Source organism: Roseibium sp. FZY0029, from assembly GCF_036350355.1.
Classification (GTDB): Bacteria; Pseudomonadota; Alphaproteobacteria; order Rhizobiales; family Stappiaceae; genus Roseibium.
This window is the reverse complement of sequence record NZ_JAZDVZ010000005.1, coordinates 1-54,969: the sequence shown is the minus strand read 5'-3', so window position 1 is coordinate 54,969 and position 54,969 is coordinate 1. Positions and strand designations below refer to the sequence as shown.

Sequence of the window (54,969 nt, the reverse complement as noted above, 5' to 3'; positions counted from 1 at the left end):
CAACCACCGCCTGCTCGGCTTCCTTCTTCTGCCCGTTCAGCACATCGATATTGGCCTTGGCCAGCGTTACCGCTGCCTGGGCATTCTCAAGATCCGCCTGCGCGCCCTTCAGGGCAGCGTCTGCCGTATCAAGTGTTGCCTGACTGGCAAACTTGTTGTCCGCGAGTTTTTTCTGGCGGTCGAAATTGGCGGAAGCTTCTTCTTTCTTTGCCTTGGCTGCCGCAACAGACGCTTCAGCCTGTTGAACGGAGGCCTTCGCAGCCGTGATCTGGGTTGCGATACGATTGACCGTCGCCCGGGCGCTGTCGATGGAGTCCTTGGCCGACTGAACGGCCAGCTTGTAGTCTCCGTCGTCGATCTTCAAAAGGACGTCGCCGGCCTTCACACGCTGGTTGTCGCCAACGGCAACCGATGCAACATATCCGGAAACCTTGGACAGGATCACGGTTATGTCGGACTTCACATAGGCGTCGTCCGTGCTAGCGATAAACCTGCCTTCGGTCCACCAGTGATAGGCTTCGTATCCGCCGAAGCCGAGGCCCGCGAGCAGGATCAGCGTAAAGACCCGCTTGGCCTTGCCCTTCTTTTTGGACGGAGGCGTTTGCGAAGACGCTGTTGAAGTCGACACCTGGGCCTTTGACGGCACAGCCACCTGGTCACCCTTGGCCTCGCTCGCGTCTTTCGCATCAGGGGACGTTGCCTGCTTGCTTTCCGCGCCGCTTGCAGTGTTGCCATCATCCTTCTGGGGGCTCGCGGTTTGCGGCCCGCCACCGATCGCACCGCTCTCGTTGCGGCCTTCTCTGAGTGCCACGATGATATCCTTTGCCCAAATTCATGATCGCTCAGACGTTGACTGAACGGTTCGGTCAATGGCATTTATATGTTCATAATCCTAGTCAGCGCAAGGGTTGCGGCAAATTTTTTGCAGCGCACACAAACTCAATGCCGTCGAGCAACCGGGACAGACAGACATAAAAACAGCAAGAAGCTGCAGCCGCATCCCATGAGCACCGACCGGACCACAGGATCCTGCTGACAGGTCCCTTGCGGCTTTGCAACATGCTCCCTGTTGCAAGTTTGGTCGGGAAAGATTGAACGGTTCTGGTAATTGGCCGATAGTAATGGGATTGATGAATCGCCTTGCGGAAAGTTGACTTCGGGACCGACAAGAAAACTTCCGCAAAACAGCATATATTTGACGAAATATCTTGTTATAAACACTGAAAGACAGCAGAAATTCGGGATTGCGATGACCACCGACACACAGGAACTACCGGCGCTTTCAGAAGACCCGGCCCAGAAAACCGACAACGCCAAATACCGGCAGATCCTTGCAGGGGCGCGAACAGTCTTCCTGGCAAAGGGCTTCGATGGCGCCAGTATGGAGGTGATCGCCAAGGAAGCTGGTGTCTCGAAGGGCACGCTCTACGTCTACTTCAACAGCAAGGAAGCGCTGTTTGAAGCTTTGATCCTGCAAGATCGCTACAGCCAGGCGGAAATCCTGCGCGAAGCTCTCGTGAGCAAGGCGGATGTCGAAACCGATCTGCGCCGGATCGGACGCAGCTATCTGCAGAAAATGTCGAAGCCGGACAAATTGTCGACCCTTCGCATGGTGATCGGTGCCGCCGAAAAGTTCCCGCAATTCGGCATGCTGTTGTATGAAGCCGGGCCCTGCCAGGGCCGGCGAGACCTGGGCGCTTTCATCCAGGAACGGATCAATCGTGGTGAGTTGAAGGATTGCGACGCTGAACTGGCCGCCGGTCAGTTTTTCGACCTGTGCGTGGCAGGCGTGCTGAGACGTATGCTTCTCAATGCCAGTCCCAAGCCGAGCCAGGATGAATTCGAGAACAACATCGATGCTGCGGTCAAGGTGTTCATGGCAGCATACGCCGTATAACAGCCAGCGCTTGGCCGTTGGGACTGCACCCATCGATCAAAAATCCGGACCGACCGGGGCGGACAGACGGTCCGAAGCTCTTATATTAGGCGTTACAAACCAGTCCCATTGACCACAGTAGGTTCCATGACCGCCCGACCGCCCATTTTCCAGTTCGACAATTCCTACGCACGGGATCTGCCCGGTTTCTACGTGGCCTGGGAAGGCGCCAAAGTGCCCGCTCCTGAACTCATCCTGTTCAATCGCGATCTCGCAGCAGACCTCAACCTGGACGCAGACCTTCTGGAAACGCCGGAAGGTGCCGAGATCTTTGCCGGTGTCAGACAGCCCGACGGCGCCTCACCTCTTGCTCAGGTCTATGCCGGCCACCAGTTCGGTGGCTTCTCGCCGCAACTCGGGGATGGCCGCGCGCTTCTTCTCGGCGAGATCATCGACAGCGCCGGCAATCGCAAGGACATTCAGTTGAAAGGGTCAGGTCCGACCCCCTTCTCCCGTGGTGGCGATGGCAAGGCGGTGGTTGGGCCTGTTCTGCGCGAATATATCCTCGGTGAGGCCATACATGCTTTGGGCATTCCGACGACGCGGGCGCTCGCTGCGGTGACAACGGGAGAAACGATATACAGGGACGGTCCGAAACCCGGCGCGGTGCTGACGCGCGTGGCGGCAAGCCATTTGCGCGTCGGAACATTCCAATATTTCGCGGCACGCGGCGAAACCGACAAACTGCGCCAGCTTGCAGATTATGCCATAGCCCGCCATGCTCCGGATCTCGAAGGACAATCAGACAGATACCTGCGGCTCTTCCGGGGTGTGGTCGAGCGACAGGCTGCACTCATGGCCAAATGGGTCCTGGTTGGCTTCGTTCACGGTGTGATGAACACCGACAACACAACGATCTCCGGCGAAACAATCGACTACGGCCCCTGCGCCTTCATAGACGCATACGACCCGGCCGCCGTGTTCAGTTCCATCGACCATGGTGGGCGTTATGCCTTCGGCCGCCAGCCCGTTATCATGCAATGGAACCTTGCGCGCCTTGCAGAAACGCTGCTGCCTCTGATCCAGCCCGACGATCCGGACAAGGCAGTCGATCTGGCAAGCACGGAACTCGCCCGCTTCCCCGACCTCTACCGCTCTGCATGGCTCAGCGGTATGCGTGCGAAAACCGGCTTGCAGAGCGAAGTGGAAGATGATCAGGATCTCTTCGAAACCATGCTTTCGACGCTGCAGGAGCAATCGGTCGATTATACGCTGTTCTTCCGGCATCTCGCGGAAGCTGCTGTCGGCAACCCACAAAAGCTGCGTGATCTCTTCATGAACCCGGCACAGATTGATGGCTGGCTGGAGCGCTGGAGGCAACGCCTTGAAAGGGAAGGCAGAGCCGTCGCTGAGATCAAGGCAGAAATGGACAGCGTCAATCCCGTCTACATTCCCAGAAACCATCTCGTGGAAGAAGCCCTTCAAAGCGCAGAGGCCGGAGAGTATCACCTGGTCAATACCTTACTGGGTATTCTTAAATCTCCATATGAAGAGAAATCCGGCTTTGAGGCCTATGCACTCCCCGCACCTGCTGCCTTTGGCCCCTACCAGACTTTTTGCGGCACGTGACCAGAGATTTTCCGCTAACGGACGTTTTCCGGGGCTTGAAGCTCAGGCGAGCTTTTGCGCGATAAGCTGGCAATGTCGTTCTAGCCGGCCAGGCGCTCGACCAGAAAGTTCATTTCCTCTTCCAGCTTTTCGCCAGACAGGCCAACGAAACGCGCTTCCAGGCTGATCGTGACGAGACCATGCACGGCAGCGAAGGCTGTGCGAGTGCGCGCGGCAAGGTCTTCATCCAGCATAGTGGGATCGAGCTCGCGCAGGGGCGCTGCAATGAAGCCGAGGAGCGCGATGTTTTCCTGTATGTGCCACTCGGGCACCGCCTTGCCTTCAGGCAATTGGTGGCTGAACAGGGTCATCCAGAGATTACGGTTGTCACGCGCAAACCCCAGATAGGCCAGTGCCAGCACTTTCAGGCGCGCCAATGGCTCGTCCACGGTTTCGACCTTCGATGCCATCAGATCCTTGATGCGCCCAAGGGTCACCGAGTTGACCGCAAGCAGCAACGCATCCTGATCCTCGAAATGCTTGTAGACCGACCCGACGGAATAACCGGCATCGGCCGCGATTTTTCTGATGTTGACCGCTTCCATACCCCCCGCTTCCACGGCGGCAATCGCCGCCTCAAGAACACGACGATGGGTTTCTTCGCTTTTAGCTTTTTGAACTCCGGCCATTAACCGTATCGCACCTCAAAAGTGAACCTTGTTCATTTTTCTTCTTGACCTAATCAAAATGATGTGGCTTTGTCAAATAGTGAACAACGTTCACCTTTTGAGAGAGGCACGATGTTTGAGCCATTCATGAACCAACTGAAGGCGCTGTTTCTAGCCAGCGCAGAGGAAAGCCGGGACAGCCAGTCCCTTGCTCTCCTGTCGATCAACACCCGCACAGCCGCGGCATCCGTCCGCACTGCCCAGGTTGCTCTTGCCCGCGCAAAGGCAGAACAGCAGCAGGACCGCAAGCGGCTGTCGCAAATCAATGCATCCCTTGAAGATCTTGAAAACCGGGCTCGTAACGCCCTGCTTAAAGGTCTTGAGACCCTTGCTCGAGAGGCAGCGGAAGCCATTGCGTTGCTGGAAGACGAAAAGACGGCTCTCGAAGAAGCAATCCATTCCTTCGACGGCGAGCTTTCAAGCCTCACCGAAACCCTGCACCGCGCCCAGAGCCGTCTGCGCGCCCTGAAGCGCGGCGAACGCACGGTGGAAGTTCGGGACCAGATCCAGAAAGCGCAGTCATTCGGCTCAACGACAGGCCAGTCGGCCCTCGCCGTTGCCGAAGACAAGCTGGAGGAGATCCGCCGGCGCCAGGAGCGCGATCACCTTACCGAGCAGGAATTCAAGGCCCTTTCGGCAGCAGATAGTCCGAGCGCGGTTATCGAAAAACTGGGCGACGCAGGATGCGGCGCGCCTGTGAAAACCAGAGCGGACGACGTGCTCGCCCGCCTGAGATCCGACCTACCCCTTCTTCTGGAAAAAAGCAGCTAACACGAGGACAAGACCATGCAGGAAGCAACAGTCAAACATTCCAACAACTGGACCATTTTTACCGCGGGCAGCTTTGCCATTGCCGCTATCATGATGGCCCTCGGTATCTGGAACCTGGAGGCGAGTTTCTCCGCCAAGGGTTTCTACACCATGGCCGCGATCATGCTTGTCCATACTGCGGTAACATTGACCAAGACGCTGCGTGACCGCGAGGAAGCCAGCAAGTTTCACAACCGTCTGGAAGACGCGAAAACAGAAAAACTGCTGATGGACATCAGCAAGCCGGAACACGTCTGATCCCGGTTTCAAACCGGGCGGAGACCTTTTAGCTCCGCCCGGGATTTTTACACCGAAGGTTATGCAGCAGCCGAAACAACGGCAGCTTCGAAGGAGGACCTTATGAGCGCTCCACTGATGACATCCCGGCGTTTCGCTCCGCTCTTCTGGACGCAGTTCTTCTCCGCGTTCAACGACAATTTCCTGAAAAACGCCCTGGTGTTCCTGATTTTGTTCCAGGTCGGGGGACAGGCAGCGGACGGTGGCAACACCGGCGTTCTGATCTCGCTGGCCGGAGCGGTCTTCATCGCTCCCTTCCTGTTTCTGTCGGCGCTGGGGGGTGAGCTGGCGGACAAGTTCGACAAAAGACGCATCGCGCGGGTGACCAAACTGGTCGAAATCGCCGGCGCCGGCCTGGCAGTTGCAGGCATGGCCCTCTCCTCCCTGCCCGTCCTCTTTGCCGCATTGTTCTTATTCGGTGCTATGTCCGCCCTGTTCAGTCCCGTCAAATACGGGCTTCTTCCGGACCACCTTCCGGCGGCCAGCCTGCCGCGCGCCAATGCCTGGATCGAGGCCGGCACGTTCCTGGCAATTCTGGGCGGCACGATTTCCGCCGGGCTTTTATTCAGCACCGGTGCTCCTACCCTGATCTTCGCTCCGGTGATGATAGCACTGGCACTTGGCTGTTATGCGCTGAGCCGTCAGATCCCCTCTGCACCCGCCGCGGCTCCCGGCCTGAATGTTGACTGGAACCTTGCCACCTCGACATGGCGCGTCGTGCGGGACCTGGCGTCCGACCGTCGTCTGTTTCTGGCTGCCCTGATGAATGCCTGGTTCTGGCTCATCGGCGCCATGGTGCTCGCGCTGCTGCCGCTGATGGTCAAAACGTTCCTGGGCGGTGAGGAAATCGCCGTCACCTATTTCCTGACGGTCTTCGCCATCTCGATCGGAATCGGCTCAGCAATTGCCGCCTGGCTTCTGGCTGGCCGCGTCGTCCTCCTGCCGGCCCCCGTCGGAACCTTCCTGCTGGCGCTCTTCTGTCTCGACGCCTCGCTGACCCTGGCTGGCCTGCCGGTCGCAACAACCGCGTCGAGCCTGCAGGAGTTTCTGACACATGAAGGCGTCATACGTCTCAGCATCGATATGGCAGGACTTGCCATTTCCGGTGCCTTGTTGGTTGTCCCCACCTTCACAGCGCTCCAGACCTGGGCAAAGCCAGAAGTCCGCGCCCGCCGGATTGCAGCCTCCAATGCTCTTGGCGCAGCCCTGATGACGGTTGGCGGAGTTCTGCTGGCAGGGGCCCAGAAACTTGGATTTTCCGTTCCCGCAATTTTTCTCGCGCTGGCCGGACTGAACCTCGTCACAGCACTGGTCATGCTGAAGATCCTGCCGACCAATCCGCTGCGCGATGCGATTTCGATCCTCTATCGCGCCATCTTCCGGATGGAAGTCAAGGGAATGGAAAATCTGGAAAAAGCCGGCGAAGCGCCGATCCTGGCCTTGAACCACGTCAGCTTGCTGGATGCAGGGCTGGCACTGACCCTGACCGACAAGAAGCCGTCCTTTGCGATCGATTATGACATCGCGCAGCGCTGGTGGGTAAGACCCTTCCTGCACCTTGCAAACGCTTTGCCGATCAACCCGACAAAACCCATGGCCACACGCGCACTGATCAAGGTCGTGAACTCCGGCGAACCGATGGTGATCTTCCCGGAAGGCCGGCTGACCGTGACCGGCAGCTTGATGAAAGTCTACGACGGCGCGGCCATGGTGGCCGACAAGACCGGTGCCATGATCGTCCCGATCCGCATCGACGGCCTGGAGAAAACGCCGTTCTCCTATCTGAACCCCAGCCAGATCCGCAAACGTCTGTTCCCCAAAGTGAAGGTAACGATTATGGAACCGACCCGCCTGGACCTCAATGACGACCTGAGAGGCCGTCAACGCCGCGCGGCAGCCGGTGCCAAGCTTTATGGCGTCATGTCAGAACTGATGTTTGAAACCAGCCTGACGGAAGACGTAACCATTCTGGAAAAGGTGATCGCCACAGCCGCAGAACACGGCCACGGCAAACTGGCGCTGGAAGATCCGGTATCCGGCAAGCTGAGTGCGGGCAAACTGCTGACAGGTGTCTCCGTGCTTGGCCGCAAGCTGATGCAACATACCAGCGGTGAAGAAACCCTCGGGATCATGCTGCCCAATGCCAATGGTGCTGCCGTGACCGTTCTGGCGACCATGTCCGCCGGCAAGGTGCCTGCCATGATCAATTTCACGGCCGGACAGGAAAACATTCTCGCCGCATGCCGCGCAGCAGAGGTTCGCACGCTGTTGTCGTCCCGTGCCTTCGTCAAGCAGGCGCGGCTGGAGCAACTGGCCTCAAACCTTGAGGACCACGTTCGCGTCATCTGGATGGAAGACCTGCGCGCTGAAATCGGATTTGCTGACAAGATCCGCGGCCTCCTGACCAAAAGCCGTCCCCTGGTGCAACGCCAGGCCGACGATACGGCAGTGATCCTTTTCACCTCGGGATCGGAGGGAACACCCAAGGGCGTTGTTCTGACACACAGGAACATTCTGTCGAATGCCACGCAGGCAGCTGCCCGGGTCGACTTCACGCCAAACGACAAGGTGTTCAACGTGCTGCCGATGTTCCATTCCTTTGGCCTGACGGCAGGCACCATCCTGCCGCTGATTTCCGGCGTGCCGGTCTATCTCTATCCCTCGCCGCTGCATTACCGGATCGTTCCGGAGCTGATCTACACCTCCAACGCAACGATCCTGTTCGGCACCGACACCTTCCTGAACGGCTATGCCCGTGTCGCCCATGCCTATGACTTCCGCTCCCTGCGCTACTGTTTTGCAGGCGCAGAGCCCGTCAAACCGTCAACGCGTCAGATCTATCAGGAACGCTTCGGCCTGCGGGTTCTGGAAGGCTATGGCGTGACCGAGACCGCGCCGGTCATCGCGCTCAACACACCGATGTACAATCGTCCGGGCACGGTCGGCAAACTGATGCCGGGAATGAAGGCTCGTCTCGAACCTGTGCCTGGTGTGGAAGAAGGTGGCAGACTGCATGTTTCAGGGCCGAACGTCATGGTCGGCTATCTGAAGGCCGACAATCCGGGTGTGGTCGAGCCTCTGGTCGATGGCTGGCACGATACCGGCGACATCGTCGAAATCGACGACGACGGCTACATCATCATCAAAGGCCGCGCCAAGCGCTTTGCCAAGATCGCCGGTGAGATGGTGTCTCTGTCCGCCGTGGAAGCCTTGGCGGGCCAGATCTGGCCGCAGCACCTGTCAGCTGTCGCTGCCGTCAAGGATGCACGCAAGGGCGAGAAGCTGGTGCTTGTGACGGAAAATCCGGACGCGGACCGTGCCGCCTTCATTGAAGGGGCAAAAGCCCGCGGCGCGCAGGACCTGATGATACCGGCAGAAGTCCGTGTGGTCTCCAAGGTGCCGGTCCTGGGCTCCGGCAAGCTGGACTTCGCAGCGGTTGCGAAACTTGTCAAGGACGGATCCGAACTGGGTGAAGCTGCCTGACGCTTGGCTCATGACAATGATCTGTTGCAGCATTGATCCGGCGCTGGTGGTGGCTCTTCCCGCCTCAGTGCCGGAACTGATCCTCCGGCCGGTTCCTTTGAAACTGATTGCGTTTGGTCACCGGCCAGTCTCATATCCAGAATTGCAGGTGAACACCCTTGAGGGATTTCCCAACTTGGGTGTGGAATCCGGCCGCAGTCGATTAAACCCTGGTTGATCGGCCCTACAGTGTTGGGGCAACTTGCCCAGTAACATCGTTTCGCGAAATCTTTTGCCTACCAGACAGGAATTGAACCATGTCCACACCCGCTTATGACGACCAGAATGTCTTCGCCAAGATCCTGCGCGGCGAACTGCCGAGCCACAAGGTTTACGAAGACGACAAGACACTGGTGATCATGGACATCATGCCACGCGGCGACGGTCATGTTCTGGTGATCCCCAAGGCCCCTTCCCGCAACATTCTGGACATTGCCCAGGACGATCTCAACGCGGTGATGGCCACGGCCCAGACGATGGCCAGAGCGGTGATCAAGGCCTTTGATGCCGATGGCACCACCATCCAGCAGTTTTCCGAGCCTGCCGGTGGCCAGGTGGTGTTCCACACGCACGTCCATGTCATTCCGCGCTTTGAGGGCGTATCGCTGAAACCCCATACCGGCGATATGGCCGATAACGACCTTCTGTCGTCTCAAGCTGAAAAAATCCGGGCTGCGCTGGCCTGAACCTGGCTACGTCCTCAGACCAATCAAAACACAACGAAAACGCCCGCCCGGCTTGAGACCGGGCGGGCGCTTTTCATTGTTCTTCGATCAGCTGTAGAACCACCAGCGGCTGCAGGCTCTGGCCCCATCGAGCTCCCAGCTCGATGCCAGTTGCTCGCCATGCTGGACGTTGCTTCGGCGGGCATAGACGAAGTTTCGGAAGAACGGGATAATCGTGCCGCCGTCGTCATGTGCCAGCATTGCCATTTCCCGGTACATCTCCGCCCGCCTGGCGTCGTCCAGCTCGGCCTTGGCCATCAACAGCAACTCGTTGAAGCGTTCGTTCTGCCAATGGCTTTCGTTCCAGGCGGCGTCAGACTTGTAGGCCAGCGAGTACATCACATCCGGTGTCGGCCGCGCGCCCCAGGCCACCACACAGAAAGGTTTCTTCAGCCAGACATCCGAATAATATCCGTCGTTCGGTTCGCGTACGACCTTGATGTCTATGCCCGCTGCCTTGGCTTGTTCGGCATAGAGAACGCAGAGGTCAACCGCTCCGGAATAGATGGATTCCGCCGAGGAAATGCTGATGGACAATCCTTCGGCCCCGGCCTTCTTCAACAGCGACTTAGCCTGATCCGGATCGTAGTCGTGCTGCGGAATGTCGTCCGGCCAATAGGGCATGGCCGGCGAATGGTGGAAATCATTCGCCTTGGTCGCTGCCCCGAAGGCGATTTTTTCGATGATCTCGTCGCGGTTCATCGCAAGCTTCAAAGCGTTGCGAACATCCTTGTTGTCGAACGGAGCCGTATCGCAGAACATCGGCATCGTGAGCGTCGAGGCAGACGGCACATTGTCGATCTCCAGGTTCGGGTTCCGCGCAAGCAGACCCATCGTCTTCAGGTCGATGAGCGAAACCGCATCCACGTCGCCAGTGACAAGGGCCGTCTGGCGGGCGTTCGGATCGGTCAGAACAATCAGTTCCACACCATCGAAATGCGCCCCATCCAGATGCCAGCCGTCATGACGCGACAGCGAGAACCTGACCCCGAAATCACCGTCCTCGATCTTGTACGGACCTGTGCCGTCACCCGAGGCCCAGTCGATGGTGCCGTCCTCGTTCGCCGGGCAGATCACGAGATGGTAATCGGTCATCAGCCACGGCAGATCGGCATTTCCGGAGGAAAGCTTGAAGACGATCGCATTGTCGCCATCCTTGACGATATCCACCACATCGGTCAGCAACGCCTTGGCAGCAGAGGTTGTGCTCTCGCCGCGGTGATGGTTGATCGACGCGATGACGTCATCTGCCGACATTTTGCGGCCGGAGTGGAACGTGACATTCTCGTTGAGCTTGAAGGTCCATTCCGTCGCATCCTCGTTCGCCGACCATTCGGTAGCAATATCCGGCCCCAGAGAGCCGTCCGGCTCGATCAGGGTCAGGTAACTGCGGTGAGTATGCGCCAGAACAATCATGGCGATGGTGAGATAGGTGCCCGGATCGTGGGTGTCGGATGTGTTGCCGTCATGAATGCCGACCTTGAAGGTTCCACCCTGCTTTGGTTGCGCCCTGGCTTTCGTGGTCCAGAGCCCGGTTGCGGCGGAAGCTGCGACACCGGCAGCCATGGAATAATTCAGGAAATCGCGGCGGGAAATGCGGCCGGACTTTGCAGCGTCTGCCAGTCTTTCCAGCATTTCCGTATCTTTGAACTTGTCCTTCATCGTCCAATTACCTCCAAGTTAATCGTCATCCATTCGGCTTCGACCTGCTTTCAATCGTTAACTTTAGGTCGGTCACGTTTGATCCGATCATCCGCCATTCGAAGTTTAGTAACGCAAAACCGACGTTTCCTTAGATAGTGCGCAGCAATAGTTTGTCCTGTCAGGATTACGGATAGTTTTGGTGGTAACTGCTGACGGGGCAGCGCACGACTGGAAACATCGCGGCAAGGCAAATTGCGGCAGTCGTTGAATTTGGCTGCATGTCGGCAGACAGGCTTCTGGCAGGCTGACCGATTATCCGGGATATTTTGGAAAAACGCCGGCTCGACGAAGAGCCTAGGCAACGCCGGCTTGAACAGCAGCGTCTTCTTGTTCCCTGGCCATATTCTGATCCTCCTGCAGCACCTTCACCACCGAAGGCCGCTCGGAGAACCACTCGACATATCTCGTGAATTCTTCGAATTCCGGCACGATGCCGAACATCATGCCCCACCTTATTCCGACGCCCCAAAGGATGTCGACAGCCGTCATACGCTCCCCAAGAACGAACGGGCCCTTGGAAAGCTGGATACGCATATTCTCCATAACCGTGTCGAAGGACCCGTAGGCCGACATCGAATGCGGCGGTTCTTCACGTTTCAGCGCACGGTCGATCAGGGCCGGCTCGAAGCAGGAGGCCATGTGGACAAACCAGCGCAGATAAGGCCCGCGCAGCGGATCGTCCAGCGCGGGTGTCAGCCCCTTTTCGGGAAAAAGATCTGCCAGGTAGAGATAGATCGCAACTTGTTCGGTAATCACCGCCTCGCCGACACGCAGCGCCGGAACTTTCCCCGCAGGGTTTACCTGAAGATATTGGGGCGACCGGTTTTCCCCCAGTTTAAGGTTGAGCACGTTCAGCTTGTAGGGCGCTCCCAGCTCTTCCAGGAGAATGCGCACACCAGTGGCACGTGTTTGCGGTGCGTAAAAGAGTTCGACCTGATCCGTCATTTCGCTCTCCCTGACCGGGTACAATCACCGTTCCCTTCAACCTACCCCATCTGGCGAGCAAATGAACACGGGAAATCGATTTGGATCAGGAAGCCATTGCGTCGAGGAGGAGCCAGCCAGCAACAAGGAAAACTTCGGCGGCAAGCACGCCCACAAAGACACGTTGACGGGCGGCAAAAAACGAGGCGAAACCGAAACCGGCAGCAGCCAGGCGCAGCCAGAGTGGCGTCTCGGCCAGGACGCCTTGCGGAAACAGGATCAGCTTTGAAATCACCCCGGCGACCAGAGCAGTCGCGACACAGCGCACCCAGATCAGCAGTTCGCCATCTTCACGCAGCCTGCCACCGGCAAAGACCCCCAGCCAGCGCCAGACGTCGGTTGCAAACCAGCCGGCGACGATGATCATAGCCAAGGGCCACCAGGTTTCGGAAACCAATCCGCCTGCCGTTGATCCATCCATCAAGACAGCCCCCTGCGCAGGATACGTGTCCCCAGATAGGCAATCGTGCCGCCGACAAGGCCGGTCCAGAGCAGATCGAGCCCGGGCAGATAGCTGAAGAAGACCGGCCCGAGCAGCAGCCCCGCGACCATCGCCGCCCGGTCTGCATTGAGCCGCGCTGCCCCCCAGAGCGAACACAGGAAATAGACCGGCGTCAGCAGGAACAAGGCGCCCGCCACTATGCCCGGCATGCTTTCCACCAGCAGGTAGGAGACACCGGTCATACAGAAAACGAAACTGGTCACCGCCCCACCGAAACCAAGGAAAAACGGCAAGCGCCCTTCCCTTGGCATATCCGGCAGATGCTTCATCGCAAACACCCAGGCGGTCACCGCCACGAAATGAGAAGCGATCAGCAACTGCCATGTCCTGGTCTTGCCGGGCACCTTGATCAGCGGCATCAAGGCCATGGTCATCGGCATCAAACGGACAGAGGCAAGAGCTACGGCAATTCCCGCAGGAATCATTCCCATTCCGGAAGAAATAGCGCCGGTAAGAACCACGATGGAAGGCAGCGCCCAGACGAACCCGGTCATCGCCAGGGTCTCGACAAGCGTCAGCCCTGTTTCCCGGGCAAGCCCCGCATAGCCGACAAACGCCGCGGTCAGAATAAACGCCGGAATAGACACCGCCGCCCGCGCCCCACGCGTCATCCAGACCCGGGCATGCTCCGGCGGGTGTTGCAGGTTCTGGGTGGTTTCTGGCTGATCAGGAGCCGTCATCAAGCTGACTCATCTCTGGGCAGTTAGTAAGGTAGCCTTACCTTTTTGGAGATTTTCTGTCCAGAGTCCCAAAGGGTGAAACAGTTCGACTCTTAAGACCCTGCGATCCAATATTGACCTTCCCTCACACAGACCGCGTCAGTCCACCATCAATGCGGATGTTCTGTCCTGTGATATAGGCTGCCGCGTCGCTGGCAAGGTAGGAAACCAGACTGGAAATCTCGTCGGCGCGGCCGTAGCGGCCCATGGGGATCCGGGCCAGGCGGTCTTCCTTCTCCGGCAGGCTGTCGATGAAGCCCGGCAGAATATTGTTCATGCGCACGTTCTCTGCGGCAAACTTGTCTGCAAACAGTTTTGTGAAGCTGGCAAGTCCTGCCCGGAACACACCGGATGTCGGAAACAGCGGATCCGGTTCGAAGGTGGCGAAGGTGGAGATGTTGATCACCGCTCCCCCGCCCTGTGCTGCCATGACCGGAGCGACGAGGCGCGCCGGGCGAATGACGTTCATCAAATAATAGTCCATGCCGAGGTGCCAGTCCTCGTCGGAGATTTCCAGAATGTCGCCTTTCGGACCGTGTCCGGACGAATTGACCAGAACATCAATCCGGCCAAGCGAGTCCAACGTCTTTTTGACGAAAGAGGTCAGGTCGTCCGTCACAAGGTTGGACCCGGTGAACCCGACGCCGCCCAGTTCTTCCGCAAGCGCCTCCCCCTTGCCGGACGACGACAGGATAGCGACCTGGAACCCATCCGCGGCCAGCCGTCTTGCGGCGTCGGCGCCCATGCCGGACCCGCCTGCGGTGATCATGGCAACCTTGGTATCGCTCATATCCAGTCTCCCGAAAGTGTCTGCTTCTTAGCTAGGCGGGTGACCCGGCTGCTGCAAATGATTTTCCTGAATGGTTCCAATTCCAAAGATGAATGAGACCAACGCCGCTCGCCTGACCAACAGTGTGCTCAACGCACTGCCCACGGGCCAACTCAAGCGTCATCAATCGTCTGCGCTGGCCAAAACAAAAAGGCCCCGGATCTCTCCGGGGCCTTTCCGATCTGATATTTGCTTGACCTCAGTCGGCCAGGGGAACCTTGGGGACAAGGCTTTTCTTTGACGGGCCGCTCTTGCCAGCCGGCGGCTTGGTATCCTTGGCGGCCGCGGCCTTGGCGGCGGGTTTGCGCCGGCGCTTCGGCTTGGCCTTGGCTTCGGTCTTCGCCTTTGCTTTGGGCGGTGTCGCCCGCTCCTCGATGCTTTCAAGAAGCAGACCCTTGCCGTCCTCGGACACGGTAACCTTGACCATCCCGCCTTTCTTCAGCTTGCCGAACAGCACCTCGTCGGCCAGCGGCCGCTTGATATGCTCCTGGATGATCCGCCCAAGCGGGCGAGCACCCATCTGGCTGTCATAGCCCTTGTCGGCAAGCCATTTGACGGCATCCTCGGTCAGCTCGAAGGTCACACCGCGGTCAGCCAGCTGGACTTCCAGCTGCATGACAAACTTCTCGACCACCTTGTAGACGACTTCCATCGGCAGATTGCCGAACGGAATGATCGCATCGAGGCGGTTGCGGAATTCCGGCGTGAACAGCTTGTTGATCGCTTCCGCGTCGTCGCCTTCCCGCTTCATCCGGTTGAAGCCAACGGGCATCTTGGCCATATCCGCAGCACCGGCGTTGGTGGTCATGATCAAAATGACATTGCGGAAATCGACCTGCTTGCCGTTGTGGTCGGTCAGTTTGCCGTGGTCCATCACCTGCAACAGGATGTTGAACAGGTCCGGATGGGCCTTTTCGATCTCGTCCAGCAGCAGCACGCAGTGCGGATGCTGGTCAACACCGTCGGTCAACAGACCGCCCTGATCGAAGCCGACATAGCCGGGAGGTGCACCGATCAGGCGCGACACGGTATGCCGCTCCATGTATTCGGACATGTCGAACCGGATCAGTTCGACCCCCAGCGAAGACGCGAGCTGCCGCGCAACTTCCGTCTTGCCAACGCCTGTCGGGCCGGAGAACAGATAGCTGCCGATCGGCTTGTCGGGCTCCCGCAGGCCGGCGCGCGCCAGCTTGATGGCGGACGCCAGCGTTCCGATGGCCTCGTCCTGACCGTAGACAACCCGCTTCAGATCCTTGCCAAGGTTTTCCAGAACTTCCGCGTCGTCCTTGGAAACGGACTTCGGCGGGATCCTGGCCATGGTCGCGATCGTGTTCTCGATTTCCTTCACGCCAATGGTCTTGCGGCGACGAGCTTCGGGAACAAGCATCTGCGAGGCACCGGTTTCATCCAGCACGTCGATCGCCTTGTCCGGCAGCTTGCGATCGGAAATGTATTTCGCCGACAGTTCCACGGCCACCTTGATGGCATCGTTGGTGTAACGAACCTTGTGGAAGTCCTCGAAATAGGGCTTCAGACCCTTCAGGATATCGATTGCATCCGGGATCGACGGCTCGTTGACGTCGATCTTCTGGAAGCGGCGAACCAGAGCCCGGTCCTTCTCGAAGAACTGGCGGTATTCCTTGTAGGTCGTCGAACCGATGCAGCGGATCGCGCCGGAAGCCAGCGCCGGCTTCAGGAGGTTGGACGCATCCATCGCCCCGCCCGAGGTTGCACCGGCGCCGATCACAGTATGGATCTCATCGATGAACATCACCGCACCCGGATAGTCCTCGATCTCCTTGACCACCTGCTTCAGCCGCTCCTCGAAATCGCCGCGATAGCGGGTCCCCGCCAGCAGCGAGCCCATATCGAGCGAAAAGATCGTGGCATCCTTCAGGACATCCGGCACATCGCCATTGACGATGCGATGCGCCAGACCTTCCGCGATGGCGGTCTTGCCCACACCCGGGTCGCCGACGAAGAGCGGATTGTTCTTCGACCTGCGGCACAGGATCTGGATCGTGCGCGAAATTTCGCTGTCGCGCCCGATCAGCGGATCAATCTTGCCATTGGTGGCCTTGGTATTCAGATTGACACAGTAAGCTTCAAGAGCGTCCGTCTTTTGACTGGACTTCTTCTCGGTTTCAGCTCCGGGCATCACATCTTCTTCATCCGCCCCTTCGACAGGACGAGCCTCGGACATGCCGGGACGTTTGGCGATGCCGTGGGAGATATAGTTGACCGCGTCGTAACGGGTCATGTCCTGATCCTGCAGGAAGTAGGCAGCATGGCTTTCGCGCTCGGCGAAGATCGCAACGAGCACGTTGGCGCCGGTCACTTCCTCCCGGCCGGACGATTGAACGTGGATAACCGCCCGCTGAATGACGCGCTGGAAGCCGGCGGTCGGCTTGGAATCCTCGTCACTGTCGGTGACAAGGTTGTCCAGCTCGGTTTCGATATATTCAACCAGGTTGCGGCGGATCGTATCCAGATCCACGTTGCAAGCTCGCATGACCGCAGCCGCGTCCTGGTCGTCAAGCAAGGCCAGCAGAAGATGCTCTAGCGTTGCATATTCCTGCTGCCGCTCATTGGCGAAGGCCAGAGCCTGGTGGAGTGCTTTTTCTAGACTGCGTGAGAAGGAAGGCACGTGCGTTTGTCCTCACTTTTTTTCCATGACGCATTGCAACGGATGCTGATGCTTGCGCGCAAAATCCATCACCTGGGTGACTTTAGTCTCCGCGACTTCGTAGGAATAGATTCCACATTCCCCGACGCCGTGATGGTGAACATGCAGCATAATGCGGGTCGCCTCTTCGCGGTTTTTTTGGAAGAAGTTCTCCACAACGTGAATAACGAACTCCATCGGAGTGTAGTCATCGTTCAACAGCAGCACTCGATAGAGATTTGGCCGCTTGGTTACTGTTTTGGTACGGGTGACTGTAACCGTTCCGGCGTCGCCACCGTCATTGTCATAATCAGAGCCCGCCGACATTGCCGTTTCTTTTGCCTCTATCACTCCGGCCATCACCAAATTTCGAATCCTGAACACTCTGCCCTGCGCAGCTGGTCCAGAGCTTTCCGCAGCATGGACTGCGCCGCGAATACGCATTCTCAGTGGTAATCCTGCCGCGCAAGCCGCGCTCGCGCAATGGTCGATTTCATCAACATAAAGGTCAACAGCGCATTTGTAGTCCAAGCGCTGCCGGTCAAGAGGAATGTAGGTTGCCTGACAATGAATAAAAGGTGGCAAGAGAACGCATTTCAAAATGCGGTCCGAAATGGCAGCCTGGGCCGTTTTTCGGCGGTAAACCTGTGCATATACGAAAAAACCCGGCTCGCATGAGCCGGGTTTCAGACTTCAAGCCGCCCTGCGACGGCTAAAAGGGAACTTTATTTCGCAAGCTTGCCCATCACGCCTTCGTAAGGCTTGTAGGCATCTTTGGACATATCGGTGACCATTTCACCGATTTTGGTCATTTCGCCGACAAAACCTTCGTAAGCGGTTTTGACGTAATCGGCCTGCGCTTCGAAAGCCTTGTCGAGGGACTTGGAGGAAACGAGCTTCTCAACAGCTGCAGAACCTTCCTCGAAAGACTTCTTCTGATAGTCGGCCATTTCAGCGGCGATGGCTTGGAAACCCTTGCTGACGGAGCCGAAAGACGCCATGGCCATGTCCATGTTGTCTTTGCTCATCTTCTGCAGTTCATCGAAATTGTTCATCATTTTTCTGCCCTTCTCCGGCGAACCGGCATCCAATCCCAAGCATCGGCCATATGGGGCGGTCCGGCGCGCGCATAGCGTTACCTAACGAGATTTTGTGATAATGCACTGCACAATAACTGTCAAGGCGATTTTGCATTGCAAAAACAACCATTACGCGAATTTAATTTTTCTTTCGCAGCGTGAGTCATCGCACTTATGCCTGAAAAACAGCGACCAAAACACGGACAAATAACAGCAACCTGAAGAAGGAAACATCCAACCCTAACCAAGATAGCGGCCTGATGCTTACACGTGGCCCAATTCAAAACAAAAACAACTGATAATAAACGGAACATTAACAATATGAACGTGAGCAAAGAAGATTTTATAAAAAAACTACTTGGAGATACGAAAAATTGCAACCTTAACCAACAATTAACTCTATCAAAAAACTATTTTTTTAAGTGGTTTTTCGATCATTCATTTACCCATTCGTAACCGTAATTCCATCAAATGGCATGGAGAACGACGGGGCAGCGGTTCTGAATCGCAGGGGGTTAAGATCCAAAACGCGCCGCTCCAGAGACAACCCACGTGACCCGGAATGGGATAGTAATTGTGTTTGGGATGCGTATTTTTCGCAAAGGGCGAGCTCTCGCCCGCACCGCAAAGTTCTTGACCCTCGGCCTTGTGCTTTTGGGGCTGCCGGCAACGGCGATGGCCAACCCTAAATATGCGGGGATCGTCGTCGATGCCAAAACCGGCAAGACACTTTACTCCTCATCGGCAGATTCCTACAGGTATCCCGCCTCTCTCACCAAGATCATGACCCTTTATCTGGTGTTTGAGGAGTTGGAAGCCGGACGGCTGTCGCTGGACTCCAATCTGAGTGTTTCCAGCTACGCTTCCGCGCGGCCGCCCTCCAAGCTGGGCCTCAAACCCGGTGGCACCATCAAGGTCAAGGATGCAATCCTTGCACTGGTCACCAAGTCAGCCAACGACGTTGCCTCCGTCATTGCGGAAAACCTTGGCGGCTCTGAAAAGAAATTCGCCGAACGCATGACCCGCACCGCGCGTCAGATCGGCATGTCGAAGACCACATTCCGCAACCCGCACGGCCTGCCGGACAACGGTCAGCGCACCACGGCGCGGGACATGGCAACGCTTGGCCGCGCCATTCAGGAACGGTTTCCGCAGTATTACGGTTACTTCAAGACCCGGGCCTACAAGTACAAGGGACGTACATACGGCAACCACAACAAGCTGCTTGGCCGCGTGAAGGGTGTCGACGGAATCAAGACCGGTTACATCCGCGCCTCCGGCTTCAACCTTGTAACCTCGGTCAACCGGGACGGCAGGCACATTGTTGCCGTTGTCATGGGTGGCAGGACCGGCGCGTCTCGTAACGCCCAGATGACAAAGCTCATCAACACCTATCTGCCCAAGGCAAGCCGTGGTCCGAAGACGGCGCCGCTGATCGTCCAGAACGTTTCAGAACCGGCATATGTTGCAGTTGCGCTCAAGAACCCGCCGTTGCCGAACTTCAAACCCGGCAACGACCCGGTGCCGGCGTCGGGTGAGCCGATGGTACTGGCCTTCACTGCCCCGACCAAAGCTTCTGCCATTCCGACACCGGCTCCTGCACCCGTCCTGGTGACTGCATCCAATGCACCTGTCACGGCTTCGGTCCAGACGCCGGCTCCGGTTCCAGGCTTTGGCGACGACGTACCGCTGCCGCCCAAGCTCGTGAAGCAACGGTTTGACAGCACGTTTGCGGTTGCAACCGCACTGCCGCCAATCCCGCCGTCAAGCCCGGACGAGCCGCTGAACACCAATTCGATTTCCAGAGCTGCCCTGATTGAAGCCGCCAAGTCCGAAGGCGCGAAGGCAGGCGGCGCACAGCGCGCCGTTGGTTCCGCGTCGCCGGTCAAAACGGTCTCTGTTCAGACGATCGCAATCAACACCACACCTGTTGAGACCGTGGCTGCACCGGAAACCGTATCTGCCGACAACAGCAGCGACGACGACAGCGTCACGGTTGCGACAAGCGATACCCGCGATGTCGAGCCGGGCTGGCAGGTCCAGATCGCTGCAACCGAATCCGAAAGCCAGGCCATCACCATGCTGAAGGATGCCAAGGCCAGAACCGGAGCCGCCCTGCGGGGCCGGGTCCCCTACACCGAACCCGTCGATACCAACGGACAGACGCTTTACCGCGCCCGTTTTGTCGGCTTCGACACCAAAACAGCTGCGTGGAATGCCTGCAAAAGCTTGAAAAAGGCAAAATACGCTTGCTTCGCCATCTACCAGTAACCGCGTAACGGATGCCGTCAATGTCTTCTGAGAAGCGTGTCTTTAGCCTCGTTGATTTTCGCCGCGAGGAAACCGGAGCCTCCCTGGTCGGGATGGACTCGCATCATAAGCCTGCGGTGCGCAGCTCGAATTTCCGCGTCCCCGGCATCGGGCGAAAGCCCCAGGATCTGGTAGGCCTCCTCATCTGTCATGGGGCCCGAGCTCGCCGGGCTTCCCTCCCGCTCTGCTCCATCCGCCTGGAAGTGTTCACGCCATCCGGGAAGCCTGCGGTCGAGATAAGCTTCGACTAGTTTCTGGCTCTGACCGTCCTGGGCTGTTTCCTGCCAAAAGGCTTCAAGGTCCGGTTCGGTCAGCTCGTCCAGCTCGCGCCCCTGAAAGGTGCCCGCAAGCACGGTTCCGGTCATGGCACCGGTATCGTGATCAAGTTCCATCTCGACCATGGCGGTTCGCACGCGCGAGCGTTGTCCGGAGGTTTTCTGAGGCTTGTAACCTGATGAAAGCCACGGAAGACCGGACATCCCCAGGACGGACAAACCAAGCCCGAAAAGCGGGATGGCAAACAGGAACCGTCCGGTCAGTGCAAAGATCAGCGCCACGACCATAAGAAAGCCGCCCGCGAACAGGCGCAATCCCCTGGCAAGCTTCGCCGGATTGGCGTTCACGAACGTGTTGCCAAGGGTCAATAGGGCGGTCAGCGCTATCAAGCCGATAATCAGATAAATCATGTGGCGGTGGGGTCCCCGTTCGCCGGCCCGGGCCTGTGCCATATGGATGCAGCGGCCCTAATCCAGTCACGTGTTGAATCTTTCCGGTTATGTAAACCTGTGACAAAGGCTACAGCAAGGAAACGCAGTCCCTTCCCTTCCAGGCCTAACGGGCGGAAGGCAACTGCTGCAGCAAAAGCGTTGCGCCCTTGCCACCCTGTTTTTCCAGCTTCTGGAGCGCCGTTCGCCCGCCGCTGGCAAAAACGGCAACCGCTTTCAGGAGATCTGCCAGTTGCTGAGCCGAGCCGGAATCGAAACGGCAAAAGGCGCCGTTGGTGAGCCTGGCCATTTCGCGAAACGCGCGCTCTGCCACCGCGTCTCGACCTTCCTGAAACAGGAACATAGGTACGCCGAGAAGGCCAAGCTGGCCCGCCTTGTCACACAAGGCATCGACGTCCTCTTCCATGCAGTCGCCCACATAAACGAGCGCGGCGATCTTTTCGGTATTGGCAGCCGTCAGCGCGGCTGAAAGCACCTTGCGGATCTGTGTCCGCCCGCCCTGGCAGGAAATGCGGCTCATGGCCTGCGCAAGTTCGGTTCCACTGTCAAACCAGCGGGAGGCCCGGCACTCTCCAAAACCGCGAAAATAGACGAGTTTGATATTGAGGCCGGAAATCTTGCCCGCTTCCTGAAACATCTCGGCCTGGATCTGGCAGGCCTGGTCCCAGGTCGGCTGGCGGCTCATGGTGGCATCCAAGGCAAACACGAGACGCCCCCCGCTGCCAGGTTGCGGCGCGATTTGCTCTGCCTTGCGAAGAAAGGCGGCGACTTCGGAAGCAGCTGAAGGCACCCCGGTTTCCTGCCGGACCATCGGGTCTACCGTGCCTTTGCCGGTCTTCACGTTCACGGCCGCCTCCTTCTGCCTGTTCATGACAGTCAAATTGGGTCCGGGAAACCGTTTTGGCAAGTCTCAGCCCAAGGACTGCGACATGGTGCAGCCCACTGTTCTCAGGCAGCAGCAGAAACCAGGTGCGAGCGTCTGGGACGAACAAACTGAAGATAGATTTCCATGACAACCGCATTCGGCAGCCAGCACAGCCAGGCAATGAGCGGATAGGCGATTTGAAAGTCGAGACCTGCCGCCATGCTGCTTCCCAGGTAAACCCGCAACGTGACAGCAGCGAAGGTAAGAGCGGCAGAACGCAGCATCCAGGCGCGGTGACGCGGAATGTTCCGCTGCAAGGCAAAAACCAGCGCGATACCGGTTGTTAGCATCCACAAGACCGCAAGAAGCGCAAAGCCTGTTGCAGCGAAACTCCCCGCCGTCGTGTGAAAGGCAAGCTGCAACCCCGCAAGACCAGCGACCAGGACTGCCGCAACATACCCGCGGCCCATCCAGCGGTGCAGATTCGGCCGGCATGCGCGCAGCCGGGTCATGAATTGAAACGGCATCAACGCAAGCGCGATCGGTGCAACACCTATGTGGGCATAAAGCATCAGCGCATTTCCATCGAGATTATGCGCCACGAAATCCATCGACGCGGATACCCCCAACGCCAGGAACCTCAATGAAGCCACGGCAACCAGGGCAGCACTAACGGCTGCTGTCCAGAAGGCTATGCTTGCAGCAAACCTTGAAACCATCGTCATTCCGCCTCTCCAAGCTAACTTGACAGTGTCAAGATAAAGCAAAACTTGACACTGTCAAGCAGATCGCCGATGAAGATCCCATGACAGTTTCTTCCCCCTCCCGCCGCAAACGAGACGGCAATCTGAGAATGGCTTTGGTAGATGCGGGTGTGGCTCTGTTGCGCGAACGCGGTCCGGACAAGCTTTCCTTGCGCGAGTGCGCCGCCAAGGCCGGCGTTTCACATGCTGCCCCTGGCTATCACTTCAAGAATATCACGGGCCTGTCGACAGCAATTGCCGCGCGTGGGTTTGCTCTGTTTTGTGAGGCCATGGAAAAGCGGCTCGAGGCGTCCGCTCCTGCGGCAACAGAGCGGCTGAGCGCCATCTGTCAGGGGTACCTGGATTTCGCAACCGAGCACCCTGAGCTGTTCCTGTTCATTTTTTCGGGACAGAAGTTCAACGAAACCGATGAGGACTTTGCTCTTCACACCTCAAGATCCTATGCGATCTTGCGCGAAACATGCGCACCGCTGATCCCTGAAGGGACTGACCCGGAGGAAATCGAGATCCTCGTCTGGTCTCTGGTGCATGGCTATGCGCATCTTGCCATGACGCGCAAGAAGGAAAATCCAGGCCTTGGGCGTGGTTGGCCGGACTTCAGCACACTCATGGGGCATCTTCACAAGGCTTTGCAGGCTTCCGGCTGATCTCGGCCGATCAAAGCAGGCAGAGTTCCGTCAGGTCCCGCCGCATATCCTCCGGCATTGCCTGCGCCGCTCCGCCGGCCTTCAGGTCTGCGGGAGCATCCTGCGCTTTCAGATAGCGCCAGCCCTGAAACGGACGCTTGGGCTGGAACTGTGTCAGGATCAGTCTCGGCTCCATGACCAGATCGCAGCGTTTGACACCCGCCTGGTCCGTGAACGGTCGGATGTCGATAAGGTGCTGGCGCACCTGGATCTTGCCCTTGATTACCCAGTACAGGGAGCCACCGTCCAGAAGCTCGTCCTTTCGGGTTGGCACCATGCGCGTCGTATGGATCGTTTCCGCCGGAAGCCCGGTTTTGCGGGCATTGTCCATGCGAAAATCAATCCAGGCCTGAAGGGACTCGACGCTGTCCGCGCCGACGCACAGTTTTACCAGATGCAAGGTCATGCTTCTCACCTAGCAGGCTTCCGGCCAAGGTCAAGATTGTGGCAGAAAACGGCGGTGGATTGTCGCCCGTCCCGGGCAGCTTCAGCTTGCGCCGCTAACCAGAACGGGGTTCTCTTTGCGCATGGAAGTATTTGTAACGGGTGGAACCGGCGAGATCGGTTCTGCTGTGGTAAAGCGGCTGGTTCAGGACGGTGCCAGGGTAATCGGTCTGGCCCGCTCAGACGCGTCTTCAGCCAAGCTCCGGGCGTCTGGCGCAAGCGCCTATCCCGGTGATCTGCGCGCGCCGGAAAGCTGGGTATCCAGGGCAGCTTCGTGCGATGCCGTCATCCATCTTGGCGCGACCTTCTCGGAAGATATGGGGCGGGTCGACCGGCAGAGCATGCTCGCTCTGAAGCAAGCCGCTAAACACCGCAAGCAGCCGCTCAAGATCATCTATACAGGCGGCATCTGGCTTTTTCCCGCAACGGTGGGAAGCCAGCTACTGAGCGAGAAAACCCAGTTCGCTCCCCTGCCTGCGTTTCGATTCATGACCGAGACGATCAGAACCCTGTCGCACGGCACGGATCTCAATCTCACGGTCATTCACCCGGCGCTCGCCTGCAGCCAGACAACCGGGCCGATTGCCTTGATGACAGACGCGCTCAAGGAAGGCCGGCCCTTTGAAACCCGTGCGACCGCCCAGACAAAGTGGCCGCTGGTGGAAATCAACGATCTTGCAGCGCTCTACACGCTCGCACTCAAGAATGCCCGGTTCCGGATGTCCCTGATAGCAAGCTGCATTGAAGGTATTTCCGTCGGTCACCTGGCGTCGCATATTTCGGCCCGCCATGGGCTGCCGCTTGAGATCGAGACGGTTCCCGCGCCTGAGGCTGCCGAACCGCTTACCGACTGGGCTGCCGGCTATGCCTTGTCGCAATCCGTTGACGTCAGCCATGCCCAAAGAGCAACTGGCTGGCAGCCGGAGCATTCTACAATAGAAGATCTGGTGGTATCCCTGTCAAAATAGACGATAACCTTGAGTTTTCGCAGAAAAACACAGCGACTCCGGTATCGGGCAAAGACTTTCTAAAGTTTTGAAGATGTATGGTCGGGCCAAATTCCAAAACAGGGTCCGGGCGTGTTTCGTACACTCATTTCATTGCTGCTCTTTATCGCTTCCGTCGTGCCACTGCAGGCGGAAGTCGCCGTTCCCGTTGGCATCTTCAAGGTGGTCAATACGGAAGGCTTTGTTCAGAGCAACGGTGAGCGTGTTGCACTTGAAACGGACATGAGCGAAGGCACCGCACTGATTGAAAGAGACGCCGCGAACCGCCTGAAGGTCGAGATCAACGGCGCGCTGCTCACTCTGTTTCCTCTGGACCGTGGCCTTGCCGCGCTCACCTGGGATGCCAACGGCACGGCCCTGCTCCACGACATCGACGTCCGTGCGCTTTTCGGAAAAGACGATCCGGCAGATGTTCCCGCCTGGGGCGCGGAGCTTGACTGGCCCGGGTCCGGGCTAGTCCAACTCGTGCTCCTGCCTCTGGGTGACCGCGCCTACACGGCGTTTCTCATCAGCCATCCCAATGACAAGACAGTGGTGCGGCAAATGGAATTCAGGCAGTTCTACGGACCTTCGGACAGGCCTGAAATTTCGTTTTCATCCAGCCTGACCCAACCTGATTAACACCGGACAAGAGCTTTTGAAGGCCTGTCTGGAAGGTTGCTGCAGAGCAATAAATCGGCCTTCAAAACGACAAAAGGCGCAGCCTCACGCTGCGCCTTTGTTTTCCTTGCGTCCCGCTGGCTTATTTGGCGGCGGCGACGGCTTGTTGTGCACTTTCAACATCGTTGAACAGAAGAACCATCGTCAATGCCAGGCCCACTGCAGCGACAGTCCAGAGAGTGACGCTCCAACAAGATTTCTGCACGTTTTCGTCCATAAAAACCCTACATATTGTTGTGTGGCACCAGGTCCCACCGACCTTTAAATATGGCGCCATTGAGGCGACGAGGTAAACGATCCTTTACCATTTCGCAAGCGCAAAAAGAGAGCAGCTGATCCCGCATTTTTGCAGACCTCTTCCCGCTGCTGGAATTTCAGCCACTTAGCGCCCACAAGTCCGTCTGTCAGGGACACGGAAAAGTCTGGTAAGACAGGTGACGGTCGGATTCGACCGCAAGAGAATCAGAAGGGATCACGATGCACGCGCTCTCGACTCTGGACCTGGCAGCCGCGGCCTGGTTTCTTTTCGCCTGGCTCGGTTTTAACGTTCTGATCGATCTCAGTCCGCTGCGAAAAAAGACCTTGTCCAGCGCGATGGAAACCTACCGGCGCAATTGGATGCATGTCATGAGCCTGCGCGAGGTTCGCATCATGGACACCTCGATCATGTCCGGTCTGCAGCAGGGCACAGCCTTCTTCGCATCCACGTCGCTTCTGGCGATTGGAGGTGGCTTTGCGCTTCTGGATGCAACGGAACGCATTGTGCAGGTTGCCGGAGACCTCTCCATTCCCGTAGCGGACAACAGGGCACTGTGGGAGATCAAGGTGCTCGCCCTGATGCTGATCTTTGCCTACGGCTTCTTCAAGTTCGGCTGGGCGTACCGGCTGTTCAATTATGCCAGCATCATCATGGGAGCGGTCCCGCACAGGGGACAAGCGCCCGATGAGGTGATCACCAAGATGGCGGCACAGGCCGGGGAATTGGGCGTTCTCGCCGGCCGCCACTTCAATCGCGGCCAGCGCGCCCTGTTTTTTTCAATCGGCTTCCTGGGCTGGTTCGCAGGGCCCTATGTGTTTGCGGCAACAACCCTTGCCGTTCTCCTGGTCCTGCTCCGGCGTCAGTTTGTTTCCAAAGCCAGGGATGCCGTGCTTTTGGGGCAATATCCCGACTTGGGATCGGCCGACAGATCGGGCGAATACACTGAAACAGGTTCATCGAACCCCTTCACCTGATAGCGTCCGAACAGGCCGGACCGGCAGCCCATGATATCGGCCAGGGCGTCAGAGACCAGAAGCTGGCGCTGTAGGTCCTTCGCAAGTTCCGCAATGCGGGCCGCAAGATTGACCACCGGACCAACGACAGTGAAGTCAAGGCGGGTTTCACTGCCCACGTTGCCATAGAACACATCGCCAGCGTGAAGGGCTATTCCGACGCTCAGGTCTGGTGTGACGGCACAGGTGCGGGAGCTGTTGATCGCCTCGATCCGCGTCAGCGTCTCACGTGCAGCCATCAGGGCACGCATGGAGGCGTCCCTGGCTTCCTCTTGGGTGTCGTAGGGAAAGATCGCCATCACTTCATCGCCGATGAACTTCAGCACTTCGCCGCCATGGGCTTCGACGGCTGCCGTCATCGCACCAAAGTACTTGTTGAGGAACAGGACGATCTTGTCTGCGGGAAGCGTATTGGACAGACGCGTGAAGCCGCGGATGTCGGCAAAGCTGACAACCGCCTTGATCCACTCGCCTTCGCCGCGCCGGGTGGTGCCGTCCAGAACCTTCAGTCCTGCCCGGGGGCCGACGTAAGTGTCCAGCACCGTTTCGGCTGTGCGGCGCAGCGTCTTCAGTTCGCACACCAGGGCAAGCGGTTGGATGAGCGATTCAAACACGCCAATGTGAGAGCCTGTAAAACCGCCCGGCGACTTCGTAGCGAAACTGGCAACCTTCACCGTGCCGTCCGAGAAGCGCATGGGCAGAGCGATGTAGTCGGTAAAGCCGTCCCGGGCCAGCTCGGCGGTAATCGGAAATTCGTCGGCAGCGCCCGGCGTCTTGCCGATCTCGACACGAACCGGGGTCTCATCTTCATGCACACGTTTGATAGGGCTCTTCTGGTATTCATCCTGCGATGTGTTGTCCGCAGTATGGAGGCGCAACTCCGGCGCCTTACCGTTGACCCAGATCGAGCTTTCCGCACGCACGTTCGGGTGCACCACCCAGATGCCGGTGGTGACACGGTCGACCGGAACTTTTCCGGCCCGCAAACGTTTCGCCATCTCAGTGACGATTTCGAGTGTCCCCTTCAGTCGGGGCGCATCGCTATACAGCCATTGTACGACGTCTGCCGCAACGATCGGCGCTTCGAGGACCATCAGCCCACGTCCTTTCGAATCCCTGAATGAGCCCATTATATGGGAACAGGCTCTTTGCAGTAAAAGAGGTTTGATTTCAAAAGTCGGCGTCTGCCGAACGTGTTTTGCACGCTTAAGGACCAGGGAAGAATGCCGTGCTCCGTCCAAGCAGTTTGTAGACCGCAAGGCCTACCCACTCACGGAAGGCAATATCGAAGCGTCTGAGGCCCTTGGAGGCACCGTCAAAGCCCAGCATCCTGTCCTGAGGTCCCCGTGTGCGGAAATCCACCGGATAGGCTGTCACGCCTGTCCAGCCGGCCTTTTCGAACACTCCCATCGAACGCGGCATATGGTAGGCTGACGTGACGAGCAGCCAGCGCTGGCCGGGCTGCGGCTGAACGATCCTTTTGGCGTAGACCGCATTCTGCCATGTGTTCTGGGATTGATCTTCAAGAATGATGCGATCAGGCGAAATGCCGAAGTCCCGAAACAGTCTCGCAGCTCCTTCCGCCTCGGTTGCCTGAGACGACACAATCATGCCCTGCCCGCCGGTATGGATGATCTTCGCTTCCGGCAGCGCCTTTGCAAGACGTGCGGTAATGGTGACCCGTTCCGCGGACATGGTCAGCGCCGTATCGCCCCGCACACCGGTGACGACCGTGTCCACGGCGCCGCCCAAAATGATGATGCCGTCATAGTTTTCCAGCGTGGCAGGACGCTGATAGCGGTCCTCAAGTGGCACGATCAGCCAATTTGCCGCTGGTGAGAAAGCACAAACAATCAGTCCGGCAAACCCGGCGAAGGTCAAGAGCCGGCCATACCGGCGCCATCTGGCCGAAAGGCTCAGCAACAGGCCGGCAGCCAACAAAACAATGAGAAAGTTCGACGGCAGGATGAGAAAACCGCCGATCTTCGAGAGGAAAACATACATATGAGATTATCCGAGTCGTTTCGGCCCAGCCCGTGACAAGCAATACATCCGTTCCGCCCGTGACGGCCATGCCTTTTGCGTCTCCCTGATTGATCAATCCCATCAAGCAGGCAAACGATCCGCATACTCATCGCCGTTTTGCAGAAATCCTCAACCACTTAGCTGGAAAACGAATCCTTTGTTTTCTGCCCTAAGATCTCTTTTTCGGCCGTGATCAAATCTGGAATTTGCTCAGATCCGGTGTGACGCAGATCGTGGCGCGTAACTATAGCTCTCCACTGGAATCAGGGTCTAAGTGCCCTGGATGATGCCCCAACGTCACTTGACCGTGACAAGATAAGCCGGCTTCGCTTGCGGCCAGTTGCGGGCCTTTTTCGGCCCTTTCTGGCCCTTTGCGCGGCCAAAAGAGTGAATTTGCGGCTGACCTTGGCCATCTGCAGGCACTGGTGATTTTAACAAAGGCATTATCCGTGATCAGAGTCACAGGGCTGGCACGCCTTTCGAGTCATCTTGTTTCCATCGTATTGAAGGCTCAATCGAGGGTAACCAGATGACACTCTATATGAAACTCGGTGGTCGCGAAGCGATCATGCAGGCAATGCCACACCTGAAGGCCAGGCTGGAACAGGATCCCTGTTTCGACGTGTCCAGCTTTCTGCCGGAATTCGAACACTCGGACGATCTGACAGAGTTCCTGATCTTTCTCTCAGGCGGAGCTCCGATTTACGACGGAAAGCCTGTCAGCGATCTGCTGGCGCCGATCTGTACCTGCAACAACATCTATGAACGGTTTGTCGATCACCTGGTCGCGGTCATCTTCAACGGCGTTCGGGCTCCCGGTGACGAAGCAGACCTGCGGGACCTAATGGACCGGCTTCGCCCGCATGTGATCGGCCGCAAACCGGTCGCCCGCGCAAGAGACTATTCCATTCAACCCGAAGCGGTTTGCATGTGACCGCACTCAGAAAAAAAACGCCGGCGAAGCCGGCGTTTCTGTATTTCGTGAAGATCGTTGGTGATCAGCCCAGTTCGTCAACAGTGGTGACGATCTTGCCGACCAGGCCATAGTCGATCCCTTCTTCCGGGCTCATCCAGTAGTCGCGGTCGGTGTCTTTTTCGATCCGCGCAATCGGCTGACCGGTTGCATCCGCGAAAATCTTGTTCAGACGATCGCGCATCTTGATGATTTCCTTGGCCTGGATTTCGATATCCGTAGCCATGCCGCCGGCGCCGCCGGACGGTTGGTGAAGCAGGAAGCGCGTGTTCGGCGTGCAGAAACGCTTGTCCTTGGGAACCGACACGTAAATCAAGGCTCCAGCGCTGGCGACCCAGCCCATGCCGAGGATGCGGACCTCAGGAGCGATGAATTTGATTGTGTCGTGAATCATGTCGCCGGATTCGACATGACCGCCCGGGGACGAAACGATGACCGTGATCGGGTCATTGGAAACCTGCGCCAGCGCCAGAAGCCGGGCGCAAACGTCGCGGGCCATCTCCTGTGTCACCGGACCGGTGATCAGAACCGTACGCGCTTCGAACAGATGCTTGTCGACCTGGATCGACGGCTGGCTCTTGGGCTTGTCCTCGTCTTCATCGTCGAGGCGTGCAGGCACCGTGGTCGAATAGTTTTTCATGCGCAGGATTAAGCTCCCTTTGCTGTTGGGCCGGCCGGGCCGGCATTTTCGATGGGCTGACGGAAGGTTCCACCGCCCTGCGTTGGTCCATGTGTAAGCGAAGTCAGTTGCACTCGCAAATCATCAGACCCTGATTAGCGTGAAAACAGTTATCAGATCGGCAACAGGCAAGGCCACATGTCCTCAATCGCCTGTTCCCGTCGTCCTGCCGAGCCGTTTTTGCTGGCGGCCAACGAGCAGGTGCCAGAACAGCATGGCCGCAAATGGCAGCGAAGGCCAGACAAACCATAAAGTGGACAATCCGGAGGTCAGGACATTGAGCAGGAAAAAGAGGCCGATCATGAAAACACAGCCTCGGACCCGTTTCGGCTGAGCCCTCAGCCAGCGGCGGGCCTGTTCGAAACCCGTGGCGACTGCCTGGGTATCCCGTTCCCATTCCGGCCTTGGAATACCCTCCTGGCGCGGCGCGCCTTTGTTCTGCGCCCCTTGCCTGGCCTTGGTGTCTGCAGGCGAATTTCGACCACCGATACGCACCGAGTAGGTCTCGACGGGCTCTGTGACATTCTTGACGTGCTGGGGGCCAAGCGGATCGAAGCCCAGCGCCATTTTTGATTTTACCTGGTCATAGACCGACTGAGACAACATGATGCCGCCTCGCGGTGCAATTTCCTGCAATCGGGCGGCTACATTCACGCCGTCGCCGTAGATGTCCTCGCCTTCGACCATGATGTCGCCGAGGTTGATGCCTATGCGAAACTCCATACGGTTCAGGTCCGGCAGGTCAGCGTTGCGAACCGAAAGCTCGTTCTGGATGTCAACGGCACATTGAACGGCTTCCATGACGGATGCGAACTCGATGATGACGGCGTCACCCCAGGTGTTCACGATGCGTCCGTTATGACGCTCTGTCAGCGCCGACATCACCAATCGGTAGGCTTTCAGCCGGTCCAGAGTTCCGTCTTCATCCCGCTCCATGAGCTTGGAATATTGTGCAACGTCCGCGCACATAACTGCCGCCAGACGCCGCTTGACCCGTTGCATGCTTTTACCCCGCTTGCTCCCGCTTAGGAATGGGAAGGCGCACCGGAAATTGCAAGGGAGAATCCACCGAATTCACCGTTGTGACGCAAGTTCGGCACACCTGGAAAAACTGCGGTCAAGTGTCTCCGGCAAGTTTTCGCAGCGCCGCCAGTGCATCCTCGGCGCGTTCCTCGGGCACAAAAACATGATCGTGAAAAAAGGCCGCAACCACATTTGCCGAAATTCCTTCGGCTGTCAGAGCCGCGGAAATAGATGCCGTCAAACCGACAGCCTCCAGCGAGGAATGCACTGTCAGCGTTATCCGCCGGAACCACTCGGCCTCTGCCAATCCCAGTTCACGCGCCCGCTCAACCGGGAGAACAGCCGTCAGCCCCTCGGTTTCCGCAAACAGGCCGATCGGGTCGTACTCTGCCAGATCCGTCATCGATTTCGATACGAATGTGCAGAACACATAAGGCTGCGGATCAAGCATCGGGCGCATCTGGGAGATCAGGGTGGCAAGGTCTGTTTCGCCGGTCATCAGGAAAATCCGTTCATAGTGTCTTGCGCATGAGTGGCCGCTTGGGGCTTCTGCGTGCGATTTCGACAAAGCCTGCACGGCGGAAGACGTCGGCGATGCCAACGAAGCCCTCGCCCCATTGAAGAGGCTTGTCCGTCTCCATGGGACAGGCATCCAGTTGTCGAGCCCCTTCCTCCCGCGCATGGGCAATGGCCGCGTCCAGCAGGAGGGACATCAAACCGGTACCGCGGTGCCCTTTCCGGATATAGAAACAGGTGACCGCGTGCGTTGTCTCTATCGCCTGCTCACTGTCTTCCGGCAGGGGCTGGCTGGTTTTTCCAAGTTGAAACCGCAGATACCGGCTGCGCGGACCGAGCGCGTTCCAGCCGACGGCAAGGTCGCCACGATACGCCAGAAGCCCGGGGGCTGGGCCAACGTCCACCTTGTGCTGAAAGGCGTCGCGCCGCTCTTCACGGGTCATCGCGTTCCAGTCCTTGCCCCGCAAGAAAGGCCACATGCACCAGCAACCGCCGGACGCACCTCGTTCCGGCCCGAAAAGGTCCACCAGATCGGCCCAGCGCTCAGGTGTCGCAAGTTGAATGTCGACGGGATCGTTATGGCTCATATCCACTCCCTTCGATTGCTACGTTGCACGGAAAGAACAAAGACGGCAATCCCGGCGAAAGTGTCTGTTCCACAAAAGCAAAACGCCGCGGATCAGGCGGCGTTTCGCATTTGTCTCTTCACATGTGCAGTGCGAGCCGAACCAGACAAAAGTTTCCGCGAAGGCTGTTGGTCAGGCGGCGGCTTCCAAGCCGGCAATGTCGATCTTCTTCATCTTCATCAAAGCCGCGCTCACGCGTCCGGCGCTTTCCGGATTGCTGCCATGCATCAGCCGGGGCAATGCCTTGGGAACAATCTGCCAATAAACGCCGTAACGGTCTTTCAGCCAGCCGCACTGGCCCTCTTCCCCGCCATCGGCAAGAAGCGCTTGCCATAACTGATCCGTTTCCGCCTGATCTTCCGTCAGTATGGAAATCGACGTCAGATAGCTTGGCTGCATATCCGGGTTGCCGTTCAATATCATGAAGGGCGCCCCTGCCAGGGTGAACTCGGCAACCAGCACTGGCCCGTTTGGATCCGGGCGGAAGACTGACTCAATCTCGCTGTTCGGCAATAGGGACGTGTAGAAGCCGGCAGCTTCTTCTCCCTTTTCACGAAAGAACAGACAGGTGCGCACCTTGGCGGCAAACGCCGGTTCACTTTGCAGCCCCTCGACAGCAATCGACCTGGCAAGCGCATCGAGTTGGGCGGAGGCTGCTTTCCAGCCCTCCTCAAAGCCCATCTCAAGATGCTTGTTCCTGTCTGCTTCGGTGGCGTGTCGCGCCCCCCATGTCAGGCGCGTGCCGATACCCGGAACATCGTCAAGCTGGACGTAACCTGTCATGAACGACGTCTCCCGCGGCACATAGCCCTCGGAGAAGGAATCCGTGAACATCAGCCTCTCACCATCGATGACTTCCAGGAACATGCCCACGTTCTCGAACTGCTCACCTTCCGGCCCGGCCATCACGGTGTTGAAACGCCCACCTGGTCGAACGTTCATTTCAGCCTTCTGCACATACCAGGGTTTCGGACAAAACCACTGCTTCAGCAATTCCGGATTGGTCCAGCATTGCCAAACGGCCTCGCGCGGTGCGGCAATGACCCGGCTGAGTTCCAGTGTCAGATCTTCCTTGCGAATTTCGACTTCACTCATTGCACTCTCCCCTCTCACGACCGCCCGAACAGCAGTTCGACGTAACGTTTCAGATGCTCGATGCTCTCTGTCGCTATTGATGGCGCATTGCCTGCCTTTGCCAGCACGAAAGCCCCCTGAATGACGGCCTGCGTGTGAAGCGCCAGACTTTCTGCTCCTCCAGGAACCTCAATACCCCTGGCCTCGGCCGCTTCTGCGATATCGGAAACCAGCGTTGCCGCGTGCCCGGTGATGCTTCGGTTGCAAGCATCGCGGATGGCAGGGTTCGTGTCATAGACCTCCTGCACCATGGTCCCGACCAGACAGGTGAACTCCGGCACATCGCCCTGTACCAAGGCCTTGCGGAAATCGAGATAGCCAATCACCCGGTCAAGCGGGTCTTCCGGATCGTGATACGCCGCCTGTGCGAAAAGCGCTCCGGTGGTTTCAGACCAGTAGTCCGCAGCCGCCACCGCCAGATCGTCTTTGGATCGAAAGTGATGGAAGAAGGCTCCCTTGGTCACGCCCGCTTCACGGCACAGATCATCCACGGTGGTGGCCGAATAGCCCTTCATCCGGATCACACGCAAAGCAGAATCCAGCAGCTTTATCCGCGCATCCGGCCGTTTTGTCTTTTGAGATTTCTCTACCATGCTCAACACATACCAACCGGTTGGTATGTTGTCAATCTACTTGGATGCGGACGCACGGCAACTGCCCTGCCGCCAATGGAAGGACTTGGAGTGAAGGCCTTATGATTGATGCAGAATTTCAGGAAATGAGAGACTGGTAAAAATCGAAGGGGAGCCCCGCCAACACTCTGTGCGGGCTGACCAAATCCGACCGCTACCCGCAATGTTCCCATCATCGCGGGTTACCCGCACCTACCAGGCGATGGGCCTGCCGAACTGATCGAAAAACCCTCCGGACTGAGCGGGCGTGAGGCTGGTCATAAGGTCCACAAGACGCTCTGCCGCGACCGCCGGTTCCTGTACGTCTAGCCCGGTTTTTGCAAAATTCTCGGTCAGGGAGGTTCTCACCGTGCCCGGATGAAGCGCGACGCAGATTGCCTCGGGATTCTTGCGTGCCAGCTCAATCGATGCAGTACGAACCAATTGATTGAGCGCGGCCTTCGAGGCCCGGTAGCTATACCATCCGCCAAGGCCATTATCGCCGATTGAACCGACCCTGGCCGAAAGGGTCGCAAAAACACTCCGTCCCTCTCTCGGAAACAGCGGCAAGAAGTGTTTCATCAACAGTGCCGGGCCAATGGCATTGATTGCAAACGACCGGGCAAGGACTTCAGGATCAAGTTCCCCCAGGCTCTTTTCGGGACGCGCGGACCCCAGAGTGAGTGCACCGGTCGCGTCGAAGAGCAAACGCACTTCATCGCCAGCCTGCCGAACCTCTTCGGCACAGGCTTGGATCTTGTGGTCTTCGATCAGATCGAGGGGTGGTGAAGACTTGCGATGAAGCCCGATGACCGCGTCATAGCCACCGGCGCTTTCGAGATGCGACCTCACGGCAGAGCCAATTCCGCCGCTGGCACCGAAGATCACCGCTACTGTCGTCATTCACTGCCTCTCTTTCGTGATGACAGCGATACGCAGAAAAAGCCGGATCGGTTCGGTAACGGGATCGGCCCTAGGTTCAGCCGACCGTCGCCTCCCAGGGGCCTTCGACAAAAGCGGCTTCCTCATCACCAGGCCAGGGAGGCATGGAGATACAAATGAACTGGAGCACGCTTTCACCGGTGTTCCGGTACTGGAAGGCCGTTCCGGCCGGGATATCAATGGAGACACCGGCCTCAAGGTCGACAACAGCCTGGCTGGCATCGTCAGCCCTCCAGATTTGGCCTCTGCCGGCAAGCACGTGCCAGAATTCATGCACGGTCTTGTGCCGTGTCGCGCGGTTCGTCTGGCCGACAGGAACAGTCGAATGGATCATGTTTCCTGTCGGGCCATCCATGATGAAACGGATATCGGCCCCTGCTGGAGACTTTGCATCAGGTTTGTCCGGAAGCCGTGTCTGTTTCATGCCGGTCTCTCTGCTTAGGTTTACGCCGTCTTGTTGAAGATCTCCCGGCCAATCAGCATCCGCCGGATTTCCGACGTACCTGCGCCGATCTCGTAAAGCTTTGCGTCGCGCAGCAAACGGCCGGTCGGATATTCGTTGATGTAACCGTTGCCGCCAAGCAGCTGGATTGCATCAAGTGCCAGCCTGGTTGCGTTCTCGGCCGCATAGAGGATCGCACCAGCCGCATCTTCACGGGTCGTCTCGCCTCTGTCACAAGCCTTGGCAACTGCATAGACATAGGACTTGGTGGCATTCATGCTCACATACATGTCGGCCACCTTACCCTGCACAAGCTGGAACGTGCCGATGGGCTGACCGAACTGCTCGCGTTCGTGCACATAGGGGATGACCACATCCATGGCTGCCTGCATGATGCCGACAGCCCCCGCCGCCAGAACGGCACGCTCGTAGTCGAGACCCGACATCAGAACGTTGACGCCCTTGCCAACCTGACCAAGGACGTTTTCTTCCGGAACTTCGCAATCCTGGAACACCAGTTCGCCGGTCTCGGACCCGCGCATGCCGAGCTTGTCCAGTTTCTGAGCGACGGAAAAACCGGGGAAGCTCTTTTCGACCAGAAAGGCCGTGATACCCTTCGGCCCGGCCTCCGGATCGGTCTTGGCGTAGATGATCATCGTATCGGCAGACGGGCCGTTGGTGATCCACATCTTGGATCCGTTGAGGACGTAACGATCGCCCTTCTTTTCCGCCCGCAGCTTCATGGAAACGACGTCAGACCCGGCCCCCGGTTCCGACATGGCCAATGCGCCCAGGTGTTCACCGGTCACCAGCTTGTTCAGATAGCGCTTCTTCTGGTCGTCACTTCCCCAGCGGCGCAACTGGTTGACGCACAGGTTGGAATGGGCCCCATAGCTGAGGCCGATTGAGGCGGACGCCCGGCTGACTTCTTCCATGGCAATGCAGTGCTCCAGATACCCGAGCCCCGAACCGCCCCATTCTTCCTCCACCGTGATCCCGTGAAGACCGAGCTCTCCCATTTCAGGCCAGAGCTCACGCGGGAACCAGTCTTCCCGGTCGATCTTTTCCGCCAAAGGCGCGATCCGGTCCTGACTGTAGGAGCGGACGGTGTCGCGCAGCATGTCGGCGGTTTCGCCGAGATCGAAATTGAAACCCGGAAAATCGTTACGGATCATGTTGATTACCTCCCAGAGTTCTTATGGCCTGTCGTATCGGACAAAATCGCTCAACACGCCGATGCGGTCGTAAAGCTGCCGGGCGCGCGTATTGTGATCATGGGTGTGCCAGTAGACCTTGCCGCTGGCGGACGGCTCATCCGTTGCGGCCTGATAGACTGCCTCGATCAACTTGCGGCCAGCCCCTCCTCCGCGCAGGTTTTCGCTCACAAACAGATCTTCCAGATAGCAGGTCGACGACAGAGCCCAGGTGCTTTCGTGAAACAGGTAGTGAACCAGGCCGACAAGCTCATCACCCTGCACTGCTACGAAAGCCCGGTGGCCCGTATCGGAAAGAAGGCGTTCAAACAGCTTTTCTGTAACCTCCGGTGCCAGGTCCTGCTTGTAAAACAGAAGATAGGCGGCCCACAGTTTGAGCCAACCTTGCTTGTCCGACCGCTTGAGAGGCCGGGTGGTGATTTCCGTCATTCTTCAGTCCTTAACGCCTGCGACGCTCATGAGCGTGAACAGGCCTGTTGCGACATGCACCTGCGTGCCGTCGTCCAGTCCGTAAACATCTGCCTTGGCAATGGTCAGAGTGCGGCCAGGTTTGACCACACGTCCCCGAGCAAGAAGCACAGGCTGCTTTGCCGGGTTCAAAAGGTTGATCTTGTACTCGCTCGTCAGCACGCCGAAGCCGGCTGCAAACAGTGTCAAAGCCGCGTATCCCGCCGCACTGTCAGCAATGGAAGAGGTAGCACCCGCATGGAAAAAACCATGCTGCTGTGTCAGTTCGGGCCGCATCGTCAATTCCAGATCGATAGCGCCTGGCGAGACGTGAACCATCTGCGCGCCCAGATGGGTCATGAATTTCTGAGCGGCAAAACTCGCACGTACGCGTGTTTCCCAATTCTCGTCACGAGGAAACAGATCCATCAGCTTTTCTCCGATGCAGCATCTGCGCCGGACGTTTTGCCCGGACCTGTTTCGAGCACGGCCATGCGCGCCTTCGCGCCAGCCTCGACATCATCGAGCTCCACAAGCGTCAATTCGATATCGCGTTGTTTTTCGAGAAGTTCTGCCCGGCGGGCCGCAATCCTGTCCAGCAGCAGCCGCAACTGGCCAGCCTCGCCTGGCGCACTGCCGTACATCTCGATCATTTCCTTGATTTCGTTCAAGGAAAACCCAAGACGCTTGCCACGCAGGATCAGCTTGATGCGGGTCCGGTCGCCTGGCGTGTAAAGGCGTTGTCGGCCGCGGCGCGTCGGTGACACCAACCCCTGCGCTTCATAGAATCGCAGCGTTCTGGTCGTTATGTCGAACTCCTGCGTCAGCTGGGTAATGGTGAAATAACGCTGCATGCCCGCTCCTTGTTGGGGCGCACAGTTCCGCCTTTTTACGTTAAAGTCAACACGTCTATTTTAAAGCTTATATTTCATAAGCTTGTGCAATCAGGACTTCAGGTTATCCAGACTCTTGTCCGGATGGAGAACATTCAGGTCCACGTCCCCCGAAATGCCCTTGATCGCTCCCCTGTCGTGGTACTGCCAGAGCGTCCAGTCTGACACATAACTGGGCGAATGCCACACAGACCTAGTCCAGAGCCGGCGGTTCAGGCCCCTTCCCTTCAGATAGTCCTGATAGAAGTCCTCCGGCGCATAGAGAATGACCTGTTTGCCACGCCCCTGCTCGACCAGCTCCGCAAAGTCACTGATCTCCTGCAAAACTTCGTCAGCGGACGGACGTCGGGCACAGTTGCCGGTGTATTCCAGATCCACCACGGGGGCCAGCATGTCGCCGTCCTGAGGCAAGACGGACAGGAAGTTTTCAGCCTGCTCCCGTCCAGACTTGCACAGGCTGAAGAAATGATAGGCTCCCCGCGCCAGACCGGCGCCACCGGCCCCAGCCCAGTTGCGGGCGAAGGCACGGTCCTTGAAGTCTCCGCCTTCAGTCGCTTTCAAATAGACGAAGGCAACATCATCCGCGGCCACCTGCGCCCAATCGACATCTCCCTGATGGTGCGAAATATCGATGCCGCGGATCGTGTAGTGGTTCCGGTCAGGCTCCCAATTCATGAAGAAAAACGCCGCTCCGACAATCGAAATAACCCCGCCGACGGCAACGTAGAACAATGTCCGCAGGACCGCTTGCAAGAAATTCATTGCGCCACCCGATATGACCTTCAAACACCGTCACCCTGTCGCAAGACCTTGAAGGTTTACGACTGAAAATTTGGCCAAAGGGGTGCAGTGACCAGCTCCAGAACGTTGCCGTCCGGATCGTTGATATAAAGGCTCTGACCACCAGCAGGCCACGTGACCTCGCTGATAATCTCCACGTTCATTTCGTTCAGATAGTCTCGCCACGGAGCCAGTTGATCTGCGCTGATACGGAAGGCAAAATGACTGTGCCCGGTCGTATCGTGCCCCGGCACGACACCGCCAGACGTTTCAACGTCTTCTCCGGTATGGCCGCGATGAAACACCAGAAGGGTCTGGGCGGGACCGGCATCATACGCAGAGAGCCTTTCTCCGGCGACCATGCGATCCAATCCCAATATGTCAGAATAAAAAGAGTGCGCCGCCTGCATGTCATCGACATAAACAGCAGTTTCCAGAATGCCATCAAGCTTTGGCCGCATGTTCTCGTTTACTCCGTTTGAAACCCCTCGCCCTTCTTATCACTCAACTGACAGGGATTGCAGGGCATGCGGCAACGTTTCCTGTTGAGCATCGGCTCGTTGGGGGAAACTTTCACGAAGCTCTCGTCGCGGAAAAGAAATATCGGAAGGCTTGCGCAGTCTGAGCCGAGGGCAAATAGCTTTTGGATCCCGTCGGTGTCAGTAAAAAACACCGGAAGGCCATTCAAATCGGCCTCCCTGAAAAATTGCCCCTGAAAAAGGAAGTCCGGTTCCGCCGCAAGCGACAGAACCGGACTTTCAGCATCAGGCGACCGTCAATTTGACGTCGATATTGTTCCGGGTTGCGTTGGAATAGGGGCATACCTGGTGGGCCTTGGCAACAAGGTCTTCAGCCACAGCCTTGTCCATACCCGGAACAGAAACTTCCAGTGCAACTGTAAGACCGAAACCGCCCTCGGAGCGCGGTCCGATACCGACCGTCGAAGTGATGGACGTATCTGCCGGGACCGAGATTTTCTCCTGTCCACCGACGAACTTCATCGCACCGATAAAGCAGGCCGCATAACCGGCTGCGAACAGTTCTTCCGGGTTATTGCCTTCGCCGCCCGCACCACCGAGTTCCTTGGGGGTTGCCAGCTTGACCTTGAAGGACCCGCTCAGGGTTTCCGCCGCACCGTCGCGGCCACCGGTTGCCTTGGCACTGGTTTCATATTTCACGTCGACAGCCATCTGATGGCTCCTTCTTTACCTGTAAGCGTATTTCATTCATTTATATCGCATCGCCTTTTATCGTGCGCGACATAAATTACCCACATATACGCACACCAGCAAATCGTCAACATGTTGCGACCATATCGCGCACGATTTATAAGGGGCGAATGAGCGAGACCACTGACCAGATGTCCCTGCTGGACGCGATTGGATTTTCCGCGCCGGAAGCGACCGAAAAACAGAAAAAAGACAAGCCGGCAAAAGCTGGAAAGTCTGAGAAGAAACAACGCAAGAAGGCCGCTGCCAAGCCTGAGGCAGAAGCAGAAACGGCCTCTGGCGCTGAAGGTGATGATGCGCGCGAAGCAGAAATTGTTGCTGCTGTCGCCGAAGCGCCGATCCACCAAGAAAAGCCCAACGCAAAGAACACCCCGGACGTGGCTCCGGAAGCCAAAGCGGCAGAAGCTGCCGGCGCCGGGCCGTCCGCGTCCGTTTCAGGTGAAACGGACTTCGATGAAGGCAGCCTGCAGGCTTCAGAAGGCGCCCTCCCGCTCGATCGTTTCCTGTGCTTTGCGCTTTATTCCGCCAACCATGCGATGCATGGCGTCTACAAGGCCTTGCTCAAGGAAGTCGGCCTTACGTACCCGCAGTTCCTGGCCATGACCGTGCTCTGGGAAACAAACAACATTCCGGTTGGTGCAATCACGTCCAAACTGCAGCTCGACACAAACACGCTGACACCGCTGTTGAAGCGGCTTGAGGCCATGGGGCTGGTCACGCGTACACGCAATATCAAGGACGAGCGTCAGGTGATCCTGAAACTCACCCGCAAAGGCCGCGCTCTTCAGAAGAAAACGGAGCATTTCGGCTCCTGCATTCTGTCGTCCACAGGCCTGCAGCTGGAAGAGGTTATGGATCTTCAGCAAAAGGTCATGCGCCTGCGCGACAATCTGCGTGAGGCAGGCCTGGAGTGACGCCTGACTTTGGCGCCGGCAGAAATGAATTGCCATGAGACGGGCTTCGGGAAGTCGCCGTATCAGCGAACCTCTCGAACCCTCTTGTTCTGACTATCACCAGGACAAATGCGTGATTTTTGGTGTTGCGCCTGCCAGCGTTGCTCGGGCGGCATTTGGCATTTTCTACGCTGGCAGTTGCCTTTTTCCCGTCCGGTCGCTCGCACCTGGACGTGATTTCAAAAGCCGCTAGTGACGCGCGTGAATATCCGCTCAACACATTCGACGGGAAGCAGCTTTAGTCCAGCCATGTCCCCCCAGGCCCTGCGGAAAGGCGAAACGCAGAAGGGTGATGTGAGCGCGACGAAAAATAGCGGTTAAAACGGCAGGCCGAACCACAGCGCAGCGATGCCCAAAAAGGCGAAGAACCCGACCACATCGGTCACCGTCGTCACAAAAACGCTGGAGGCGATTGCCGGATCGACGTTCATCTTGTCGAGCGCTATCGGGATCAAAAGGCCGGAAAGCCCCGCGAAAAGAAGATTGATCACGATTGCTCCGCCAATGACCACGCCGAGCCCGGGACTACCAAACCACAGCCAGGCGGTCACACCAATGAGGATGGCCAGGGCAACGCCATTGAAGACGCTCACCAGGATTTCGCGGTTGAGAATGCGCAAAAGATTGCGTGCTCCCAACTCCTGCGTAGCAATACCTCGCACGGCAACTGTCATCGTCTGTGTGCCTGCATTGCCCCCCATGGAAGCGACGATCGGCATCAGCACCGCAAGCGCCACCATGGCTTCGATCGTGTCCTCGAACAGCGCAATCACCACGGAGGCAAGCACGGCGGTGAAAAGGTTGACCACCAGCCAGGTCAGGCGCGAGCGGGCAATGGTCATGACGTTATCGGAGATCTCTTCGTCACCGACACCGGCGAGCGCGCGCAGGTCTTCTTCCGCCTCTTCCTGGATAACGTCAACGATGTCATCGACCGTCAGAACACCGACGAGCCGATCGTTCTCATCGACAACGGCCGAGGAGACGAGGTTGTAGCGCTCGAACCGTCGAGCAACCTCTTCCTGATCTTCCGTTGCAAGCACCGCCTGGCGGGTTTCTTCCATGATGGAAGTAACCTTCTCGTCCCGCTTGGTGCGCAGGATCTTGTCCAGATGCACGGATCCCAGCAGCTTGAAGGTCGGATCGACAACATAGATTTCGTAAAAACTGTCCGGAAGATCGCGCGCCTCACGCATGTAGTCGATGGTCTGGCCTATGGTCCAGAACGGAGCGACCGCGATAAACTCGGTCTGCATGCGCCGGCCGGCGCTTTCTTCCGGATAGTCCAGCGCCTTCTGGAGCTGCGCTCTGTCCGCATAGGGCAGCTCTTCCAGAATCGCGGCCTGGTCGTCCTCGTCGAGGTCTTCCAGAATGTAGACCGCATCGTCCGAATCGAGTTCGCCCAGACCCTCGGCGATAACTTCCGTCGGCAGGTCTTCCAGAACCTGCAGACGCACCGCCTCGTCGATCTCGGTCAGGGCGGTATAGTCGAAATCCTCGCCCAGAAGCCGAATGAACGACGCCCGGTCCTCGGGTTGCAATGTCTCGAGAAGGTCCCCGGTGTCCGCCTCGTGAAGATCGGCGGCAAGGTGCCTCAGGCCGTCCTGATCGCCTGTTTCGATTGCCGCTTCAACGGCTGCAATGAAGTCGCGATTGAGATGCTCATCCTCGTCGCGCACCGGAATATCCGGGACTGGAGAGGCGGCAACATCAAGCTCGGATGCTTCACTCATCAAGCGCCTCCCCTCACAACGCGCAGAAACTTTCCGGCAAAACGCACCGGACACTCACCACAAGATCTAGCGTTTGCCGCAACAAAGCGCCACCGGAAAAACGAAACCGGTCCACAGACTTAACCCCGCAATATGAAATTGCTCATGGCGTCGACAGGTGTGCCAAGCGCCCCTTCAGCGCAGCCTGGGGCCTTCACAGCCTTTGTCTCTTGCGACGCTTCGCAAATGGCCGAGATAGTCGCGGGTGTCCGGTGGCAGGATATCCTCGTCGCTCGAAATACAGCGCTCCGCACGGCGAAAGGCCCGGCGGGCCCGCTCGCTGGAAAGGCAGACCCTGCCTGCTGCCAGCACTTCCTGTTCGACGTACCAGAGCTGCTGGCAGGTCATCGCGCCGAACTGTCCGGGATCAACGGCCGGATTGACATGAAGCGATTGCGCCAGCGCCGCAGCCGGTGGGCATAGAAGGGCCAGCACCACAAATCCAACCCGGCACAGGTTTGCCCATGGCATGCAATCGGCGCCTTGCCTCCGGGTCTCAGGCATTGGCAGACAGTTTCCTGGAAAAAGGGGCATCCATCAGCAACAGCTCAGTGAACGGGAGCAGCGCGGATCCAACGAATAAAGACTTCCGGTCAGGACCATGGGGACTGCACCTGCCCGCATTGCGATTTCGGTCATGCGACTACCTCCTTTGGCTCTCGCGTCAGGATCATTCCACCTCGCATTCCGGTGGTTTGGTGTCCATCGTCCAGTCCTGGACAGGCAACGCTTTCAGAGAAGTCTTGAAGCTCTTTCCGTTCAAGACCCCCTTGCCTGTGAGAAGGTTGACGTCGCACTGCCCGTTCGCATCCGGATCCAGCGTGTCGTAGTAGGAATAGGTGTAGCCTGCGACCCGGAAGACGCCATTGCGATAGGCGATCGTCAGGATCTGTTCCCAGCGATTGCGTCCGACAGCCGAATTTTCTGAATAGATTTTCAGCGAACCATGTTCGGTCGCCTCCATCCACGGTTCCTGGCCGTACATGCCACCACGCCATACCATGTCCTTGGTATGAGCAGCTTGTTTCCAGCCGTCTCCTGCGTCCGTAAAGACGTAGAGATCCCCGCCCTCCTCTGTTTCCACGAGGACTGCACGGAAGCGATTTATATCGCCATCGACGGGAGACGTCACCGCCCCGGCAATCGCGCCGGCCGGAACCATCGCCTCCTGCTGCGGCTGCTCCTGCGCCTCACCCGGCACGGACAGGACAATCGAGGACAGCACCACGGCATTGGCAAGACTGAAGAGGGAACGGAAATTGGACACGTGCGGCTTCCTTCGATTTCGCATGAATGTGCCAGCCTATTGCTGCTGGTGGAACCCTGAGGCCTGTTCCGGGCAGAAAAGCACATCGCACCCTGCGCCAAAAGCCGATATCTGAATTTTCCCAGATCAATCAGGTATTTTGCAGGCACGCGCCCAAAAGCAAAAAGGCTGCCCTGAGGGGCAGCCTTTTTGAAGAAGCATCGGTAGGAATGCTTCGAATATGGTGCGCCTCGAAAGACAAACCTTCGAGGAATGTTGCACCGTTTTAGAAGACTGGCATGAGTGCCTAAAGCCCTATGCCAATGAGTTGCGAGGGCCTCGGCCATGAGCAACTCAGCCAAATCCAAAACCCAAACTTTTGGGATTCGCCTGACAGCCGACGAACGCGCGGAACTGCAACGCCGCGCGGGCGCGATGGCTGTTGGGGCGTATATCAAAACTATCCTGTTTGCCGATGGCGCAAAGAGCCGCCATCGCGGTGCCCGTGCTCCTGTCAAAGACCATACTGCTTTGGCTCAGGTTCTCGCCTGCCTTGGATCAAGCGGTCTGGTCGAAAGCCTGGATCGACTGGCGAAGGCCGCAGAGACAGGCGTTCTGCAATGGGACGATGACGCTCCCGCCGCTGTCCAAAAAGCCTGCGAAGAGATTTTGACCATGCGCCTGCTTTTGATGCGGGCACTTGGTTTCCAGTTTGAAGAGGCTGAACTGTCGCAGTCCTTGCGACAGACCTTTGCCCAAGTCGCAGCCTGCGAGGATTGATCCCATGATCCTCAAAGGCTCTCAGCGCAGCGGTGCAAAGAACCTCGCCGATCATCTGATGAATGATCGGGACAATGATCATGTCACGCTTTTCGAAGTGCGTGGCTTTGTGGCGCGCGACCTGCACGGCGCATTGGCCGAAGCCCATGCGATTTCGAAGGGCACAAAGTGCGAGCAATTCCTGTTCTCGCTCTCCCTCAACCCACCGCAAGAGATTCTCGCCTCCGAGCAGGATTTGAAGGACGCCGCAGACCGCGCCGAACAAGTGCTCGGTCTGGACGGCCAACCGCGTGCCATTGTCTTCCACGAGAAAGAAGGCAGACGGCATGCCCATGTGGTGTGGTCGCGGATTGATGCCGCCACCATGACGGCCATCAACCTCCCCCACTTCAAGAACAGGCTGATGGGGCTCGCCCGTGAGCTGTATCTCGACCACGGCTGGGAGATGCCAGACGGCTTGCGCCGAGATGGCGGGAAATCGCCCCTCAACTTTACCCTGTCCGAATGGCAGCAAGCCAAACGCCTGAAGCTCGATCCCCGCGAGATTAAACAGAGCTTTCAGGATGCGTGGAACAGATCGGATAGTGCCAAAGCCTTCAAGCACGCTTTGGAGGATAAAGGCTACTTTCTTGCTCGTGGTGATCGGCGCGGCTTCGTTGCGGTCGATATCCACGGAGAGGTTTTCTCCGTCCCACGCATGCTGGGGATCAAGACCAAAGAGGTCAAAGCCAAACTTGGTGATCCCTCGGCATTCGATCCCGCCGATCAAACAAAACAGATCATCGCGGACAAGCTGACCGATCATATCCAGACCTATATCGGCCAGGTCGATGCCAAGCATGATCAGGACATGGCTCCACTTGCCGTAGAACGGCAACGGATGAAGCAGGCGCATCGCGCCGAACGTCTCTCCCTCAAGTCCAAACAAAGACAGCGCGAGCGGGAAGAAACACGCGCGCGCAATGCCCGCATGTCGAAAGGGCTACGCGGTCTCTGGGATCGTGTGTCGGGCAATCGTCTCAAGGTTCAACGGCAGAACGAGAAAGAAGCCTGGGACGCTGCCATGCGTCACCAACGGCAACGCGACGAGCTGATCAAAGCCCAGATGATCGAGCGCCGCAAACTCCAAGCCGACATCCAAAAGCTTCGTCGCAAGCACATCAAAGATCGCCAAATCCTCACCCGCGATATCGCCCAGGCCATGCGCATGAGCGACCAGATCGAGCGGATGCAGGACCAGACACGGCAACAAAGTCGAAGCCGGTCTGATCTCAACCTCACCCTCTAACCATCAAGCAATCCTGGAAAGGATCAATCATGTCAGAGCATACCTCCTCGAACCTGGAGCCGATTGATCGGCTCCGCAATCTCGGGAATGGGGGCATCAGTCCCCGCATCCTCTTTGTCGCGAGCGCGCTTCTCACTGTCTTGCTATTGAACGTGACAGACGGCGCGTTTCTGGAATCCATGATCGTCTGGCGCAATAGCGTCTATGTCGATGCAACACCCTACCGTGTGGGGTTCGTCCTTCTCTCGGGACTGAGCGGTTTTGGGATTGGCTGGTTTCTATCCGGCCAGCATAAGGAACTGCGCAGTGTTCTTGCGGGCCTGCTGCTTGGTCTGCTCAGCTTCCTCCTGATCTTCGATCACGGGTCGCTCGGCTGGAGCAGTTCGACCTTATGCTCCGTCATCGCGTTTGCTGCTGGCCTTGGCTACTGGTTCCGCGGTGTGGTCGAGCGGATCACAGAACGTCCAACCACCTTTGGCTCTGCTTGTTGGGCGACAACCCGCGAGATGATGCTGGCAGGCATCGTCACCGCTCAAGGCTTCCGTCTGGGTTTTACGTCCACAAGTGCAAACGGTCTTGAACCGCTCTCCTACGTCGATGACCGGCATATGCTCACCGTTGCGCCGAACCGCTCGGGCAAAGGCACCTGCACGATCATTCCGAACCTGCTCACGCGTGAAAGTTCCGTCGTGGTCATCGATCCCAAGGGAGAAAACTCTATGATCACAGCAGGGCACCGCAAGGAAATGGGGCAAGAGGTTTATACCTTTGACCCTTGGGGCATCACTGGCCTTGAGACGGCATGCTTCAACCCTCTTGATTGGTTGGTGCCAGGAGACGTCGATATCGGCGAGAACTCGCTCCTGCTGGCTGATGCAATCATCATGATGGAAAGCAAGAGCGAACCGTTCTTCGATAATTCATCCAAGGCAACACTGGACGGCCTGATCCTTTATGTCGCAACCGATCCTGCCGAAGAAGGTCAGCGGAATCTCGGTCGTGTGCGCGACCTGTTGATGCTCGATGGCGACGATCTGCAGGCCCTCTTCAAGCGGATGATCAAATCACCGCATCACAAGGTGCGGGCGACGGGGGCCTCCATGTTGCAGAAGGACCCGAAGCTGCTCTCCAACATCCTTGCGTCAATGCAAGCCCAGACTGCGTTTCTGGATTCGGCGCGCGTGCGGGAAAGTCTGTCTCGTTCCGACTTCAGCTTTGCTGATCTGAAGACCAAGCCGATGACCATCTATCTGGTTCTCCCATCTGACCGGCTTGAAGCCTATGGGCGGTTGTTGCGCCTCCTGATCCAGCAGGCGTTGACGGTCAACGCGCGGAACATCGAGCAGAAGCTTGACAAGTCGGTACTGTTCATTCTGGACGAGATGCCTGCTCTTGGCCGGCTCTCGATGATCGAGCAAGCCTTCGGGCTGATGGCAGGGTACGGCCTTCAGATCCACGGCATCGCCCAGGACATGAGCCAGCTCCGTCGCATCTATGGTGATGGTTGGGAAACCTTCGTCGCCAATGCCGGTGTGCTGCAATATTTCGGGTCACGGGACAGCTTCACGGCTGAGTATTTCTCAAAGCTGTGTGGCGAGACTACAGTCTGGAATTTCTCGACGGCGATTGCCCGAGCATTCGGCATCACGCGTGGCAAAGAGACCTCGGAGTCAGACACCACAACAACCACGGACACGGCCACCGGAACGCAGCGCAAGCTCGCCTATCCGGATGAGCTGATGCGCATGCCGTCAGATCGCCAATTGCTCCTGATCGGGAACATGAACCCGATCATGGCGAACAAGGTGCCGTGGTTTGAAGACCCCGAACTGAAAGACCGTGGCGTCAATCTCTACGCCAAGGACAACGCCTGAGACCTCGCGAGGGGCGCATGCCCCTCGCTCCCCGTTCCAATCCATCCTGGAGATGATCATGCGTCAACACGATCACCGTGAAATTCTGAACATCGAACTCGATCTTCCAACCTTGTGCCGCGCTGCCCGTCTTGGTGGCCTGCCCATCGCACTTGATGACACCGCCATCCGTGAGACCGACGGGTCGATGGATTTGGTGCGCTTCTTTGCGAGGCGCGGCATCACCACTGCCATCCATGGCCTTTTCGATCTGCGCTATCCGCCCCGCTATCCCGACGATCTGGATGGCAAAGACAATCACACCACCATTGCAGGCTTGTTGAGAGGACCGAACACATGACCGATCACCCGAAAAAGCCGTTCAATGACGGCGTGGCAAACAAAGCCAAAGAGAAGAGCGAAAAGGCCCAGAAGCTGGATAACATCCACGATAAGGGCGACACGGGCCATGCCCCCAAACCACCGCAATACGCGCTAGGAGGCACGCGCAACACTGCGCCTCGTGGCGCGAGCGGAACCAAGGTTGGCCTCATGACACCCGAAAGCCAGAAGGCCATGCCTGATCTGATGAAAGATCATCCCGAACAGGAAGGCTGGACGCATGGCGGGATCGTCACCATGCGGGGCTATCAGTTTTCAGTGAAGCTCTCGGACTTGCCGTCCGAGCGCAATCTGGAAAACGGCAAGATCGAGCGTCTGGTGATGTATCGGGACAAAACCCCTGTTGCCAACTTCGACCGTGGCTGGAACGTCGAGCCTAAAAATGCGCGTGACATGCAAGCTGTCGAGAAAGTGCGCGAGGTGTTTGACCCGCCTGGGCGAGAGTTCAAACCCCTTGTCACGCAATCGCCCGAAAAGGATCAGGGGCACGAGCGGTAGACAGCTTTAGGAATATGTTCAAATAGCAGGGCGAGCCATCGTCCTGCTATTCTGCTTTATGGATCAATATAATTTCGAAAAATACCTAGACCAACAACCCAAACTAAGTGGAACCGAGTCCGAAGGGCGGATGGTAAAAAACGCCTTCGACGTTGAAGAGCGCGTTGTTTTACCCACCAGCTATTGGCGTTACGTCGATTGGGTCGCGAGTGATCAGGGCGAGGACATGGAAGCATGGATCAAGAAATGCGACATGTACCGCGATGATAAGACCCTATCGGAAAACCTGATGGAATGGCTGTATTGGGATATGACCGAGCGTCAGAAAAACAATCACCCGTTGCCCAACTGGCTCAAGATTATCTGAGGGCTGACCACATGGAAAAATTCTTAAGCAATCTGTTGCACGAGCAACTAAAAGATTTGCCTAGAGTGTTTCTAGTAAAGAAAATTGAGAAAAAGATTGAAGACGCTGGCGTTACAAAAAATGTAACTGAAATTGCAGAGGCACTATCGAAACACCTGTTAAGTGGTGGCAAAGGTGACTTCAACTGGGACGACGGATCAAACGCTCACAAATCAATAGATCTTACTTTCACAGAAAAAGACACCGAAGACATTGAAAAAAGCGTCAAATCTTTTTTAAAGGATGATTTGCCAGATATTCTAACTTCCACTGTTAGTGAAATTGCATCAAATCAACTCAAAACAGCAAAAAAAGAATGGCCTCAATACCATATCTGGGAACGTGGTCAGCACCAGATATTTAAGGACAACTTAGAACTAAGATGGGGCAAAGGACTAAATCTTTTACGCCTCTTGTTATCCGAGACACTCCAAATTGGACAGTTGAAACTCGACGCGTTGCTTCGTTCGAAGGCCAAGAAAAATATTCGAAAGCGCGAAGTTCTCCTCATGCTTCATCTTCGCGCCGCACAGACTACAGCGGAAATTATTACGCTAATAGAAAACGGGTATGCAGATGGTGCAATGGCGCGCTGGAGAACGCTTTACGAATTACGCATAGTTGCAGGACTTGTAGAGAAATTTGGTGACGAGATTGCAGTAAAGTACCTAGATCACGAACATGTCACCACAAAACGGGAGATGGATAACGAAATTCGCCACAGTGGATCTGAAGATATAGATCCTGATCACGTAAAAGTCGTCAATGATAATTTCGCCGAAGTCATTAACCTATATGGAAACAGTTTTGCCTCTCCCTACGGGTGGGCTGCGGAAACACTGAATAAAAAGAAACCCACTTTTCAAGATTTAGAAATATCGGTCGGATTGCCTGAGCTTCCTCCTAATTACAAGATGGCCAGCTATAGAGTTCATGCCGGAGTGGCTGGCTTAGTTTCGGGTCTAGGAATCTTGGGTGAAGGTACAATACCTATCGCAGGAGCGAGTAATGCTGGTTTGCAAATGCCAGCTATCAATACCGCCTATACGCTCGTGCAATTCACCGGACTGTTGTTCGGAAACCTAAATCGAATGGCAGACCAACTCCATGTTGCAGCTATTGTTAAGTTAAGAGATGAAATTGAGACTGAGTTCGTGAAAGCAGCTCGCAAGCTGGAACGCGACGAAATGAAAATTCAGCGTTCCAGTTAACATCATCAATCAAAAATTGACAATCTTTGCCAATTTCTGCCATAATAATAGTAAGGAGAAAACGATATGGCAACGATGAACGTATCCCTGCCTGATCCAATGAAAGACTGGGTAGAAGCGCAAACAGCAACAGGCCGATATGCAAACGCAAGCGATTATGTCCGCGATCTGATCCGCCGTGATCAGGAGCGCGCTGATAAAATCGCGCACATTCAAAAGCTGGTATCAGAAGGCATTGAGAGCGGTGTCAGCGATCAGTCGATGGCCGATATTTTGAAAGCCGCACGCGCGCAGGCAGGAAGCGCCCCCTCTTCGGATGGCGTATAAAGTTTCCCGCAAAGCGGCTGAGGATATTGCAAACATCTATATTGAAGGTGTGAGCGGATTTGGTGTCGCCCAGGCCGAGAAATATCATGCGGAGATGGAAGCCACCTTCGATTTGATTTCGAGCAATCCCCGCATTGCACGGGAGAGGCAGGAGATTGATCCGCCCGTTCATATCCATCCGTTCGGATCACATATCGTCATCTATACGGTCGATGCAAAAAATGACGTTCTGATCATCCGTGTTCGGCATGGCCGTGAAGACTGGAAACACAATCCTGCCGAATAGGCGGATGACCAACCACCTAAAATCCAAACAAATCCCCCTGCCTGTCCAGCAGATCGTCAATCGTGATCAGGTGGGCAAAATCATTGACCAGATGGTTATGCTTGAGACTGATGGCCGTATGCACATCGGAACTGCTGTGGGCATCGTCGGAGACTCGATTATCTTTCCGATAGAGATGCAGGCGCAAAGCTGAGTGCCGATAGCCTGACAGATCGGCGTGCAAGTCTTGCACGGCCTTTGAGCGTAGTGTGCGCAAGGCCGTGCTTCGTGCGGGTTCCGCCTTACTGTCAGCATCGGCGATTTCATCACGCAGGTAGCCTTTATATCCCGATGCTTTGGTCATCGCTTTGATGACCTTCGGACTGAGGATGGCACCGCCGAGGAAATAATACCAAGGGTGGCCAGTGCCGTAATCGCGGTATGAGAGTTGGGATCGCTGTTTCATTGCATCCTCCCTCACGCCAGCCGATAGACGTAGTGGTCACCACAGATGCTGATCTCGGCGTAATCATGTCCGAGATCGCGAGCGATAGCCTGATAATCCAGATAGAAGGATAGCCGTTCGGGAATCTCGCCAAACAATCCTTCATCGACAAACTGATACGCCAAATCCTCCAACGTCATATCGCTGTAAAGATCAATCTCGATATCATCGGGATCATCGGCCATGATATCAAAAGACGCCCCGCCTTCACCAACGGCGATGATCACTTTCAGCTTTTGCTCTTCCGTCCATGTTTCCATCGCTTTCATCATGGCAATGATGTTGCACTGGCTCGGCTCAATGGCACGGGCAAGCTTGCTGTCCAGCACAAAGCCATTGATGAACTGAATCTCGAACTCTTCGACAGTCTGGCCATAGGCGTTGACCCTGCCTGTGATGTTCTCGCGATAGCTTTGTTCGTCGGTAAAATAGAACCCTGTCGCACTGATATCGTAGGGCTGGGCGTAAAAGGTCACTGTCATTTTGTCCTCCTTTGAAAGTGGGTTGCGCTCCTGCAACCCTGCTTCCGGCCGAGGACGGAGATGGGAGGGGTAAAGGACAATCAATGCCGAGTGGTGCGGGCGCAATGCAATGAGCCACGGTCGGTGTTTATTGTCCTTTCGGGGAGATAAGAGGCAGAGCCTCTAGGCTTCCCCGTCACAAACAAAAAAGACCCCGTTCCAAGGGAACGGAGCCTTATCAAATCCCCTATGGGACTTGTTACAGTTCGGGGGCAACTTTCGGCGTTGCGGCTTGCCGTGCTTCAGTCGCCGCCTGCTTTTCTTTCACATCCGCCAGAAAGCTCTCGAACTCCAATCGGAAATCACGGGCATAGGCACCGTAATGTGAGACCCGCTCGGGATTGCGGAAATAGCCCGTATAAAAGATGGACAGCACCGCATCACAATGGCTGCTGTTCACACTGTCCAAATGCCTCTGAATGGTCGTGATCCGCTCGGCATCAGACGCACGGATTTGGTTCCATCTCTCTTCGGGATCAAAGCAAGGGACATTGGCAACCTTGCCGTCTTTTACGAAGTACACGAGTTGGACAGCCCTCAGCCCACCGATACCCTTATTAAGGGTCTGGGCGGGCTCACCGTATTTGGCTTTCGTCGCCGCCACGAAATCATCAATCGTCGGCATCTTCGCTTCGGGTTTGATCGCCACTTTGCGTACAAGCCGCTCAATCAAATTGCCCGTATGCCAAGGCGTCACCGATATCGAGACTTCTTCCCGAACGTCCCTGATATTGCCCTTCGCGTAATTCTGCTGTCCGATATCCTCGCGGACAGCATTGCCTTGGCTATCCCGCCATTTGCCGATCTTGAGACGGTACTTCGGGTCGATGCCTTTGAGACTGTCTTCCGCTGACAGATCAAGGCGGACGCCGTCAACATCAAAGCCGAGCCCCGCAAAGGAGGATGCAAACTCCTCCGCTCCTGCGTTTTCGCAAGTCACCATCAGGCAGGACAGGACCACCGCCCGCTGCATTGTCATGCGCATTGTGCTGTCCTTCCTATCCGAGAGTGTAGTAACCGCCAGCACCCGAGCGGGCATTGCGATGATAGAAGCGGTTCCCGTCGCGGAACACCTGCAAACGCAGATTGAGTCCGCCCGTCAAGACCAGCGTTCCATCGGACGTGACGGACCAACGACCTGTGGTACCGCTATCGCTCACCCACGTTCCGTCTGGCTTATAGGTTATGGAGTGGTCCGATGCGCGCGTGGTCTTGCCAGTATAAAGGCGGATGATTTCGGCGCGCGACAAACGCACCCGCTTGGCAGTTGTCTGCGTGTTGGTTGAAGCTTGTTCTGCTGATCCGTTACCGGAACTGCTTGATGTAGTGGTATTGCAGGCTGCAAGCCCGACCGTCACGGCACTGACGGTTAAAAGGGTAAGAATTCCATGACGCATGATAAGTCTCCGATCAATGAACTGACCATCGCCGGAGCCGACCTATCAAAAGGCTTCCCTTTTGTTTTTATTATCATAATTCGGTTTTTCTGTCTTGCTTTTGGGCTAAGGGCTTGATTCATTGACACCCGCTCTGTCGCCAAAGCCTTGTCTATCAACGCTTTCAAAAACGAACCCTTTTGATGGGTTGCGCGTGCATGCAGGCGCGTTGCACAAGCGGCTGGAAACGCTAGGATTTCAGCGATGAGACAGGAAGTGTCAGCAACAAAAAACAAGGGCAGAAAAATCGGTTATGTCCGTGTCTCCGACCGCGAACAGACCGAAGATTTGCAGATCGACGCCCTGAAACTGGCTGGGTGTAATGTGATCTATGGCGATCATGGGGTTTCGGGTGCCATCCGAACCCGCAAAGGGCTGGAAGACCTACTCGCCTCGCTCAAACCTGATGACACCCTCTGTGTCTGGAAGCTGGATCGGCTGGGACGCTCAACGATCCATCTGCTGCAAATGCTGGATGATCTGAGAAAGCGGGGTATCGACTTCCAGGCAATCACCCAAGGCATCGACACCACCACCGCTGTTGGTCGGATGCTATACGGACAACTCGCCGTCTTTGCGGAATTCGAACGTGAGCAAATCAGTGAACGTACTAAGGCAGGCATGCGCGCAGCCAAAGCCCGTGGCAAGCATATTGGTAGGCCGAGGAAACTGACCGCTGGACAGATTGAATGCGCCCGCATGCAGATCAAATCGCGCCGGCACACCATCACCCACATCGCCCGAGCCTACGGCGTCGCTCCCCTGACGCTTTCACGGGCGATAAAATTGCCTTGTTCAGTGCATGTTGCAAACATCCATGTAAAACACTCTGGCTAACGCACAGTCAAAAGCCCCCCAAATGCTATAGAGGTAAGAGTTGTATTTGAAGCCGCCATATCTTTAAGGTATCATTCAAATATATGAATTCTTATTTCAATACTTCGGCGGAATAGATGCCTTCTAAAATTACCAACCTGAAAAAGATGCAGAAGATGGGTATCTTTGCAGATCGGCTTGCGAATGCGGCAAGTCTAGAGCTAAGAAAATTTAATTTGATCTATGGCTTCAACGGCTCGGGTAAGACCACTCTATCGCGCTTGTTTGCTTCAATGGAAAACGGAGAACTCAATGCCAAATGACCTGCTCCCCTGAAAGTTCCTCGTTTTGAGGTTAGTCTGTTCCCAATTTAAG

General features: G+C 57.0%; 62 protein-coding genes (1 of these 62 only partly in view). 24 read left to right on the top strand and 38 right to left on the bottom strand.

Features of this window, described 5'->3' with window-relative positions; genetic code table 11:
* Positions 1 to 811: the 5' portion of an HlyD family secretion protein gene (locus V1T76_RS15185; protein ID WP_330561519.1), read on the bottom strand. It extends 485 nt beyond the left edge of the window; only the first 811 of its 1,296 coding nucleotides appear in the window; the start codon lies at positions 809 to 811; the stop codon falls past the left edge of the window.
* 438 nt (positions 812 to 1,249) lie between these two features.
* Here V1T76_RS15185 and V1T76_RS15180 point away from each other — a divergent pair, with 438 nt between their 5' ends.
* Positions 1,250 to 1,897: a TetR/AcrR family transcriptional regulator gene (locus V1T76_RS15180; protein ID WP_330561518.1), complete on the top strand. Its 648-nt coding sequence runs from the start codon at positions 1,250 to 1,252 to the stop codon at positions 1,895 to 1,897.
* 126 nt (positions 1,898 to 2,023) lie between these two features.
* Positions 2,024 to 3,505: a protein adenylyltransferase SelO gene (locus V1T76_RS15175; RefSeq protein ID WP_330561517.1), complete on the top strand. Its 1,482-nt coding sequence runs from the start codon at positions 2,024 to 2,026 to the stop codon at positions 3,503 to 3,505.
* Positions 3,506 to 3,585: 80 nt separating this feature from the next.
* Here the strand turns inward: V1T76_RS15175 and V1T76_RS15170 are convergent, their stop codons facing one another.
* Positions 3,586 to 4,173, bottom strand: coding sequence for a TetR/AcrR family transcriptional regulator (locus V1T76_RS15170; RefSeq protein WP_330561516.1), 588 nt, complete (start codon positions 4,171 to 4,173; stop codon positions 3,586 to 3,588).
* Between the two features lie 126 nt (positions 4,174 to 4,299).
* Between V1T76_RS15170 and V1T76_RS15165 the strand changes: the two genes are divergently transcribed.
* The 4 genes from V1T76_RS15165 to V1T76_RS15150 all read left to right on the top strand — a co-directional run bounded on the left by V1T76_RS15165 (position 4,300) and on the right by V1T76_RS15150 (position 9,527).
* The gene (locus V1T76_RS15165) at positions 4,300 to 4,983 is read left to right on the top strand and encodes a PspA/IM30 family protein (RefSeq protein ID WP_330561515.1); all 684 of its coding nucleotides are present in this window, start codon (positions 4,300 to 4,302) and stop codon (positions 4,981 to 4,983) included.
* 15 nt (positions 4,984 to 4,998) lie between these two features.
* On the top strand, positions 4,999 to 5,280 hold the full coding sequence (locus V1T76_RS15160) for a YiaA/YiaB family inner membrane protein (RefSeq protein ID WP_330561514.1): 282 nt from the start codon (positions 4,999 to 5,001) through the stop codon (positions 5,278 to 5,280).
* Positions 5,281 to 5,382: 102 nt separating this feature from the next.
* Positions 5,383 to 8,802, top strand: a complete 3,420-nt coding sequence (locus tag V1T76_RS15155; RefSeq protein WP_330561513.1) for an acyl-[ACP]--phospholipid O-acyltransferase — start codon at positions 5,383 to 5,385, stop codon at positions 8,800 to 8,802.
* Positions 8,803 to 9,098: 296 nt separating this feature from the next.
* On the top strand, positions 9,099 to 9,527 hold the full coding sequence (locus V1T76_RS15150) for an HIT family protein (protein WP_330561512.1): 429 nt from the start codon (positions 9,099 to 9,101) through the stop codon (positions 9,525 to 9,527).
* An 87-nt stretch (positions 9,528 to 9,614) separates the two neighbouring features.
* Here V1T76_RS15150 and V1T76_RS15145 read toward each other — a convergent pair whose 3' ends face one another.
* The 8 genes from V1T76_RS15145 to V1T76_RS15110 form a co-directional block, all read right to left on the bottom strand.
* The gene (locus tag V1T76_RS15145) at positions 9,615 to 11,228 is read right to left on the bottom strand and encodes an ABC transporter substrate-binding protein (protein ID WP_330561511.1); all 1,614 of its coding nucleotides are present in this window, start codon (positions 11,226 to 11,228) and stop codon (positions 9,615 to 9,617) included.
* A gap of 336 nt (positions 11,229 to 11,564) precedes the next feature.
* On the bottom strand, positions 11,565 to 12,215 hold the full coding sequence (locus V1T76_RS15140) for a glutathione S-transferase family protein (RefSeq protein WP_330561510.1): 651 nt from the start codon (positions 12,213 to 12,215) through the stop codon (positions 11,565 to 11,567).
* 85 nt (positions 12,216 to 12,300) lie between these two features.
* Complete coding sequence (locus V1T76_RS15135; RefSeq protein ID WP_330561509.1) at positions 12,301 to 12,675, bottom strand: AzlD domain-containing protein; 375 nt, start codon at positions 12,673 to 12,675, stop codon at positions 12,301 to 12,303.
* Complete coding sequence (locus tag V1T76_RS15130; RefSeq protein ID WP_330561508.1) at positions 12,675 to 13,436, bottom strand: AzlC family ABC transporter permease; 762 nt, start codon at positions 13,434 to 13,436, stop codon at positions 12,675 to 12,677. The genes V1T76_RS15135 and V1T76_RS15130 overlap by 1 nt, the downstream gene beginning before the upstream one ends.
* 124 nt (positions 13,437 to 13,560) lie before the next feature.
* Positions 13,561 to 14,265, bottom strand: a complete 705-nt coding sequence (locus V1T76_RS15125) for an SDR family oxidoreductase (RefSeq protein ID WP_330561507.1) — start codon at positions 14,263 to 14,265, stop codon at positions 13,561 to 13,563.
* Between the two features lie 238 nt (positions 14,266 to 14,503).
* Complete coding sequence (clpA, locus tag V1T76_RS15120; RefSeq protein ID WP_330561506.1) at positions 14,504 to 16,951, bottom strand: ATP-dependent Clp protease ATP-binding subunit ClpA; 2,448 nt, start codon at positions 16,949 to 16,951, stop codon at positions 14,504 to 14,506.
* 12 nt (positions 16,952 to 16,963) lie between these two features.
* Complete coding sequence (clpS, locus tag V1T76_RS15115; protein WP_031268357.1) at positions 16,964 to 17,296, bottom strand: ATP-dependent Clp protease adapter ClpS; 333 nt, start codon at positions 17,294 to 17,296, stop codon at positions 16,964 to 16,966.
* A 398-nt stretch (positions 17,297 to 17,694) separates the two neighbouring features.
* Positions 17,695 to 18,027: a phasin family protein gene (locus tag V1T76_RS15110; protein ID WP_330561505.1), complete on the bottom strand. Its 333-nt coding sequence runs from the start codon at positions 18,025 to 18,027 to the stop codon at positions 17,695 to 17,697.
* A gap of 654 nt (positions 18,028 to 18,681) precedes the next feature.
* Between V1T76_RS15110 and V1T76_RS15105 the strand changes: the two genes are divergently transcribed.
* Positions 18,682 to 20,319 (top strand): serine hydrolase, encoded by a 1,638-nt coding sequence (locus V1T76_RS15105; protein WP_442970127.1) that lies wholly within the window; start codon positions 18,682 to 18,684, stop codon positions 20,317 to 20,319.
* A 17-nt stretch (positions 20,320 to 20,336) separates the two neighbouring features.
* Here the strand turns inward: V1T76_RS15105 and V1T76_RS15100 are convergent, their stop codons facing one another.
* From V1T76_RS15100 to V1T76_RS15090, 3 genes are all read right to left on the bottom strand, one after another.
* Positions 20,337 to 21,044 carry a DnaJ domain-containing protein gene (locus V1T76_RS15100; RefSeq protein ID WP_330561503.1) on the bottom strand — a complete coding sequence of 236 codons (708 nt, stop codon included), beginning with the start codon at positions 21,042 to 21,044 and terminating at the stop codon, positions 20,337 to 20,339.
* 145 nt (positions 21,045 to 21,189) lie between these two features.
* Entirely contained in the window at positions 21,190 to 21,930 is a 741-nt protein-coding gene (locus tag V1T76_RS15095) for a VWA domain-containing protein (RefSeq protein ID WP_330561502.1), read from the bottom strand.
* Positions 21,931 to 22,031: 101 nt separating this feature from the next.
* A complete protein-coding gene (locus V1T76_RS15090) occupies positions 22,032 to 22,673 on the bottom strand; it encodes a DUF2306 domain-containing protein (protein ID WP_330561501.1) in 642 nt (213 codons plus the stop codon).
* 80 nt (positions 22,674 to 22,753) lie between these two features.
* Here V1T76_RS15090 and V1T76_RS15085 point away from each other — a divergent pair, with 80 nt between their 5' ends.
* Entirely contained in the window at positions 22,754 to 23,359 is a 606-nt protein-coding gene (locus V1T76_RS15085) for a TetR/AcrR family transcriptional regulator (protein WP_330561500.1), read from the top strand.
* 10 nt (positions 23,360 to 23,369) lie between these two features.
* Here V1T76_RS15085 and V1T76_RS15080 read toward each other — a convergent pair whose 3' ends face one another.
* Positions 23,370 to 23,804, bottom strand: a complete 435-nt coding sequence (locus V1T76_RS15080) for a DUF1489 family protein (RefSeq protein WP_006936292.1) — start codon at positions 23,802 to 23,804, stop codon at positions 23,370 to 23,372.
* Between the two features lie 121 nt (positions 23,805 to 23,925).
* On the opposite strand from V1T76_RS15080, the gene V1T76_RS15075 reads away from it, so the two are divergent.
* The 3 genes from V1T76_RS15075 (at position 23,926) to V1T76_RS15065 (ending at position 26,742) form a co-directional block, all read left to right on the top strand.
* Positions 23,926 to 24,810, top strand: a complete 885-nt coding sequence (locus V1T76_RS15075; protein ID WP_330561499.1) for an SDR family oxidoreductase — start codon at positions 23,926 to 23,928, stop codon at positions 24,808 to 24,810.
* A 111-nt stretch (positions 24,811 to 24,921) separates the two neighbouring features.
* Entirely contained in the window at positions 24,922 to 25,470 is a 549-nt protein-coding gene (locus V1T76_RS15070; RefSeq protein ID WP_330561498.1) for a hypothetical protein, read from the top strand.
* Between the two features lie 516 nt (positions 25,471 to 25,986).
* Positions 25,987 to 26,742, top strand: coding sequence for a DUF599 domain-containing protein (locus tag V1T76_RS15065; protein ID WP_330561497.1), 756 nt, complete (start codon positions 25,987 to 25,989; stop codon positions 26,740 to 26,742).
* Here V1T76_RS15065 and V1T76_RS15060 read toward each other — a convergent pair.
* On the bottom strand, positions 26,628 to 27,875 hold the full coding sequence (locus tag V1T76_RS15060) for an adenylate/guanylate cyclase domain-containing protein (protein ID WP_330561496.1): 1,248 nt from the start codon (positions 27,873 to 27,875) through the stop codon (positions 26,628 to 26,630). The genes V1T76_RS15065 and V1T76_RS15060 overlap by 115 nt on opposite strands.
* 112 nt (positions 27,876 to 27,987) lie before the next feature.
* Positions 27,988 to 28,785 (bottom strand): YdcF family protein, encoded by a 798-nt coding sequence (locus V1T76_RS15055; RefSeq protein ID WP_330561495.1) that lies wholly within the window; start codon positions 28,783 to 28,785, stop codon positions 27,988 to 27,990.
* Positions 28,786 to 29,335: 550 nt separating this feature from the next.
* Between V1T76_RS15055 and V1T76_RS15050 the strand changes: the two genes are divergently transcribed.
* Complete coding sequence (locus V1T76_RS15050; RefSeq protein ID WP_330561494.1) at positions 29,336 to 29,740, top strand: Clp protease ClpP; 405 nt, start codon at positions 29,336 to 29,338, stop codon at positions 29,738 to 29,740.
* A gap of 64 nt (positions 29,741 to 29,804) precedes the next feature.
* Here the strand turns inward: V1T76_RS15050 and V1T76_RS15045 are convergent, their stop codons facing one another.
* The 15 genes from V1T76_RS15045 to V1T76_RS14975 all read right to left on the bottom strand — a co-directional run bounded on the left by V1T76_RS15045 (position 29,805) and on the right by V1T76_RS14975 (position 40,276).
* Complete coding sequence (locus V1T76_RS15045) at positions 29,805 to 30,419, bottom strand: ATP-dependent Clp protease proteolytic subunit (RefSeq protein ID WP_330561493.1); 615 nt, start codon at positions 30,417 to 30,419, stop codon at positions 29,805 to 29,807.
* 183 nt (positions 30,420 to 30,602) lie between these two features.
* Positions 30,603 to 31,460: an adenylate/guanylate cyclase domain-containing protein gene (locus V1T76_RS15040; RefSeq protein WP_442970126.1), complete on the bottom strand. Its 858-nt coding sequence runs from the start codon at positions 31,458 to 31,460 to the stop codon at positions 30,603 to 30,605.
* 115 nt (positions 31,461 to 31,575) lie between these two features.
* Entirely contained in the window at positions 31,576 to 31,980 is a 405-nt protein-coding gene (locus V1T76_RS15035) for an ACT domain-containing protein (RefSeq protein ID WP_330561491.1), read from the bottom strand.
* A gap of 13 nt (positions 31,981 to 31,993) precedes the next feature.
* Positions 31,994 to 32,584, bottom strand: coding sequence for a GNAT family N-acetyltransferase (locus V1T76_RS15030; RefSeq protein WP_330561490.1), 591 nt, complete (start codon positions 32,582 to 32,584; stop codon positions 31,994 to 31,996).
* Positions 32,585 to 32,755: 171 nt separating this feature from the next.
* Positions 32,756 to 33,718, bottom strand: a complete 963-nt coding sequence (locus V1T76_RS15025; RefSeq protein ID WP_330561489.1) for a VOC family protein — start codon at positions 33,716 to 33,718, stop codon at positions 32,756 to 32,758.
* A gap of 14 nt (positions 33,719 to 33,732) precedes the next feature.
* A complete protein-coding gene (locus tag V1T76_RS15020; protein WP_330561488.1) occupies positions 33,733 to 34,350 on the bottom strand; it encodes a TetR/AcrR family transcriptional regulator in 618 nt (205 codons plus the stop codon).
* 231 nt (positions 34,351 to 34,581) lie between these two features.
* On the bottom strand, positions 34,582 to 35,271 hold the full coding sequence (locus V1T76_RS15015) for an SDR family NAD(P)-dependent oxidoreductase (protein WP_330561487.1): 690 nt from the start codon (positions 35,269 to 35,271) through the stop codon (positions 34,582 to 34,584).
* Positions 35,272 to 35,347: 76 nt separating this feature from the next.
* Positions 35,348 to 35,734, bottom strand: coding sequence for a cupin domain-containing protein (locus V1T76_RS15010; protein ID WP_330561486.1), 387 nt, complete (start codon positions 35,732 to 35,734; stop codon positions 35,348 to 35,350).
* Positions 35,735 to 35,754: 20 nt separating this feature from the next.
* Positions 35,755 to 36,927, bottom strand: coding sequence for an isovaleryl-CoA dehydrogenase (locus tag V1T76_RS15005; protein ID WP_330561485.1), 1,173 nt, complete (start codon positions 36,925 to 36,927; stop codon positions 35,755 to 35,757).
* Positions 36,928 to 36,948: 21 nt separating this feature from the next.
* Positions 36,949 to 37,395, bottom strand: coding sequence for a GNAT family N-acetyltransferase (locus tag V1T76_RS15000; RefSeq protein WP_330561484.1), 447 nt, complete (start codon positions 37,393 to 37,395; stop codon positions 36,949 to 36,951).
* Positions 37,396 to 37,398: 3 nt separating this feature from the next.
* A complete protein-coding gene (locus V1T76_RS14995) occupies positions 37,399 to 37,842 on the bottom strand; it encodes a PaaI family thioesterase (RefSeq protein ID WP_330561483.1) in 444 nt (147 codons plus the stop codon).
* Entirely contained in the window at positions 37,842 to 38,267 is a 426-nt protein-coding gene (locus tag V1T76_RS14990) for a MerR family transcriptional regulator (protein WP_330561482.1), read from the bottom strand. The genes V1T76_RS14995 and V1T76_RS14990 overlap by 1 nt, the downstream gene beginning before the upstream one ends.
* A gap of 90 nt (positions 38,268 to 38,357) precedes the next feature.
* Positions 38,358 to 39,068 (bottom strand): glycoside hydrolase family 25 protein, encoded by a 711-nt coding sequence (locus tag V1T76_RS14985; protein ID WP_330561481.1) that lies wholly within the window; start codon positions 39,066 to 39,068, stop codon positions 38,358 to 38,360.
* A 56-nt stretch (positions 39,069 to 39,124) separates the two neighbouring features.
* Positions 39,125 to 39,547, bottom strand: a complete 423-nt coding sequence (locus V1T76_RS14980; protein ID WP_330561480.1) for a VOC family protein — start codon at positions 39,545 to 39,547, stop codon at positions 39,125 to 39,127.
* 303 nt (positions 39,548 to 39,850) lie between these two features.
* Positions 39,851 to 40,276 carry an organic hydroperoxide resistance protein gene (locus V1T76_RS14975; RefSeq protein WP_330561479.1) on the bottom strand — a complete coding sequence of 142 codons (426 nt, stop codon included), beginning with the start codon at positions 40,274 to 40,276 and terminating at the stop codon, positions 39,851 to 39,853.
* A gap of 149 nt (positions 40,277 to 40,425) precedes the next feature.
* Here V1T76_RS14975 and V1T76_RS14970 point away from each other — a divergent pair, with 149 nt between their 5' ends.
* Positions 40,426 to 41,229 (top strand): MarR family winged helix-turn-helix transcriptional regulator, encoded by an 804-nt coding sequence (locus V1T76_RS14970; RefSeq protein ID WP_330561478.1) that lies wholly within the window; start codon positions 40,426 to 40,428, stop codon positions 41,227 to 41,229.
* Positions 41,230 to 41,585: 356 nt separating this feature from the next.
* Here the strand turns inward: V1T76_RS14970 and mgtE are convergent, their stop codons facing one another.
* The 3 genes from mgtE to V1T76_RS14955 form a co-directional block, all read right to left on the bottom strand.
* Positions 41,586 to 43,001: a magnesium transporter gene (gene mgtE / locus V1T76_RS14965; protein ID WP_330561477.1), complete on the bottom strand. Its 1,416-nt coding sequence runs from the start codon at positions 42,999 to 43,001 to the stop codon at positions 41,586 to 41,588.
* A gap of 174 nt (positions 43,002 to 43,175) precedes the next feature.
* On the bottom strand, positions 43,176 to 43,511 hold the full coding sequence (locus V1T76_RS14960) for a hypothetical protein (protein ID WP_330561476.1): 336 nt from the start codon (positions 43,509 to 43,511) through the stop codon (positions 43,176 to 43,178).
* Between the two features lie 199 nt (positions 43,512 to 43,710).
* Positions 43,711 to 44,307, bottom strand: a complete 597-nt coding sequence (locus V1T76_RS14955; RefSeq protein ID WP_330561475.1) for a hypothetical protein — start codon at positions 44,305 to 44,307, stop codon at positions 43,711 to 43,713.
* A 324-nt stretch (positions 44,308 to 44,631) separates the two neighbouring features.
* Here V1T76_RS14955 and V1T76_RS14950 point away from each other — a divergent pair, with 324 nt between their 5' ends.
* The 9 genes from V1T76_RS14950 (at position 44,632) to V1T76_RS14910 (ending at position 51,337) form a co-directional block, all read left to right on the top strand.
* Positions 44,632 to 45,066: a hypothetical protein gene (locus V1T76_RS14950; RefSeq protein ID WP_330561474.1), complete on the top strand. Its 435-nt coding sequence runs from the start codon at positions 44,632 to 44,634 to the stop codon at positions 45,064 to 45,066.
* Between the two features lie 4 nt (positions 45,067 to 45,070).
* A complete protein-coding gene (locus tag V1T76_RS14945) occupies positions 45,071 to 46,354 on the top strand; it encodes a relaxase/mobilization nuclease domain-containing protein (protein ID WP_330561473.1) in 1,284 nt (427 codons plus the stop codon).
* Between the two features lie 29 nt (positions 46,355 to 46,383).
* Complete coding sequence (locus V1T76_RS14940) at positions 46,384 to 48,228, top strand: type IV secretory system conjugative DNA transfer family protein (RefSeq protein WP_330561472.1); 1,845 nt, start codon at positions 46,384 to 46,386, stop codon at positions 48,226 to 48,228.
* 58 nt (positions 48,229 to 48,286) lie between these two features.
* Positions 48,287 to 48,568, top strand: a complete 282-nt coding sequence (locus V1T76_RS14935; protein ID WP_330561471.1) for a hypothetical protein — start codon at positions 48,287 to 48,289, stop codon at positions 48,566 to 48,568.
* Positions 48,565 to 49,107 carry a DUF7678 domain-containing protein gene (locus tag V1T76_RS14930; RefSeq protein WP_330561470.1) on the top strand — a complete coding sequence of 181 codons (543 nt, stop codon included), beginning with the start codon at positions 48,565 to 48,567 and terminating at the stop codon, positions 49,105 to 49,107. Before V1T76_RS14935 ends, V1T76_RS14930 begins: the two co-directional genes overlap by 4 nt.
* 130 nt (positions 49,108 to 49,237) lie before the next feature.
* The gene (locus V1T76_RS14925; protein ID WP_330561469.1) at positions 49,238 to 49,474 is read left to right on the top strand and encodes a hypothetical protein; all 237 of its coding nucleotides are present in this window, start codon (positions 49,238 to 49,240) and stop codon (positions 49,472 to 49,474) included.
* Positions 49,402 to 50,724 (top strand): DUF5677 domain-containing protein, encoded by a 1,323-nt coding sequence (locus tag V1T76_RS14920; protein WP_330561468.1) that lies wholly within the window; start codon positions 49,402 to 49,404, stop codon positions 50,722 to 50,724. Before V1T76_RS14925 ends, V1T76_RS14920 begins: the two co-directional genes overlap by 73 nt.
* A gap of 66 nt (positions 50,725 to 50,790) precedes the next feature.
* On the top strand, positions 50,791 to 51,051 hold the full coding sequence (locus V1T76_RS14915; RefSeq protein ID WP_330561467.1) for a type II toxin-antitoxin system ParD family antitoxin: 261 nt from the start codon (positions 50,791 to 50,793) through the stop codon (positions 51,049 to 51,051).
* Complete coding sequence (locus tag V1T76_RS14910) at positions 51,041 to 51,337, top strand: type II toxin-antitoxin system RelE/ParE family toxin (protein ID WP_330561466.1); 297 nt, start codon at positions 51,041 to 51,043, stop codon at positions 51,335 to 51,337. The genes V1T76_RS14915 and V1T76_RS14910 overlap by 11 nt, the downstream gene beginning before the upstream one ends.
* Positions 51,338 to 51,353: 16 nt before the next feature.
* Here V1T76_RS14910 and V1T76_RS14905 read toward each other — a convergent pair whose 3' ends face one another.
* From V1T76_RS14905 to V1T76_RS14890, 4 genes are all read right to left on the bottom strand, one after another.
* A complete protein-coding gene (locus tag V1T76_RS14905; RefSeq protein ID WP_330561465.1) occupies positions 51,354 to 51,782 on the bottom strand; it encodes a hypothetical protein in 429 nt (142 codons plus the stop codon).
* Positions 51,783 to 51,793: 11 nt separating this feature from the next.
* Entirely contained in the window at positions 51,794 to 52,303 is a 510-nt protein-coding gene (locus V1T76_RS14900) for an antirestriction protein ArdA (RefSeq protein ID WP_330561464.1), read from the bottom strand.
* Positions 52,304 to 52,541: 238 nt separating this feature from the next.
* Positions 52,542 to 53,327 (bottom strand): hypothetical protein, encoded by a 786-nt coding sequence (locus V1T76_RS14895; RefSeq protein ID WP_330561463.1) that lies wholly within the window; start codon positions 53,325 to 53,327, stop codon positions 52,542 to 52,544.
* A gap of 13 nt (positions 53,328 to 53,340) precedes the next feature.
* A complete protein-coding gene (locus V1T76_RS14890) occupies positions 53,341 to 53,739 on the bottom strand; it encodes a DUF995 domain-containing protein (RefSeq protein ID WP_330561462.1) in 399 nt (132 codons plus the stop codon).
* Between the two features lie 243 nt (positions 53,740 to 53,982).
* Between V1T76_RS14890 and V1T76_RS14885 the strand changes: the two genes are divergently transcribed.
* Both V1T76_RS14885 and V1T76_RS14880 read left to right on the top strand, forming a co-directional pair.
* Positions 53,983 to 54,615 carry a recombinase family protein gene (locus tag V1T76_RS14885; RefSeq protein ID WP_330561461.1) on the top strand — a complete coding sequence of 211 codons (633 nt, stop codon included), beginning with the start codon at positions 53,983 to 53,985 and terminating at the stop codon, positions 54,613 to 54,615.
* 116 nt (positions 54,616 to 54,731) lie between these two features.
* Positions 54,732 to 54,917 carry an AAA family ATPase gene (locus V1T76_RS14880; RefSeq protein WP_330561460.1) on the top strand — a complete coding sequence of 62 codons (186 nt, stop codon included), beginning with the start codon at positions 54,732 to 54,734 and terminating at the stop codon, positions 54,915 to 54,917.
* Positions 54,918 to 54,969 lie beyond the last annotated feature (52 nt).

Coding starts and splice junctions, on each gene's coding strand:
- V1T76_RS15180 (WP_330561518.1), top strand. CDS start 1,250: ATGACCACCGACACACAGGAACTACCGGCGCTTTCAGAAGACCCGGCC.
- V1T76_RS15175 (WP_330561517.1), top strand. CDS start 2,024: ATGACCGCCCGACCGCCCATTTTCCAGTTCGACAATTCCTACGCACGG.
- V1T76_RS15170 (WP_330561516.1), bottom strand. CDS start 4,173: ATGGCCGGAGTTCAAAAAGCTAAAAGCGAAGAAACCCATCGTCGTGTT.
- V1T76_RS15165 (WP_330561515.1), top strand. CDS start 4,300: ATGAACCAACTGAAGGCGCTGTTTCTAGCCAGCGCAGAGGAAAGCCGG.
- V1T76_RS15160 (WP_330561514.1), top strand. CDS start 4,999: ATGCAGGAAGCAACAGTCAAACATTCCAACAACTGGACCATTTTTACC.
- V1T76_RS15155 (WP_330561513.1), top strand. CDS start 5,383: ATGAGCGCTCCACTGATGACATCCCGGCGTTTCGCTCCGCTCTTCTGG.
- V1T76_RS15150 (WP_330561512.1), top strand. CDS start 9,099: ATGTCCACACCCGCTTATGACGACCAGAATGTCTTCGCCAAGATCCTG.
- V1T76_RS15145 (WP_330561511.1), bottom strand. CDS start 11,228: ATGAAGGACAAGTTCAAAGATACGGAAATGCTGGAAAGACTGGCAGAC.
- V1T76_RS15140 (WP_330561510.1), bottom strand. CDS start 12,215: ATGACGGATCAGGTCGAACTCTTTTACGCACCGCAAACACGTGCCACT.
- V1T76_RS15135 (WP_330561509.1), bottom strand. CDS start 12,675: ATGGATGGATCAACGGCAGGCGGATTGGTTTCCGAAACCTGGTGGCCC.
- V1T76_RS15130 (WP_330561508.1), bottom strand. CDS start 13,436: ATGACGGCTCCTGATCAGCCAGAAACCACCCAGAACCTGCAACACCCG.
- V1T76_RS15125 (WP_330561507.1), bottom strand. CDS start 14,265: ATGAGCGATACCAAGGTTGCCATGATCACCGCAGGCGGGTCCGGCATG.
- clpS (WP_031268357.1), bottom strand. CDS start 17,296: ATGTCGGCGGGCTCTGATTATGACAATGACGGTGGCGACGCCGGAACG.
- V1T76_RS15110 (WP_330561505.1), bottom strand. CDS start 18,027: ATGATGAACAATTTCGATGAACTGCAGAAGATGAGCAAAGACAACATG.
- V1T76_RS15100 (WP_330561503.1), bottom strand. CDS start 21,044: ATGATTTATCTGATTATCGGCTTGATAGCGCTGACCGCCCTATTGACC.
- V1T76_RS15090 (WP_330561501.1), bottom strand. CDS start 22,673: ATGACGATGGTTTCAAGGTTTGCTGCAAGCATAGCCTTCTGGACAGCA.
- V1T76_RS15085 (WP_330561500.1), top strand. CDS start 22,754: ATGACAGTTTCTTCCCCCTCCCGCCGCAAACGAGACGGCAATCTGAGA.
- V1T76_RS15080 (WP_006936292.1), bottom strand. CDS start 23,804: ATGACCTTGCATCTGGTAAAACTGTGCGTCGGCGCGGACAGCGTCGAG.
- V1T76_RS15075 (WP_330561499.1), top strand. CDS start 23,926: ATGGAAGTATTTGTAACGGGTGGAACCGGCGAGATCGGTTCTGCTGTG.
- V1T76_RS15065 (WP_330561497.1), top strand. CDS start 25,987: ATGCACGCGCTCTCGACTCTGGACCTGGCAGCCGCGGCCTGGTTTCTT.
- V1T76_RS15060 (WP_330561496.1), bottom strand. CDS start 27,875: ATGGTCCTCGAAGCGCCGATCGTTGCGGCAGACGTCGTACAATGGCTG.
- V1T76_RS15055 (WP_330561495.1), bottom strand. CDS start 28,785: ATGTATGTTTTCCTCTCGAAGATCGGCGGTTTTCTCATCCTGCCGTCG.
- V1T76_RS15050 (WP_330561494.1), top strand. CDS start 29,336: ATGACACTCTATATGAAACTCGGTGGTCGCGAAGCGATCATGCAGGCA.
- V1T76_RS15045 (WP_330561493.1), bottom strand. CDS start 30,419: ATGAAAAACTATTCGACCACGGTGCCTGCACGCCTCGACGATGAAGAC.
- V1T76_RS15040 (WP_442970126.1), bottom strand. CDS start 31,460: ATGCAACGGGTCAAGCGGCGTCTGGCGGCAGTTATGTGCGCGGACGTT.
- V1T76_RS15035 (WP_330561491.1), bottom strand. CDS start 31,980: ATGACCGGCGAAACAGACCTTGCCACCCTGATCTCCCAGATGCGCCCG.
- V1T76_RS15030 (WP_330561490.1), bottom strand. CDS start 32,584: ATGAGCCATAACGATCCCGTCGACATTCAACTTGCGACACCTGAGCGC.
- V1T76_RS15025 (WP_330561489.1), bottom strand. CDS start 33,718: ATGAGTGAAGTCGAAATTCGCAAGGAAGATCTGACACTGGAACTCAGC.
- V1T76_RS15020 (WP_330561488.1), bottom strand. CDS start 34,350: ATGGTAGAGAAATCTCAAAAGACAAAACGGCCGGATGCGCGGATAAAG.
- V1T76_RS15015 (WP_330561487.1), bottom strand. CDS start 35,271: ATGACGACAGTAGCGGTGATCTTCGGTGCCAGCGGCGGAATTGGCTCT.
- V1T76_RS15010 (WP_330561486.1), bottom strand. CDS start 35,734: ATGAAACAGACACGGCTTCCGGACAAACCTGATGCAAAGTCTCCAGCA.
- V1T76_RS15005 (WP_330561485.1), bottom strand. CDS start 36,927: ATGATCCGTAACGATTTTCCGGGTTTCAATTTCGATCTCGGCGAAACC.
- V1T76_RS15000 (WP_330561484.1), bottom strand. CDS start 37,395: ATGACGGAAATCACCACCCGGCCTCTCAAGCGGTCGGACAAGCAAGGT.
- V1T76_RS14995 (WP_330561483.1), bottom strand. CDS start 37,842: ATGGATCTGTTTCCTCGTGACGAGAATTGGGAAACACGCGTACGTGCG.
- V1T76_RS14990 (WP_330561482.1), bottom strand. CDS start 38,267: ATGCAGCGTTATTTCACCATTACCCAGCTGACGCAGGAGTTCGACATA.
- V1T76_RS14985 (WP_330561481.1), bottom strand. CDS start 39,068: ATGAATTTCTTGCAAGCGGTCCTGCGGACATTGTTCTACGTTGCCGTC.
- V1T76_RS14980 (WP_330561480.1), bottom strand. CDS start 39,547: ATGCGGCCAAAGCTTGATGGCATTCTGGAAACTGCTGTTTATGTCGAT.
- V1T76_RS14975 (WP_330561479.1), bottom strand. CDS start 40,276: ATGGCTGTCGACGTGAAATATGAAACCAGTGCCAAGGCAACCGGTGGC.
- V1T76_RS14970 (WP_330561478.1), top strand. CDS start 40,426: ATGAGCGAGACCACTGACCAGATGTCCCTGCTGGACGCGATTGGATTT.
- mgtE (WP_330561477.1), bottom strand. CDS start 43,001: ATGAGTGAAGCATCCGAGCTTGATGTTGCCGCCTCTCCAGTCCCGGAT.
- V1T76_RS14960 (WP_330561476.1), bottom strand. CDS start 43,511: ATGCCATGGGCAAACCTGTGCCGGGTTGGATTTGTGGTGCTGGCCCTT.
- V1T76_RS14950 (WP_330561474.1), top strand. CDS start 44,632: ATGAGCAACTCAGCCAAATCCAAAACCCAAACTTTTGGGATTCGCCTG.
- V1T76_RS14945 (WP_330561473.1), top strand. CDS start 45,071: ATGATCCTCAAAGGCTCTCAGCGCAGCGGTGCAAAGAACCTCGCCGAT.
- V1T76_RS14940 (WP_330561472.1), top strand. CDS start 46,384: ATGTCAGAGCATACCTCCTCGAACCTGGAGCCGATTGATCGGCTCCGC.
- V1T76_RS14935 (WP_330561471.1), top strand. CDS start 48,287: ATGCGTCAACACGATCACCGTGAAATTCTGAACATCGAACTCGATCTT.
- V1T76_RS14930 (WP_330561470.1), top strand. CDS start 48,565: ATGACCGATCACCCGAAAAAGCCGTTCAATGACGGCGTGGCAAACAAA.
- V1T76_RS14925 (WP_330561469.1), top strand. CDS start 49,238: ATGGTAAAAAACGCCTTCGACGTTGAAGAGCGCGTTGTTTTACCCACC.
- V1T76_RS14920 (WP_330561468.1), top strand. CDS start 49,402: ATGGCTGTATTGGGATATGACCGAGCGTCAGAAAAACAATCACCCGTT.
- V1T76_RS14915 (WP_330561467.1), top strand. CDS start 50,791: ATGGCAACGATGAACGTATCCCTGCCTGATCCAATGAAAGACTGGGTA.
- V1T76_RS14910 (WP_330561466.1), top strand. CDS start 51,041: ATGGCGTATAAAGTTTCCCGCAAAGCGGCTGAGGATATTGCAAACATC.
- V1T76_RS14905 (WP_330561465.1), bottom strand. CDS start 51,782: ATGAAACAGCGATCCCAACTCTCATACCGCGATTACGGCACTGGCCAC.
- V1T76_RS14900 (WP_330561464.1), bottom strand. CDS start 52,303: ATGACAGTGACCTTTTACGCCCAGCCCTACGATATCAGTGCGACAGGG.
- V1T76_RS14895 (WP_330561463.1), bottom strand. CDS start 53,327: ATGCGCATGACAATGCAGCGGGCGGTGGTCCTGTCCTGCCTGATGGTG.
- V1T76_RS14890 (WP_330561462.1), bottom strand. CDS start 53,739: ATGCGTCATGGAATTCTTACCCTTTTAACCGTCAGTGCCGTGACGGTC.
- V1T76_RS14885 (WP_330561461.1), top strand. CDS start 53,983: ATGAGACAGGAAGTGTCAGCAACAAAAAACAAGGGCAGAAAAATCGGT.
- V1T76_RS14880 (WP_330561460.1), top strand. CDS start 54,732: ATGCCTTCTAAAATTACCAACCTGAAAAAGATGCAGAAGATGGGTATC.